The organism is Silanimonas sp. (assembly GCF_044377035.1).
In the GTDB taxonomy this organism is placed as follows: Bacteria; Pseudomonadota; Gammaproteobacteria; order Xanthomonadales; family Xanthomonadaceae; genus Silanimonas.
This window is the reverse complement of record NZ_JBILJW010000013.1, coordinates 55,973-105,761: the sequence shown is the minus strand read 5'-3', so window position 1 is coordinate 105,761 and position 49,789 is coordinate 55,973. Positions and strand designations below refer to the sequence as shown.

The following is a 49,789-nucleotide window of genomic DNA, read 5'->3' as shown; positions in this document are numbered from 1 at the left end:
CGGAGCGGGAAGGGGCCGAGCAGGCGCTGCGCGAGCATCTGTCGGAGCGCGAAGCGGCGGTGGTGTGGCTCGAGGGCCAGCGGACGTCGCTGCAGGCGGCGCTATCGGAGCGGGAAGGGGCCGAGCATGCGCTGCGCGAGCATCTGTCGGAGCGCGAAGCGGCTGTCGCGTGGTTGGAAGGCCAGCGATTGGCCCTTCAAACCGCGCTGGGCGAGCGGGAAGGGGCCGAGCAGGCGCTGCGCGAGCATCTGGCGGAACGCGAAGCGGCGGTGTCGTGGCTGGAAGGCCAGCGGACGTCGCTGCAGGCGGCGCTGTCGGAGCGGGCGGTGGCCGAGCAGGCGCTGCGCGAGCATCTGGCGGAACGCGAAGCGGCGGTGTCGTGGCTGGAAGGCCAGCGGACGTTGCTGCAGGCGGTGCTGGATGCCGAAACAGAACAGCGACGGTGTCGCGAGGTGGAACTCGCGGCTGAAACGGGTCGATCAGCGCTGGCCCTCTCGAAGCTGCATGATCTTGAGGCCTCGCGTACCGTTCGGTTTGCGCGATGGCTTCGATTGCTACCCACAACGGACGTCAAGTAAGTCGGAGACGGAACATGACTCCCCATTTAAGTGCCATCGTCACCCTGCACAACGAGGGGGTATTGGCGCATACCGCATTGAATGCTTATCTCCAGTCCCGCAGGTTCGCTCGGGACGAGGGCTTCCGTGTGCAGCTTGTGTTTGTCTTGGACAACGCGGACTCGCAGACGAAGGCTGTCGCCATGTCCCATCCAATGCTCGATGGGTCGGAGATTTTTGTGGAGGCAACCCATGGAGATCTGGCGCTCGCAAGGAATTCGGGAATCTCGGCGAGTTCCGGCGAGTACATTTGTACGCTCGACGGCGATGACCTTGTCTCGCGCCGGTACTTCAGCTGCCACTTGATCGAGGCGGCGAAAAATGATCGGCGAACGATCCTTCACCCAGAGATGGTTGTCAGTTTTGGGATGTACAACGCATTCAATTGGCAGGTCGACCAGGCTGGAGAGTACTTCGATCAGGATTCCTTGCTAACCATTAATCCATGGATCAGTGCGGCATTCTGTCACCGAGAGACTTTCGAAGAGACCCCGTATCGCGCTTGCTATCCACGGACGACCGGTTTCGGGTACGAAGATTGGTATTGGAACTGCGAGACCATTGCCAAGGGCTTCGTTCATCGCCTCGCATGGGGGGCGGTGTACGTTTATCGCCGTAAGTTCCACGGATCTCTGAATGAAGCAAGTCATGGGATGCGCTCTGTCATCCCGCCGACTAGCCTGTTCAAGGCTGGAAGCCTCTGGGCCTCACAGGAGAACGAGCATGCCCGCTGAGCTCGCTCGCCGTGCGGCAAGCCGCCTTGCACGACTTTTTCGAGTTGCAGCAAGTCGATTGGAGTTCTCTGCAACAGCATCGCAGGGCGCGATTGCGCCAGCTAGCGTATGGACTCCTCCGGCGATGCCTGAATGGGTGGCGGAGGAGCTCAAGGAACTCGCGTACATCGAGCCCGAGCTCCTCCCCGCGGATGACTCCGTTGATCGATTCCAGTTCTATTCCGTTCCCGTCGATTCCGAGCCTGGTCGTGCGTATCGCACTCTGATCAATGCCATCGGCGCCGCTTCGCCCAGTCACATCATCATGGTGCCTTGGCTCAAGGCTGGAGGGGCGGATCGTGGGGCCATCTACCATGTCCGCGCCATTGTCGAGGCGAATCCAGGTGCCAGTGTCCTCATCATCGCAACCGAGGACGCCGAGTCTCCTTGGGCGGAAAAACTGCCCTCGGGAGTGTGTTTTGTCGAGTTCGGCAAGGCGACTCGCGGTCTCGACTTCAACAAGCAGGTCGTCGTAGCGATCCGGCTTCTGGTGCAATTGGCTCCCCAGACGATACACGTGATCAATTCGAGGGTGGGTTGGGAGTGCATCGCGCGGCACGGTCTCGCACTTTCGCAAGCCTCGGCGCTTTATGCATCGCTCTTCTGCGATGACTACACGAGTCGCATGGTCCCCGTCGGCTATGCGCGGGACTACCTGCGTACGACGTTGAGATGGATGGCGCAGGTATTCACTGACAACAGCGAAGCGCCGAAAGTCTGGGCCCGGGACCTAGGTATCGATGTTTCTCGGTTCACCGTACTGCCCTTCCCTTATGACCGGCCCATTCCGCCCTTGAGCACGGTGGACGCCGGGGCCTCGCCATCCCGTGTGCTGTGGGCTGGAAGACTCGACCGGCAAAAGCGCCCCGATGTACTGGCGGCGATCGCCGAAGCCATGCCGGACTGTCAATTCGATGTTTGGGGGGGGCGCGTCATGGGCCCGGCGGACCCTGCCATCGCGAGACTGCAGGCGTTGCCCAACGTCACGATGCACGGCGCGTTTGCGCGCTTGGAAGACGTGGTTTCGACCGACCACTTCGCCTACTTGCATACCTCCGCCTGGGAAGGCGTGCCCACCATCCTTTTCGACGTAGCCGCCGCAGGCCTGCCGATCTGCGCGCCGATGGTTGGTGGCATTCCCGACTTTTGCGATCGTGAGGATCTGGTCGAGCGGTTCGATGACGTGGACGCCTTCAGGTCGCGGCTCGAGTTGATGCGATCTTCCTTTGATCTTCGGCAATCCCTTCGGCAGAAGCAGTGGGGTCGCCTCGCCGATACACGCCGCTGGGCTCATTTTGTCGAACACCTGGCGTCGATTGAAGGGTACTTCCGTCGTGCAAGCCACGCCGGAAGGGGGCGCGCATGAGGGTTCTGCTGACGGGCGGGAACGGTTTCATCGGGTCGCATGTCGTGGAAGCGCTGCGCGCAGCGGGCCATCACGTGGTCGTCTTGGATATCGGGGAGCAGAGGCCTGACCTCGATTGGTCGGGGGTGACTTACGTGCGGGGGTCTTTCCTCGACGAAGCAACGTTGGATGGTGCGCTCGCTGGAGTCGACTGCGTCGTGCATGCAGCATCGACGTCGGTCCCGGCGACATCCATGAGGGATCCCGTCGGCGATGTCGAACAGAATCTGGTAGGGACATTGCGTGTCGCGCTCGGAATGGTTCGGCATGGTGTTCGCCGCATTGTTTACTTGTCGTCCGGTGGCACGGTGTATGGTGTGACCGGCTCTACGCCGGTCCACGAGGATCATCCCTGTCGCCCGATTTCGGGATATGGCGTTGTGAAGCTGGCCTGTGAGCACTACCTCCGCGTGTTTTCGAAGGTCCATGGGTTTTCATTCTTGGCCTTGAGAGCTTCGAATCCCTACGGGCCGAGACAGGCCGCTTCGGGCGTTCAAGGTTTGGTCGGTACGACCATCCATCGGCTTCGTCAGGGTGTGCCGATTGATGTGCGTGGCGATGGGTCTGCGGTCAGGGATTACGTGTATATCCGGGACTTGGCGGTGGCTGTTTCCTCGGCGGTGACCTCTCCGGCCTGCGGAGTCATGAACATTGGAAGCGGGGTGGGTCTCAGCGTTCGGGAGGTCATCGAGGCTGTCGCTGGCGCGATGGGTGTGGCTGCTGAGATGAATTTCGAGCCCGCGTCTCCATCAGACGTGCCGCGCATCGTTCTCGACTGCAGTAAGGCGTCAACTGGCTTGAGTTGGACTGCGACGACAAGTTTCGACACAGGCATTCGCGCAACACTGGCCCATGCGGCCACGAAATCCCCACTCTGATCGAAGAACAAGATGTTTGATGCTTGCGTAGTCCTGACGGCTCATGCGGAGGGGGGGCTTCTACAAAAGTCTTGGCTCTCGTTTCTGCGTGCTCGCGCTGCGGCGATTGCTCATGGTCTGTCGACACAGGCCATCGTTGTTTTGGACCGCGCGACCCCTGCCACGGAGCGAGTCGCATCGAATCTGCCGTGCGTGGATGACGGTGATCAAGTCATTTATGTGGATGAGGGGGATGTGGGCGAGGCCAGGAACCGCGCTGCGGCCATAGCGTCTGCGGAATGGATCGGTGTTCTTGACGGCGACGACTACGTTTCTGAATCGTGGATCACTGCATCCGTCATTGCAGGGCGTTCTGGCTTGGGCCGGCCGATCATCCATCCGGAGTGGGTGATTAGCTTTGGTGGGTCAACAGTGGTGCATCGCCAGTACGGTGACGACGACATCTCCTTCAGAAGGGGAATGCTCCTTGTCGCAAACCCCTGGAACTCCTGCAGCTTCGCGCATCGCGAGATCCGCGCCCAGTTCCCGTACCGCCGCTCCGATGTGGCCTCGAGGGGGTTCGGCCATGAAGACTGGCTTTGGCATTGCGATACGCTCGCTGCGGGCTGCGCGCATCGGATCGCTCCCGGGACTCTGCATTGCGTTCGCGTGAAGTCCGAAGGTTCGATGAACAATGATCACAAGCGGCAGTTTGCCATGCCCGCTCCATCCCGATTCTTCGAATTGCCATGAACTGGAAGCTGGCCGTTCGCCGCCTTGTTGACGGGATAGACCGTCGCGTTCTCGGCGTACTTCCTCCTCGCGCACAATTGGCGCTCAAGCGCCCTTTGCTTGCCGCCCTGCGCCTCATCTTTCCGCGCGCCGTTCCGACTTGGATTCCAGATGAGCTGCTGGTTCGGCGTCCGCCGATTTCTCCTCCTCGTGAGGAATTGCCTGCGTGGGTGGCTGCCGAGCTCACGTCGATGTCTCGAGAGTTCGATGCGGGATTGAGTCCTTCCGTGTTGTTTCGCCGCGGCTTCTCAACCTATCACCCGCCGGTCGATCGAGCCTATGCCGGCGAGGTGTACTTCGAAATCCTGCGGGCTGTTCGAGGTCCGGTCGATGCGGTCATTGTCGTGCCCTGGTTGAAGCCCGGCGGTGCTGACCGATGGGCAATCGCTTTGGCTCGGGCGCTTGCTGTGGATCGCTCTCAGCGTGTCTTGGTGCTCGCGACTGAGCCCAGCAATTCGCCCTGGAGTGATCGACTTCCTGAGGGCGCTCAGTTCCTTGAGATCGGGAGCTTTTTGGCATCGCTGCATTTCGATCGCGATGACGGCGTAGAGGTCCTTTCGCGACTGCTCGTGCAGCTTGCGCCGAGTGTCGTGCACGTTGTTGGCTCGAAACATGGTTGGTCGGCGATAAGGAAGCACGGCCGATCCATTCGAGCTGGTTCGAAGATCTACGCATCACTTTTCTGCGACGAGTTCGACGAGTCTGGTGTTCCTACTGGCTACGCTGAGTCGCATCTTCTCGATTGCAGCCCTTGGCTCGATGGCGTCTTGGTCGACAATCGGCGCGCCCCCGTGGTTTGGCAAAGAAGGCATGGGGTCCCCGCTTCACTTTTTTCTGTCGTTGCATTCCCTGCTCCTTCCCCCGGCGTGCCGGTGATTCGCCGATCGCTAGGCCAGCGCGTTCTTTGGGCTGGACGATTCGATAGGCAGAAGCGACTTGACTTGGTCGCGGAGATTGCGCAACTGACGCCCGAGCTTCATTGGGATGTTCATGGCTCTCCGGTTGTTCCGGGGCATGGGGTCTCGGTGGTGGCGCTCAGCCGGTTGCCCAACGTGACTTTGCACAGCCAGTTCGGCTCTTTCGCCGAGATCATGACTGGCGCGCACGGCGTTTTTGTTTACACATCCTCTTGGGATGGGATGCCAACAATCCTCCTCGATGCGGCGCAGTCTCAGCTTCCAATCGTTGCTTCATCCGTTGGTGGGGTTTCTGATTTTCTTGGGTCGGATGTTTTGGTCGACGCTAGCGACGGCGCGGAGGGGTTTGCGAAGCTCATCCGGTGTGTCCTTTCTGACCCCTCGCTCGCTGCTGAGTTGTTGCGAGCACAGAATCGAGCTCTTGAGAGACGTACGTGGGATTCCTTTTCGGCATCGATTCCCGGGTGAAGGTCGTACTTTCGGGATATTTGGCGGCTGGTCGATCTCGTATACGCTCAATGAAGTCGACTTGGGCTTGCCGACATTGGTTTCACATCCTAGGTGGTGCATCTGAATGACCGACTTCAAAAAGTTGTACGCCAGTGCTTCCGCTGCGCTTTCCGGCCTCGTCGCCGACGGCCAGACCCTCGCGGTCGGCGGCTTCGGCCTGTGCGGCATCCCCGAAGGCCTCATCGCCGCGCTACGCGATTCGGGCGCGAAGAATCTCACCGCCATCTCGAACAACGCCGGCGTCGACGGCTTCGGGCTCGGGCAGCTGCTGGCCACGCGGCAGATCCGCAAGATGATTTCGAGCTACGTGGGCGAGAACAAGGAGTTCGAGCGCCAGTATCTCGCCGGCGAGCTCGAGCTCGAGTTCAACCCGCAGGGCACGCTGGCCGAGCGCCTGCGCGCTGGCGGCGCTGGCATCCCCGCGTTCTACGTGCGCACCGGCTACGGCACGATCGTCGCCGAGGGCAAGGAGACGCGGCTGTTCGGCGAACACTGGTACGTGATGGAGACGGCGCTGCACGCCGACGTCTCGCTGGTGAAGGCCTGGAAGGCCGACACGGCTGGCAACCTCGTTTTCCGCAAGACGTCGCGCAACTTCAACCCGGCCTGCGCAATGGCCGGCAAGGTCTGCGTGGCGGAAGTGGAGGAGCTGGTTGAGGTCGGGGCGATCGATCCCGACCACGTGCACCTGCCGGGCATCTACGTCGACCGCATCGTGGTGAACGCCACGCCCGAGAAGCGCATCGAGCAGCGCACGACCCGCGAAGGAGTGAAGTGACATGCCCTGGACCCGCGACGAGATGGCGCAGCGCGCAGCGCGCGAACTCACTGACGGCGCCTACGTGAACCTCGGCATCGGTCTGCCGACGCTGGTGGCCAACCACATTCCCGAGGGCATGGACGTGTGGCTGCAGAGCGAGAATGGCCTGCTCGGCATCGGTCCGTTCCCGACGGAAAGCGAAGTCGACGCCGACCTGATCAACGCCGGCAAGCAGACGGTGACGGCGCGTGCCGGCGCCAGCTTCTTCGGCAGCCACGACAGCTTCGCGATGATCCGCGGCGGCCACATCGATCTGGCCATCCTCGGCGCCATGCAGGTCACCGACAAGGGCGACCTCGCCAACTGGATGGTGCCCGGCAAGATGGTGAAGGGCATGGGCGGCGCGATGGACCTCGTCGCTGGCGTCAAGCGCGTGGTCGTGCTGATGGAGCACGCGGCCAAGGGCGGTGAGCACAAGATCGTGCCCGCTTGCACCCTGCCGCTCACCGGCGTGGGCGTGGTCAACCGCATCATCACCGAACTCGGCGTGTTCGACGTGACGCCGCAGGGGCTCAAGGTGGCCGAGCTGGCGCCGGGCGTGAACCGCGACGACGTGGTGGCGAAGACTGGAGTCCCGCTGGCGGGCTGATCAGCCCGCCAGGCCCTGCTGCCATCGCCACGCGTCGGCGCACATCGCATCGACGCCTCGGGTGGCCTTCCAGCCCAACACCTTTTCAGCCAGCGACGGATCGGCCCAGCATTCCGCGGCGTCGCCGGGGCGACGCGCCACGCGCTTGTGCGGGATGGGCCGGCCGACGGCGCGGCCGAACGCCTCGATCACTTCCAGCACCGAGAAGCCGTTGCCGGTACCGAGGTTCACCGTGATCTCGTTGGCCTCGCTGTCGCGCAGGGCGCGCAGCGCGGCGACGTGGGCCTGTGCGAGGTCGAGGACATGGATGTAGTCGCGCACGCCGGTGCCGTCGCGCGTCGGGTAGTCGTCGCCGAAGACGCTGATCTCGGCGCGCAGGCCGGCGGCCGTCTGGGCGACGAAGGGCACGAGGTTGTTCGGCACGCCGCGGGGCAGTTCGCCGATCAGTCCGCTCTCGTGCGCACCGGCCGGGTTGAAGTAGCGGAGGATCGCCGCCTTGAGGGGGCTGACGGGTGCGGCCAGCAGGTCGCGGATCACGTGCTCCATGACCAGCTTGGTCTGGCCGTAGGGGTTCGTGGCGCCCAGCGGCGCGTCCTCGCGGATCGGGCAGCGCTCGGGGTTGCCGTAGACCGTGGCCGAACTGCTGAACACGAGGTGGTGGCAGCCGTGGTCCTGCATGGCCTGCAGCAGGGCCAGCGTGCCGCCGACGTTGTTGCGGTGGTAGCGCAGCGGCTGCTGCATGCTCTCGCCGACAGCCTTCAGCGCGGCGAAGTGGATCACCGCGTCGGGCTTCACCGCGGCGAAGCAGGCATGCAGGGCCGGCTCGTCGAGCAGGTCGAGCTCGGTGTGCGGGATCCCGCGCCCACACAGCGCGGCGAGGCGCTGGAGGATCCAGCGCTCGCTGTTGCAGAAGTTGTCGACGACGTGCACGTCGAAGCCGGCCGCGACCAGCTCGACGACGGTGTGCGAGCCGATGTAGCCCGCACCCCCTGTCACCAAGACCTTCATTCCATCACTCCTGTGGGGGGAGATTGCCGCGGTAGCGGCGATCCGGGGGCAAGTCTCAGCCCAGCGCCCTTTCGAGCTCCGGCACGATCTGGAACAGGTCACCGACGAGGCCGATATCGGCGATCTCGAAGATCGGCGCATCGCCGTCCTTGTTGATGGCGACGATGGTGCCGGCGTCCTTGATGCCCGTCAGGTGCTGGATGGCGCCCGAGATGCCGATGGCGACGTAGAGCTCCGGCGCGATGATCTTGCCGGTCTGGCCGACCTGCATGTCGTTCGGCACGTAGCCAGCATCGACCGCAGCGCGCGAGGCGCCGACGCCGGCGCCCATCTTGTCGGCGAGCGAGTAGATGATCGAGAACGCTTCCGCCGAGCCCAAGGCGCGGCCGCCGGAGACGACCTTGCTGGCGCTCTGCAGGTCCGGGCGGTCGCTCTTGCCGGCCGCCAGGCCCTTGAAGCGCGTGTGCGTCGGCAGGGCGGCGTCGACCGTCGCGGCTTCGATGGCCGCGCTGCCGCCGTTGCCGGTGGCCGGCCACGAGGCCGGGCGCACGGTGGCGACGACGGTGCGATCGGCCGGCGCGGTGACCGAGATGATCGCATTGCCGGCGTAGATCGGGCGCTTGAACGCGTGCGGGCCGTCGACGGCCATCAGGTCGGACACCTGCGCCACGCCGAGCAGGGCGGCAACGCAGGGCGCGACGTCCTTGCCGAAGGTGGTGGAGGGCAGCAGCACGTGCGAGTAGCCGGCCGCGAGCTTGGCGATCTGCGGGGCCAGAACGGCGGCCAGCGCATGCGCATTCTCGGCGCGGGCCACGGTGATCACCTTGGCGACGCCGGCGATCTGCGCGGCTTCGGCGGCGATGGCGGCTGGGTCGGCGGCCAGCACGGCCACGTGGATATCGCCGCCGATCTTCGCGGCGGCGGTGACGCAGCGCGCGGTGGCGGGGTTCAACTTGCCGTCGAGGTGCTCGGCGACGATCAGGATCTTGCTCATGGTCATCGGCTCCTTACGCCAGGCCCTTCTGCTTCAGCAGCGCCACCAGTTCGGCGACGTCCTTCACCATCACGCCCTTCGTGCGCTTCGGCGGCGGGGCGAAGTGGGTGGTCTGCAGGAAATCCGCGGCTTCGACGCCGAGGTCGGCGAGCTGCAGGGTTTCGAGCGGCTTGCTCTTTGCCTTCATGATGTCCGGCAGCTTGATGAAGCGCGGTTCGTTCAAGCGCAGGTCGGTGGTGATGACGGCCGGCAGGTCGACTTCGAGGGTCTCGAGGCCGGCGTCAACTTCGCGGATCACCGTGGCGACATCACCGGCGACCTCGACCTTCGAGGCGAAGGTGGCCTGCGGGCGGCCCCACAGCGTGGCGAGCATCTGGCCGGTCTGGCTGCTGTCGTCGTCGATGGCCTGCTTGCCGAGGATGACGATGCCGGGCTGCTCCTTCTCGACCAGCTTGAGCAGGGCGCGGGCGGCGGTGAGCGGTTGCACGGCGCTGTCGGTGACGATGTGGATGGCGCGGTTGGCGCCCATGGCGAGGCCGTTGCGCAGGTGGGCCTGGGCGTCGGCCGGCGCGATCGTCGCGACGATCACTTCCGTGGCGATGCCCTTCTCGCGCAGGCGCAGGGCTTCTTCGAGCGCGATGTCGTCGAAGGGGTTCGGCGAGAGCTTGACGCCCTCGGTGACGACGCCGGAACCGTCCGGCTTGACCTGGATGCGGACGTTGTAGTCCACCACCCGCTTGTAGGCGACGAGGATCTTCATGGGGGCACTCGGTTCGGGCCGGGGCGACGCATCGGCCGGTGGAAGGGAAGCCCGCCGATTTTAGCCGGAAACCCCCGTGTTCAGGACTTCAACGGCCGGGAGCCGGGCCCGGCGCGGTATCCTTGCGGGCCTTCGAACCTCGTGATGCGCGCATGATCGTCCCGGTCATCCTCAGCGGCGGCAGCGGCACCCGGCTGTGGCCGCTGTCCCGGCAGAACCTGCCCAAGCAGTTCCTGGCCCTGGCCGGCGCCGACACCCTGTTCCAGCAGACCGTGAAGCGGGCTGCCGGCGTGCCCGGCGCCACCGCCCCGCTGGTGGTGGCCAGCGACGACCACCGCTTCCTCGCCGGCGAGCAGCTGCAGGCCATCGGCGTCACGCCGCGGGCCCTCGTTCTCGAACCCTTGGCCCGCAACACCGCCCCGGCCATCGCGTTGGCCGCCTTGCAGGTGGCCGAGCGCGACCCGGCCGCGCTGCTGCTGGTGCTGCCGGCCGACCACCGCATCGGCGCTCCGGAGCGCTGGGTGGCCGCCGTGCAGAAGGCCCGCGCGCAGGCCGCGGCTGGCGCGCTGGTCACCTTCGGCATCGCGCCGACCGAAGCCCACACCGGCTACGGCTACATCCGCTGCGGCGGGCCGCTGGACGAGGGCGTGTTCGCTGTCGAGCGGTTCGTCGAGAAGCCCGACGCCGCCACCGCCCACGCCTACCTTGCCGACGGCCGCTACGTCTGGAACGCCGGCATCTTCCTGTTCCGCGCCGACCGTTACCTCGAGGAGCTCGCGGAGCACGCGCCGGCCATGCTGGCCGCAGCCCGCGCCGCCATGGCGCAGGCGAAGGCCGACCTCGACTTCATCCGCGTCGACCGCGAGGCCTTCGCCGCCTCGCCGTCGGATTCGATCGACTACGCGGTGATGGAGAAGACCCGCCGCGCCGCCGTGGTGCCGGTGGATTGCGACTGGAACGACATCGGTTCCTGGAGCGCGCTCTGGGCGATCGGTCCGCAGGACGCGCAGGGCAACGTCGTCACCGGCGACGTCGTGGCCCGCGACACTCGCGATTGCCTGCTGCATGCCGTGGGCGACCACCTGATCGCCACCGTCGGCGTGCGCGACCTCGTCATCGTCGATACGCCGGACGCCACGCTGGTCGCGCACCGCGACCGCGTGCAGGACGTCAAGGCGATCGTCGATTCGCTGAAGGCTGCCGGCCGCGGCGAGCACGTGAACCACCGGCAGGTGTACCGGCCGTGGGGCCACTACGACAGCGTCGACAAGGGCGAGCATTTCCAGGTCAAGCGCATTGTCGTAAAGCCCGGCGCGAGCCTCAGCCTGCAGAAGCACGCCCACCGCGCCGAGCATTGGATCGTCGTCGACGGCGTGGCCGAGGTCACCTGCGACGAGCGCGTCTTCCGCTTGGAGAAGAACCAGAGCACGTACATTCCGAAAGGGAGTGTGCATCGCTTGCGCAACCCCGGCACCGAGCCGCTGGCGTTGATCGAGGTGCAGAGCGGCGACTACCTCGGCGAGGACGACATCGTGCGCCTCGACGACGTCTACGGCCGGCATGCGTAAGGCCTGCCCATGCCGTTGAGCCACCTCGACCGGCTGGAGGCCGAGGCCATCCACGTGCTCCGCGAGGTCGCGGCGCAGTTCCGCAACCCGGTGCTGCTGTATTCCATCGGCAAGGACAGCACCACCTTGCTGCACCTGCTGGTCAAGGCCTTCGCGCCCGCGCCGCCGCCGATCCCGCTGCTGCACATCGACAGCACCTTCGAGTTCGCCGAGACCTACCGTTTCCGCGATGCCGTGCCAGCGCGTTATGGCGTCGAATTGCGCGTGCACGTGAATGCCGAGGGCGTGGCCGCCGGTATCGATCCCTTCGTGCACGGCGTTTCAGTGCACACCGATGTGATGCGCACGCAGGGGCTCAAGCAGGCCCTGGCCTTGGGCGGCTACGACTGCGCGATTGGTGGCGCAAGGCGTGACGAGGAGAAGTCGCGTGCCAAGGAGCGCATCTTCAGCTTCCGCAACGCGGCGCTGCGCTGGGAGCCCAAGGCCCAGCGGCCTGAGCTGTGGAACCAGTACAACGGGCGCGTCCATCCCGGCGAGAGCGTCCGCGCCTTCCCGCTCTCGAATTGGACCGAGATGGACGTGTGGCGCTACATCGAGCGCGAGGGCATCGAGCTGCCGACCCTGTATTTTGCTCGGGAGCGGCCCATCCTGGAGCGCGACGGCGTGCTTCTGATGCGCGACGACGCACGCATGCCGCTGCGCGAGAGTGAACGCGAAGTGCTGCGCAAAGTGCGCTTCCGCACCTTGGGCTGCTGGCCGTTCACGGGCGGGGTCGAATCGGAGGCCGACACGGTCGGGAAGATCATCGCTGAACTGGAAAGCGCGACGACCTCCGAGCGGCAGGGCCGGGTGATCGACCACGCGCCGGGCGATTCGATGGAGAAGAAGAAGCAGGAGGGCTACTTCTGAACGCGCGGATCGCCATCGTCATTCCCTGCTACCGCGTTGCCGGGCAGGTGCTCGACGTGCTCGCCCGCATCGGGCCCGAGGTCGAGCGGATCTACTGTGTCGATGACGCGTGCCCGGAAGGCAGTGGTCGCCTCGTTCGCGAGAGCGTGGTCGATCCGCGCGTCGAGGTGCTGTTCAATCCGGCGAATCTCGGCGTGGGTGGGGCGACGATGGCGGGCTACCGCCGTGCCATCGACGACGGGGCCGACGTGATCGTCAAGATCGACGGGGATGGCCAGATGGACCCGGCGCTGCTGCCGCAGCTGGTGGCGCCCGTCGTGGCGGGCCATGCGGATTATGCAAAGGGCAACCGCTTCTGGGATCTCGGCAATATCGATCACATGCCCCTGGTCCGTCGCTTGGGGAACTTGGGCCTGAGCTTTCTGGCCAAGGCCAGCACGGGTTACTGGAACGTGTTTGATCCGACCAACGGCTACACGGCGATCCATGCGCGCGTGCTGGAGTGGGTGCCGATGGAGCGCGTGAGCGCACGCTATTTTTTCGAGTCCGACCTGCTGTTCCGCCTCGGCACGATCCGAGCGGTCGTTGTCGATGTGCCGATGGACGCCCGTTACGGTGATCAGTCCAGCGGTCTGCGTCCTTTGGCCATCCTCGGCGAGTTCGCCTGGAAGCATCTGCGGAACTTCGTGAAGCGACTTGGCTACAACTATTTCCTGCGCGACTTGTCTATCGCCTCCTTGCAACTGCTTGCCGGGTTGTTGCTGTTGCTGTTCGCCATCGGCTTCGGCGGATGGCAGTGGTGGTGGCATGCGAAAGCCGGCATCACGGCGCCGCTGGGTACGGTGATGCTCGCCGCGCTGCCGGCAGTGATGGGGTTTCAGCTACTCCTGTCGTTCATCGGCTATGACATGGCTGGTGTGCCCTCCCGCGCCGTGTGGCCGATGCTGCCGCGCCAGCGCCGTCGATAGTCCGGCCGTGCTGCGTCGCCAGGTTCCGCTATATGTGATCGTCGGACTGGCCCAGTTGGTCCTCGACGCCGGTCTGTTCGTCGCCTTGACGGCCTTCGGTGCGCCGGTCGCCGTGGCGAACGTGGTGTCCCGTGCGTCGGCCGCGCTGATGGGGTTTGCGCTGAACGGCCGCTACACCTTCCAGTCGCCGGACCGCCCCTGGCGCGTGGGGCGATCGCTGCCGCGTTTCGCCGCGATCTGGTGCGCCCTGACGGCGCTCGGCACGGTCGCCCTCAGCGCTGTGGAGGAGCACGGATCGTTGGGACTCGCCTGGGTGGCGAAGCCGATGATCGACGCCCTTCTGGCCGCGGCTGGCTTCGTTGTTTCCCGTCGTTGGATCTATCGCTGAATGGACCCTGCCGTGCCCCAAGAACCCAATGCCTCGATGCCCATGGGTCGCCTGCGCTTCATCACCTGCGGCAGCGTCGACGACGGCAAGAGCACGCTCATCGGCCGCCTGCTGCACGACACCCGCCAGGCCAGCGACGACCAGATGGCGGCGCTGGCCCGCGATTCGGCGAAGCACGGCACGCAGGGCGAGGCGCTCGATTTCGCCCTGCTGGTCGACGGCCTCGCCGCCGAGCGCGAGCAGGGCATCACCATCGACGTGGCCTACCGTTACTTCAGTTCGCCGAAGCGGCACTTCATCGTCGCCGACTGCCCGGGCCATGAGCAGTACACGCGCAACATGGCCACGGGCGCCTCGACGGCCGACCTCGCCATCGTGCTCGTCGATGCGCGCAAGGGCGTACTGCCGCAGACGCGCCGTCACAGCTGGATCTGCGCGCTGCTGGGCGTGAAGCAGGTCCTCCTCGCGGTGAACAAGATGGACCTCGTCGGCTGGAACGAGGGCGTGTTCGAGGCGATCCGCGCCGAGTACGCCGCGCTGGCCGAGGCGGTCGGCATCGAATGCGTGCAGGCGGTGCCGGTGTCCGCACTGGCTGGCGACAACCTGACTCGCCGCGGTGACGCGGCCTGGTACGTCGGCCCGACCCTGCTCGAACACCTCGAGGCGGCGCCAATTCCGGCACTGGACGTCGACGGGGCGGTGCGCTTGCCGGTGCAACTGGTGCTGCGCCCGGATTCCGACTTCCGCGGTTACGCAGGCACCATCGCGCAGGGCCGACTCGCACCGGGCGACACCGTTCGCGTGCAGCCTTCCAACGTCGAGGCGCGTGTCGAGCGCGTGCTGGCCGGTGGCCGCGAGGTCGAAGCGGCCGAGGCCGGCCAAGCGGTCGTCGTCACGCTCGACCGCGAGCGCGACGTGTCGCGCGGCGATGTCATCAGCGCGGCCGCCTCGCCGTTGCCGGTGAGCGACCAGTTCGTGGCGCACGTGGTGTGGATGGACGAGGCGCCGCTCGTGCCGGGGCGCGGGTACTGGCTGCGCATCGGCACGCGCGAGGTGGCCGCGACGGTCACCGAGATCAGCCACCGTATCGAGGTCAACACGCAGGCGCACGAGGCCGCGAAGCAGCTGGCGATGAACGACGTCGGGCTGGTGAAGCTGAGCCTCGCCTCGCCGATCCCGCTGGCGACCTACGCCGAGTCCCGTGCGCTCGGCGGCTTCATCCTCGTCGACCGGCTGACGAACGCTACCGCCGGCGCCGGCGTGGTGCGCCATGGCCTGCGCCGTGGCGAGAACGTCCATTGGCAGGCCTTCAGCGTCGACAAGGCCGTGCGTGCCGCGCAGAAGGGCCAGACGCCGCGCTGCGTGTGGTTCACCGGCCTGTCGGGTTCGGGCAAGTCGACGATCGCCAATCTCGTCGAGCGTGGCTTGGTGGCGCAGGGCCGGCACACCTACGTGCTCGACGGCGACAACGTGCGCCATGGGCTCAATCGCGACCTCGGATTCACCGAGGCGGACCGCGTCGAGAATCTTCGGCGCGTGGCGGAAGTCGCGAAGCTGATGGTCGATGCGGGGCTCGTGGTGCTGGTGAGTTTCATCGCGCCCTACGCCCGCGAGCGCGAGACGGCACGCAGCCTGTACGCGCCGGGCGAGTTCCTCGAGGTCTTTGTCGACACGCCGCTGGCGGTCTGCGAATCGCGTGACGTGAAGGGCCTCTACGCCAAGGCGCGGGCCGGGAAGATCCCGAACTTCACCGGCATCAACGCGCCCTACGAGCGTCCCGAGGCGCCGGACCTGCGCCTCGACACCACGCAAGCGACCCCGGAAGCGCTGGCGCAGCGGGTGATCGACGCGATCGGCGGCTGAGGGCGCGCCGGCTCAGCCGGCGAGCGTCGATTCGATCGCCGCCACGAAGCGCTCGGCCGAGCCGGGCGCATGGTCGAAGAACAGCGAGGGCTCGGTGAGTTCGAGTTCCAGCAACTGCGGGCCGTCGGCCGAAGGCAGCAGGTCGACGCGCGCATAGAGCGGTGCGCCCCCGGGAATCGCCGCCAGCGCACGGTGCGCCACCTCGATTTCCGCCGATGAGGGCGCGCGCGGCGTGATGGCTTCGGGCGCGAACAGCGCCGCGGTCGCCGCGCCATCGCGTTGCAGCAGCGGGCCCTTGCGGATGGCGTGCGAGAAGCGCCCCGCGAAGAACAGCAGGGCGGTTTCGCCAGCGGTATCCACGGCCTCGAGGTAGGGCTGCACCAGCACGTGGCGGCCGGCGTCGAGCAGTCGCTTGGCGTGGGTGATGGCAGCTTGGCGGTTCGGCGCGGTGTAGCGCTGGGTGTCGCGCGAGCCGGCGCCGATACAGGGCTTCACCACGAACTCGGCATGCGCTGGGAACGAGGCCGGATCGTCGCCCGGGGCAAGGAAGTGCGCGGGGATCACCGGCACGCCCTTCGAGGCGAGGTCCGAGAGGTAACGCTTGTCGGTGTTCCAGCGCACGATCGCTGGCGGATTCAGCAAGCGGGTGGCTGCGGCGACGCGTTCGCACCAGTGCAGGAACTCGGCGGGGCACTCGGTGTAGTTCCACGTCGAACGCAGCAGCACGAGGTCGAAGCGCGACCACGATACGGTCGGGTCGTCCCAAGCCACGGCTTCTGCCACGTGGCCGCGCGCGCGAAGCGCGTCGAGCAGCGGCGGCAGGTCGTCGTCGAGCGCGAAGGCGGCGATGGCGGTGGCGAGGGCGATGCGCATGAGGGGTCCTCGAGCAGAGCGATCAGCGCGTCGCGGCGGCGGCGAGCTGGTCGAGCACCTCGTCGAGGCCCTGTCGCCAGTCCGGCAGTTGCACAACGGCATCGCGCTGCAGCTTGCCGCTGTCTAGCACCGACCACGCGGGGCGTGCGGCGGGCGTCGGATAGGCGCTCGACGGGATGGCTTCGACCGACGGTGCCTTCGCCAACAGGCCGCGCGAAACGGCGCCGGCGAAGATCGCTTCGGCGTAGGTGTGCCAGCTGGTCTGGCCCTGCGGCGCGAGGTGGTAGAGCCCGCGCGCGCCGGCTTCGAGGGCCTTCAAGGAGCCTTCCGCGATCCAGTGCGCCGGCGTCGGTGCGCCGATCTGGTCGACGACGACCCGCAGATGGTCGCGCTCCGCGCCCACGCGCAGCATGGTGCGGAGGAAGTTCGCGCTGTGCGCGGCGTACACCCAAGCGAGGCGGAAGGTCACGGCGTCGGCGCCGCTGGCCGCCAGCGCCTGCTCGCCTTCCAGTTTGGTCCGGCCGTAGACCGACATCGGGCCCGGCGCGTCGTCCTCGCGGTACGGCCGCATGCCGTCGCCGGCAAAGACGTAATCAGTGGAGTAGTGCACGACGGTGGCGCCGATGGCCTTCGCCGCCTCGCCGAGCTCGCCCACCGCTGTCGCATTGATACGGCGCGCGAGGTCGGCCTCGGATTCGGCGCGATCGACCGCCGTGTAGGCAGCGGCGTTGAGGACCACGGCCGGCGCGACCTCGCGTACCAGCGCCGCAATCGCGCCGGGCGTCGACAGGTCGCAGGCATGCACCTTACCTCCGTCGGGCAGCGTCCCCTGCAGCGAACTCATCACCGGCGCGATGCCGCGCGCGGCTAAGGCCTTCCGCAACTCGGTGCCGAGCTGGCCGTCGGCACCGACGAGCAGTACGGGGCCCTTCGTCAACGGGCTCGACGGGCTCATGCCGCGAACACCGGCAGGCGTGCCTCGGGGATGTCGGCGAGGAAGGGCGCCTTGGCGTCCTTGTCCGACAGCGAGGGCTCGGCCACCGGCCAGTCGATGGCCAGCTGGCTGTCGTTCCAACGCACGCCGGCGTCGGCTTCGCGGTCGTACAGCGCCGTGCAGAGGTAGGAGAAGGTGGCGCGCTCGCTCAGCACGACGAAGCCGTGGGCGAAGCCCTCGGGAATCCAAATCTGCCTTCGATTCTCGGCGCTCAGTACGACGGCCGCGCTGCGGCCGAAGGTGGGCGAGCCGCGGCGGATGTCGACCGCGACGTCCCACACCTCCCCTTCGAGCACCTGAACCAGCTTACCCTGCGGGTTCGGCCACTGGTAATGCAGGCCGCGCAGCACGCCGCGCGTCGAGGTCGAGACGTTGGCTTGGACGAAGTGCGCATGGATTCCGGCGTTGGCAAATTTGGCCGCGTTCCAGTTCTCGAAGAACACGCCTCTCGCATCACCGAAGACGGTCGGTTCGATGATGATGCAGCCGGCGAGGGCGGTTTCGATGAACTTCATTCGGAGTCTCAGGCCACCGGGCCGTGCGTGAGCAGGGAAAGCAGGTACTGGCCATAGCCATTCTTGGCCAGAGGCTTGGCCAGCGTCTCCAGTTGGGCGCTGTCGATCCACCCTTGGAAGTAGGCGATTTCCTCGGGGCAGGCGACGCGCAGGCCTTGGCGCTGCTCGATCGTCTCGATGAAGTTTCCGGCTTGAAGCAGCGACTCGTGCGTGCCCGTGTCGAGCCAGGCGTAGCCGCGGCCCATCTTCTCGAGGTGCAGCGAGCCGTCCTCGAGGTAGCAGCGGTTGAGGTCGGTGATCTCGAGCTCGCCGCGCGGCGAGGGCTTCAGCGCGGCGGCGAACTCCGGGGCGCGGCCGTCGTAGAAGTACAGGCCGGTGACGGCGTAGTTCGACTTTGGTTGCGCCGGCTTTTCTTCAAGGCCGACCACACGGCCTTGTGCGTCAAACTCGGCGACGCCATAGGCCTTGGCGTCCTTCACCCAGTAGCCGAACACCGTGGCACCGGTATCGCGGGCATCGGCACGCTTCAGCAGCTCGGTGAAGCCGCTGCCGTGGAAGATGTTGTCACCGAGTACGAGGCAGGACGGGGCGCCGTCGAGGAACTCGCGGCCTAGGATGAATGCCTGCGCCAGCCCATCCGGGCTCGGTTGCGCGACGTACTCGAAGCGCATGCCCCACTGCGACCCGTCACCCAGCAGGGCCTTGAACATGGCCTGCTCGTGCGGGGTGTTGATGATCAGCACCTCGCGGATGCCCGCCAGCATCAGCACCGAGAGCGGGTAGTAGATCATCGGCTTGTCGTACACAGGCAGCAGCTGCTTGCTGACGCCCTTGGTGATCGGATAAAGCCGCGTGCCGGAGCCGCCGGCGAGGATGATGCCTTTGCGTTGGGTCATGGCGTTCTCCTCAGGCCTGCGTGCCGATGCGTTCGAGGCGGTAGCTGCCGTCGAGGATCTTGCCCACCCATGCCTCGTTGTCGAGGTACCAGTCGATGGTGCGGGCGAGGCCCTGCTCGAAACTGACGGTCGGTGCCCAGCCCAGTTCGCGCTTCAGCTTCGAGGCATCAATCGCGTAGCGCTTGTCGTGGCCCGGACGATCTTTCACAAAGGTGATCTGCACGCGGCGCGACTGGCCGTCCGCGCGCGGGCGTCGGGCGTCGAGGGCGTCGCAGAGTGCATGAACGACCTCGAGGTTGCGGCGCTCGGCATCACCGCCGACGTTGTAGGTCTCGCCGACGCGGCCGCCCGCCAGTACGTCGCGGATCGCGGCGCAGTGATCGCCCACGTAGAGCCAGTCGCGGATGTTGCTGCCGTCGCCGTAGACCGGCAGCGGCTGGTCGTTGATGAGCTTCTGGATCATCAGCGGGATGAGCTTCTCGGGGAACTGGAACGGCCCGTAGTTGTTCGAGCAGTTCGTCGTCAGCACCGGCAGCCCGTAGGTGTGGTGGAAGGCGCGCACGAGATGGTCGGATGCGGCCTTTGAGGCCGAGTAGGGCGAGTTCGGCGCGAAGGGGGTCTCTTCGGTGAAGTAGCCCGTGTCGCCCAACGAGCCGTAGACCTCGTCGGTCGACACATGCAGGAAGCGGAAAGCGGCGGCGCGCTCGGGCGCCAGCGCCTTCCAGTAGTCGCGCGTGGCCTCGAGCAGGGCGAGCGTGCCAACGACATTGGTCTGGATGAAGGCGGCCGGGCCGTCGATGGAACGGTCGACGTGGCTCTCGGCGGCGAAGTTGACCACCGCGTCCACGGAATGCTCGGCCAGCAGGCGCGAAACAAGCTCGCGATCCCCGATGTCACCGTGCACGAACACATGGTCCGGGTCGCCGTCGAGCGCGGCCAGCGTGTCGCGGTTGCCGGCGTAGGTCAGCACGTCGAGGTTGATGATGCGCGCGAGCCCGTGCTGCCGCGCCTCGAGCACGAAGTTGCCGCCGATGAATCCGGCGCCGCCGGTGACCAGCCAGGTTTTCATCCAATCTCTCCTTACGTTGATCGGGGGCCCGTGTCCGTGGCCCCGAGGGGGTTAAAGATTCTGGTAGTTCGGGCCAGCGGCGCCTTCCGGCGTCACCCAGTCGATGATCTGGTAAGGGTCCTTGATGTCGCAGGTCTTGCAGTGCACGCAGTTCGCCGCGTTGATCTGCAGGCGCGAGCCCGCGTCGTCCTTGACGATCTCGTAGACGCCGGCCGGGCAGAAGCGCGTGCAGGGGTTGCCGTATTCCTCCGCGCACTTCGTGATGCAGACATTGGTGTCGGCCACGCGCAGGTGCACCGGCTGGTCCTCGTCATGCTCGGTCGCGGCGAAGTAGACACCGGCCAGGCGATCGCGCGGGGCGAGGCTGCGCTCGACGTAGTCGCGCTTCGGTGTTTCCTGCTGCGAGAGCTTCGTCAACGAACTCCAGTCCGGCGCGACCTTCAGCGTCCACGGCGAGGCGCCGCCGGTGACCGTCTCCCAGCCCGAGTTCACGAGGCCAAACAGGAGGCCCTTCTTGAAGCCGGGCTTGAAGTTGCGGACCTTCTTCAGTTCCGCGTACGCCGGCGAGGCTCGCAGCGCGGCGTCGAAGCCATCAGAGATCGCGCCCTTCGTAGCGACGTGGTCGGCGGCGAGCATGCCGCTGCGGATCGCCTGATGGACGCCCTTGATCTTCGGCACGTTGACGAGGCCGGCGTCGCAGCCAATCAGGATCGCGCCCGGCATTTCGGTCTTCGGCAGGCTCTGGTAGCCGCCGGTGACGATGGCGCGCGCGCCGGCCGACAGGATGGTGCCGCCCTCGAGCAGCGACTTGACCGACGGGTGGTGCTTCCACTGCTGGAAGGCCTCGTGCGGCTGGTAGTTCGGGTCGCGGTAGTCGAGGCCCGAGACGTAGCCCAGCGCGATGCGGTTTTCGGTCAGGTGGTAGAGGAAGCTGCCGCCGTAAGTGCGCGAATCCGCCGGCCAGCCAAGGCTGTGCACGATCTTGCCGGGCGTGACGCGCCCCGCGGGCACCTGCCAGAGTTCCTTGATGCCGATCGAGTAGCTCTGCGGGTCGCACTCGGCGTCGAGCGCGTACTGCTTGATCAGGCGCTTGGCGAGGTGGCCGCGCGCGCCCTCGGCGAGCACGGTCAGCTTGGCGCGGATGTCGATACCCTGCGTGTAGCTGTGCTTGTGCGAGCCGTCCTTCGCCACGCCCATGTCGCCGATGCGCACGCCGACCACGCGGCCCTCCTCGACCAGCGCCTCCGAGGCCGCGAAGCCGGGGTAGATCTCGACGCCCAGCGCCTCGGCCTGCGGGGCCAGCCACGCGCACGTGGCGCCCAGCGAGACGATGAAGTTGCCGTGGTTCGCCATCTTCGGCGGCACTACCGGGAACTTGACGCCGCCGGTCTTGGTGAGGAACCAGAACTCGTCCTCGGTGGCCGGCACGCAGATCGGCGGGGGGTTATCGCGCCAGCCGGGCAGCAGCTCGTCCAGCGGGCCGGGTTCGATCACCGCGCCGGAGAGCACCTGCGCACCGATGGTCGAAGCCTTTTCGATCACGCAGACGGTCGTTTCCGGCGACTTCTGCTTCAGGCGGATGGCAAACGACAGGCCGGCGGGGCCGGCACCGACGACGACGACGTCGTACTCCATCACATCGCGTTCGGACATGGATCCTGACTCCGGAAGACGGGGGGGCGGGGGCGCCGCCAAGCCCGGCATTGTCGCCGGGGGAGGGGGGGGCTGTCATGGCGGCGGCGCGAAGGCGGTGCCGTCACGCCCCTGCGGCGATCCCACCCGCCAGAATCGCGGCATGCACGCCGGCCTCGACCTGTTTTCCGACGATCCCCGCCCCCCGGAGGGGCCCTGGGAGGGCCGGGTCGAGGCTCGGCCGGGGTGGTTGCCGTCGGATCGGGCCGCGGCCTTGGCGGGCCGGCTGGCGGACGAGGTGCCCTGGACGGTCCACCGCATCCGGATGTTCGGGCGCTGGGTGGATTCGCCCCGCCTGAGCTGCTGGATGGGCGATCCGGGGACGCGCTACCGCTATTCCGGTGCCCTGTTCGAGCCGGAACCCTGGCATCCGGCGATCGAGGCCCTGCTGCCGCGCCTCGAGGCGGTGTGTGGCGCGCGCTTCAACAGCGTGCTGTTGAACCGGTACCGCGACGGCAGCGATTCGATGGGTTGGCACAGCGACGACGAACCGGAACTCGGGCCCGAGCCGGTGATCGCCTCACTCAGCCTCGGCGTGGAGCGCCGATTCCTGATGCGGATGAAGAACGACCACGCCACCAAGGCCGAGTTCCGATTGCGTGACGGCGACCTGCTGGTGATGCGTGGTGACTGCCAGCGCGTGGCGCAGCACGCGCTGCCGAAGATGGCGGGCGTGAAGGGGGAACGGATCAACCTGACGTTTCGCTGGGTCAACCTGCGCTGAGCTCGTGCAGCCCGCACTCGCGCTTGAGGCCGAAGAAGCGCGTGGCCGCGTCATCGACGTCCGCCGACAGCGGGCGCGTGGTGTGCACGTCGCCGATCGACACGTAGCCCTGCTCCCACAGCGGATGCCACGGGAGCGCGTGGGCCTTCAGATAGGCGCCGATGTCGCGGTCGGTCCAGTCGATGACGGGATGCAGCTTCCAGCGGGTGCCGGCGCGTTCCAGCACGCGGCGGTGTTCGCGCGTGCCGGCTTGGCTGCGGCGCAATCCGGCGATCCACAACGTCGCGCCGAGGCCGTCGAGCGCGCGCTGCATCGGCTCCACTTTGCGAAGGCGGTTGTAGCGCTCGATGCCGTCGAGGCCGTGCTCCCACAGTTTGCCGTGACGCGCTTCGAACCAGGCCGGGGAGTCGTCGGCCCGCGCCACGTGCAGGTTCAGCGCGAGGCGGCGGGTGAGCTCATCGGCGAAACGGTAGGTCTCCGGGAACAGATAGCCGGTGTCGACCAACACCACCGGCAACTCCGGCGCCTGCCGCGTGACGAGATGCAGCACGGCGGCGGACTGCGCGCCGAAGCTGGTCGAGAGCACGGCGCGGCCCGGTGCGTTCGCCAGTGCCCACGCGAGCCGCGCATCGGCGTCGAGGCATTCCAGCCACGCGTTCAGCGTGTCGAGGGCGGCGTCATCAGCCCAGGCCTCGGCAAGCGAGGTGGGGGCACGCCATGTGGCGTCCACCGCAGCGCGCGAGGGTGTGCCGTCCGCACTCATTCCAACACCAGCGGGATCGGGCCGGGTTTCGGCGCGACGACACCGCTGCGCACGAGGAAATCGCCGAAGCGTTCGTCCGCGCGGCGGTCTGCGGCATAGGCCGCGATGAGCGGTTCGAGCGCGGCAAGGATCTGCGCTTCGTCGACGTTCTCGCGGTACAGCGCGTTCAGGCGTGCGCCGCGATGGTCGGCGCCGAGCATCAGGTTGTAGCGGCCGGGTGCTTTGCCGACGAGTGCGATTTCGCCGAGGAAGGGCCGCGAGCAGCCGTTGGGGCAGCCGCTGATGCGCAGGTGGATGTCGGCCTCATTCACCCCGTGGCGATCCAGCAGCGCCTGCACGCGTTCGACGAAGGCGGGCAGGTAGCGCTCGGCCTCGGCCATGGCCAGCGCGCAGGTGGGCAGCGCCACGCAGGCGAGCGCGTTCAAGGCGAGCGGCTTGGCGCGGCGGAACTGGTCGAGCCCATAGGTCGTCACCAGCGCGTCGACGCTCGCGCGCCGGGCCGGCGACAGCCCAGCGATGACGAGGTTCTGGTTCGGCGTCAGGCGGAACTCGCCCTCCCCGGCCTCCAGCAGGGCCTGCGCGACCGCGCGCAGGCCGGTTTGCCACAGCCCCGCGTCGCCGTCCTGCACGCGGCCGGCGGTGATGCGCAGCGTCAGGTGCGCACGGCCGTCTTCGCCCTCGACCCAGCCGAAGCGGTCGCCGTTGTGGGTGAAGGCCAGCGGCTTCGGGGGTGCGAGCGTGACGCCGCTGCGCTGCTCCACCTCGGCGCGGAAGGCGTCGAGCCCGACGCGGTCGATCGTGTACTTGAGCCGCGCGTGCTTGCGCACGGTGCGGTTGCCGAGGTCGCGCTGCGCGGTGACGACGGCGGTGGCCACCGGGATCAGCTGCTCGGGCGTGATGAAGCCCAGCGGGTCGGCGAGGCGCGGGTAGGTCTCGGCATCGCCGTGCGTGCTCCCCATGCCGCCGCCGACGAGCACGGTGTAGCCGGTCAGCACGTCGCCATCGAGGTGGGCGACGAAGCCAAGATCCTGCGCGAACACATCGACGTCGTTGGTCGGCGGGATGGCGAAGCCGATCTTGAACTTGCGCGGAAGGTAGGTGCTGCCATAGATCGGCTCGGCGGCCGGGTCGCCGCCGGCCACGCGCTCCTCGTCCAGCCAGATCTCGTAGTAGGCGCGGGTGTTCGGCAGCAGGTGCTCGGAGAGGGCCGCGGCCTGCGCGTACACGGTGGCGTGCGCCGCCGAGACCTGCGGGTTCGCCGCGACGGCCACGTTGCGGTTGACGTCGCCGCAGGCGGCGAGGGTGTCGATCAGCGCGGCATTGATGGCCTTCATCGTGGCCTTCAGCTCGCGCTTGATGACGCCGTGGAACTGCACGGCCTGGCGCGTGGTGATGCGCAGGCCGCGCTCGGCGAAGTCGTTCGCCACGCCGTCGAGCTTCAGCCACTGCGTAGGCGTGAGCACGCCGCCCGGCGTGCGGGTGCGGATCATGAAGCTGTAGGCCGGCTCGAGCTTGGCGACGCGGCGCTCCTCGCGCAGGTCGCGGTCGTCCTGCTGGTAGCTGCCGTGGTACTTGATGAGGATCTGATCGTCGTCGCGCAGGGCGCCGGTGATCGGATCAGCGAGGCTGGCCTCGAGCGTGCCGCGCAGGCCGGCGCTCTGGCGCTTGATGTCTTCGACGGAATGCGTGGCCATCAGTAAACGTCCCGGGCGTAGCGGGCGGTGCGTTCCAGCCCGGTGAAGTAGTCGGTGGCGGCATCACGATCGAGGCCGCCATGCTGCTGCGCGATGGCGAGCAGGGTGGCGTGCACGTCCTTGGCCATGCGCGTGGCGTCGCCGCAGACGTAGAGGTGCGCGCCGTCCTGCAGCCAGCGCCAGAGCTCGGCACCTTGCTCGGCGAGCCGGTGCTGCACGTAGGTCTTTGTGGCGCCATCGCGCGAGAAGGCGAGGTCGAGGCGGTGCAGCTGCCCGGCCTTCAGCGCCTTCTGCCATTCCACCTGGTAGAGGAAATCGGTGCGGAAGTGCGGGTTGCCGAACACCAGCCAGTTCCCGCCGCTCGCGCCCGTGGCCGCGCGGTGCTGCACGAAACCACGGAAGGGCGCCACGCCGGTGCCCGGCCCGATCATGATCACGTCGCGCGAGGCATCGGTAGGCAGGCGGAAGCGTTCGTTGCGTTCGATGAAGAGCCGCGCGGTGTCGCCTTCCTTGAGCGTCGCGAGGTAATGCGAGGCCGCGCCGTAGCGCAGGCCGTCGCGGCCTTCGAAGACTTCGTGGCCCACGGTGAGATGCAGCTCGTCGCCGACGGCCTCGCGGCTGGAGGCGATGGAGTAGAGCCGCGGGGCCAGCGGGCGAAGCGAGCGGATCAGATCGTCGGCCGTCCACGCCGCCGGGTGCTCGGCCAGCAGGTCGAGCAGCGGCGTGGTTTGCAGCAGGGCGGTGGCGGCGCTGGCGTCGGACAGCGCGGCGGCGAGCTTCGCGCTGTCGCTGCGCTCCGCGTGCGCCTTCAGCAGCGGGCGGTGCAGGCGGGTGAGTTCGCGGCGCTCGCCCAGCCAGCGGCGCAGCGGCAAGGTGTCGGCGCCTTGCGTCACCGCGGTGTCGCCATCGAGGCCGGCGGCTTCGAGGATCGCCTCGACCAGCGCGGGCGCCTGCACCGGCCACACGCCCGCGGCGTCGCCCGGCGTGTAGTCGAGCGTCGTCGGGTCGATGGCGAACTCGAGATGGCGTGTGTCGCGGTCGCTGCCGCGGCCGGTGAGGCGGGTGTTGGCCAGCAGTTCTGCGGCCACCGGGGCGTCGCGGGTCGCAGCGGCGCTCGAAGGTGTGAGCGAACCGCTCGTCTCGACCAGCGCGGCGCGCAGGCCCGGTGCGACGGGCGCCTCGCCATTCGACGCCGGTCGCAGGGCTTCCAACGCCCGCACCACGTCGGCGCGCCACGGTGTGGCAACGGTGTCGATGTCGACGTCTGCCTCGCCCAGCGCAGTGAGGCGTGTGCCGCCGAGTTCGGCCAGGCGCGCGTCGAGCACGCGGCCGATCTCGCAGAACTTCGCATAGCTCGAGTCGCCGAGGCCCAGCACGGCGAAGCGCAGGCCATCGAGCTTCGGCGCGCGCCGCCCCAGCAGGTGTTCGACGAAGCCGCGGGCATCGTCCGGGGGATCGCCGTCGCCCTGCGTGCTGATGACGACGACCAACTGCGTTTCGCGCTTGAGCTCGGCCAGCGGGTAGGCGTCGGCGCGCAGCAGGCGGGCCTTCAAGCCTTGTGCGCCGGCTTCCGACAGCAGGGACTCGGCCGCGCGCTTTGCATTGCCGGTCTGGCTGCCGTAGACGATCGTGAGCGTGTCGACGGCCGCGTCTGCCGTCGTGCCGGCCGCAGGCAGGCCGGGCAGGGCGGTGGCGCCGCTCAGCACCGGATCGATGCCGCGCGCCTGCGGGGCGGCGAGCCCGGCCAGGTAGCCGGACACCCACCACAGCGTGGCCGGGTCGAGGCCTTCGGTCAGGCGCTGCAGCAGGGCGCGCCTTTCGACGTCGAGCGGCAACGGGGAGGTGGCGGGAGGCGGGGACAGCGGAAGCGACATGGGCGCGGCTTGGGCCAGAGCGAGAGCGCAGTCTGGTTCCCGCCTTGGTCGTGCCGGAAAGCGAAACCCGGCATAGGGTGATAACCGCGGTGCATGTGCCGCGGCCGTCGCTCGCGGGGCATAGGGAGATAACGGCCGGGCATTTCCGGCGAGGGCGACGGCATTTCGATACTGCGCCCCATCGGGCACCGCCCCCTCCTTCGACGTCGCCCCATGGCCCTGTCCCACCTCGACCGCCTCGAAGCGGAGAGCCTGCACATCCTCCGCGAGGTGGCGGCGCAGTTCCGCAATCCGGTGCTGCTGTACTCCATCGGCAAGGACAGCACGGTGCTCCTGCACCTGTTGAAGAAAGCCTTCTATCCCGCGCCGCCGCCGATCCCGCTGCTGCACATCGACAGCACCTTCGAGTTCCGCCAGACCTACGAATTCCGCGACCAGGTGCCCGACCGCCTCGACGTCGAGCTGCGCGTGCACATCAATGAGGACGGGCTGAAGGCCGGCATCAACCCCTTCATCCACGGCGCGGCCGTGCACACCGACGTGATGCGCACGCAGGGCCTGCGGCAGGCGCTGGCGCGCGGCGGCTACGACTGCGCGATCGGCGGTGCGCGTCGCGACGAGGAGAAATCGCGGGCGAAGGAGCGCGTCTTCAGCTTCCGCGATGCCCACCAGCGCTGGGACCCGAAGGCGCAGCGCCCGGAGTTCTGGGACCTCTACAACGGCCGCATCCACAAGGGCGAGAGCGTTCGCGCCTTCCCGATCTCGAACTGGACCGAGCTCGACGTGTGGCTCTACATCCTGCGCGAGGGCATCGAACTGCCGCCGCTGTACTTCGCCGAGACGCGTCCCGTGGTCGAGCGCGACGGCACCCTGATCATGGTCGACGACGAACGCCTGCCGCTGCGCCCCGGCGAGCGGCCGGCGGAGAAGAAGGTGCGCTTCCGCACGCTGGGCTGCTACCCGCTCACCGGTGGCATCGAATCCGAGGCGGATTCCGTCGAAGCCATCGTCGAGGAATTGCTCGTGGCCACGACCTCCGAACGCCAGGGCCGCGTGATCGACCACGACCCGAACAGCTCGATGGAGCTGAAGAAACTCGAGGGTTACTTCTGATGGACGGCACGCCCGCTTACCGATTGCCCGATGACGACGGCCTGCCCGGGCCGCGCCCCGACGCGCGTCGCGCGCTGGCCGACCACGAAGCCCTGCCGCAGCTGCGCTTCATCACCTGCGGCAGCGTCGACGACGGCAAGAGCACGCTGATCGGCCGCCTGCTGCACGACAGCGGCAGTCTCGCCGACGACCAGCTCACTACGCTCGCCAAGGACAGCGCGCGCATCGGCACGCAGGGCGGCGCGCTGGACTTCGCCCTGCTGGTGGACGGCCTCGAGGCCGAGCGCGAGCAGGGCATCACCATCGACGTGGCCTACCGCTATTTCTCCAGCCCGCGGCGGCGTTTCGTGGTGGCCGATTGCCCCGGCCATGAGCAGTACACGCGGAACATGGCCACCGGTGCCTCCACCGCCGACGCGGCCGTCGTGCTGGTCGATGCGCGCAAGGGCGTTCTGGCGCAGACGCGTCGTCATTCGCGCATCGTCCGCCTGCTCGGGATCACCCGCGTGGTGCTGGCCGTGAACAAGATGGACCTCGCGGGCTGGGACGAGGCGCGTTTCAAGGCCATCGTGGCCGACTACCGCGTGCTGGCCGACGAACTCGGCTTCGCGGAGGTGCAGGCCATTCCGCTGTCCGCCCTGCACGGCGACAACGTGCTGGCCCGTTCGGCGCAGACGCCGTGGTTCCACGGCAAGCCGCTGCTGCCGGCGCTGGAGGCCTTGCCCGCGCGCAGCCCATCGAGCGACAGCGGCTTCGTGCTGCCGGTGCAGTGGGTGAACCGCCCGCACCAGGATTTCCGCGGCTTCGTCGGCACGCCGGTGCGCGGTCGCGTGCGCGTGGGCGACGCGGTGCAGGTGCTGCCGGCCGGCACCCGCGCCACCGTCGCGCGCGTCATCGGCCCTGGCCGCGAGCTTGTCGAAGCGGAGGCCGGGCAGCCGGTGACCCTGGTGTTCAACGAGGAGGTCGATGTTTCGCGTGGCGATGTGATCGTCGGTATCGACCACGCGCCGTCCGCGGTCGATCGCCTGCGCGCCGACCTCGTGTGGCTCGACGCCACGCCGCTGCGGCCCGGCCAGCGCTATGCGCTGCGCGTGGGCCCGAAGCAGGCCGTGGCCACGGTCGCGGCCATCGAGCATCTGCGCGACATCCACAGCGGCGGCACGCACGGTGTGGACGCGCTGGCCTTGAACAGCATCGGCCGCGTCGAACTGAGCCTCGACCAGCCGCTGCCACTCGCGTCGTTCGCCGACGGCGACGCGCTGGGCCGCTTCATCCTTGTGGACCGCGCAACGAACGCGACAGCCGGCGCCGGTCTCGTCATCGAGCCCATCGCGCGCGGCAGCGAACGCGCCTACGCGCAAGCCTTCAGCGTTGGACCCACTGAGCGCGCGAAGGCCAAGGGCCAGCACGCGCGCTGCGTGTGGCTCACCGGGCTTTCGGGCGCCGGCAAGAGCACGCTTGCCGATGCACTGGAACGCCGCCTGCACGCCGAGGGCCGCCACACCATGCTGCTGGATGGTGACAACGTCCGCGGCGGTCTTTCGAAAGACCTTGGCTTCGCGCCCGAGGATCGCCGCGAGCACGTGCGGCGTTTGGGCGAAGTGGCGAAGCTGATGGTCGACGCCGGCCTGGTGGTCATCGTCAGCGCCATCTCGCCCTTCCGCGCCGATCGGGACGCCGTGCGCGCGCGCTTCGCGCCCGGCGAGTTCATCGAGGTCTTCGTCGACGCCTCACCCGAGACCTGCGCAGCGCGTGACCCGAAGGGGCTGTACGCCAAGGCGAAAGCGGGTGGCCTCAGCCACGCCATCGGCGTGGGTGGCGACTACGAGGCGCCGGAGCGCCCGGAGGTGCATGTCATCACCGACGCGGCCGATGTCGAAGGCCTCGTCGCGAGGGTGCTGGCCGCGCTGTAAGGCGCTCAGCCCTCCGCGAACGCATCCCGCGTGATGTTCTCCGGTGCGCCCTCGGTGCACACGACTTCGTCCTCGATGCGCACGCCGCCATAGGGCGTCAGCGCGTCGACCTGGTCCCAGTCCACGGCCTTGGCGTGCGGGCCGGCCTTCAGCTTCGCCAGCAGCGTCGGAATGAAGTACAGGCCCGGCTCGATGGTGACGACCATGCCGGGGCCCAGCACGCGCGTGGTGCGCAGGTAGGGGTGGCCGGTGGGGCGCGGGATCTCGTTGCCGTTGGCATCGTGGCGGCCGGCGACGTCGTGCACCTGCAAGCCGATCGGGTGGCCGAGGCCGTGCGGGAAGAACACGCTGGTCACGCCTTCGCTCACCATCGCGCCCGGATCCATGTCGACGATGCTGGCGTTGCGCAGCACGCTGCCGAGGCGCAGGTGGCATCCGAGGTGCAGGTCGCGGTAGTCGGCGCCGTTGCGCACCATGCCGCACAGCGCCTGCTGCTCGTCGTCGACAGCGGCGATGAGGTCGGCGAAGGCGCCGTCGTGCGCGGCGTAAGTGCGGGTGATGTCGGAGGCGTAGCCGTCCACCTCGGCACCGGCGTCGATGAGGAAGCTCAGCGGCTTCGCAGGGCGCTCCGGCGACTGGTACTGGTAGTGCAGCACCGCGGCGTGGGCATTGAGGCCGATGATGTTGGTGTAGGGCAGGTCGAGGTCGCCGTGGCCGGTGGCCTCGAGGTAGGCGCGGTGGATCTCCAGCTCGGAGCCGCCGGCGCGGAACGCGGCTTCGGCGGCGCGATGGCCCTTCACCGCGCGGCGCTGCGCGCGGCGCATGCGGTCGAGCTCGTAGGCGGTCTTGTAGCCGCGCTGGTAGTGCAACTCGTCGAGCAGCACCTTCGGGTTGTTGGGCACCACGCCGTCGAGCGCGGCATCGGCCTCGCCGACGATGGCCACGCGGCCGCGCGGCAGGTGCGCCGCGGCATCCGTCGGTTCACGAAGGATGCGGATGTCGAAGTGTTCGACCCAGAAGCCTTCCGGCGGCGACGGCGGCACGTGCCAGTAGTCGTCGGGCTGGTAGTAGGCGAGTACCGGCTTCGAACCGGGCGTGTAGGCGATCCAGCTGTGCGGGTGCTGCTGCAGGGGCACCCAGTGCTTGAAGTGCGGGTTCGGCTTGAACGGGTAGGGACGGTCGTCGAGGAACTGGTACTTCTCCACGCCCGACGCGATGACGAGGTGGTCGAAGCCGGCCTTGGCCAGCGCGGCGTCGCTGCGCTGCTTCAGGAGGGCGAGGTGCTCGGCGTACAGGCTGGACATGGCGGTCATCGAAGGCGGCGTCGAAGTGCCGATTGTGCCGCAGCGCCCGTCAACGCGTGCCGCAGTCCGCGCCCGAATCGACGCGCGCGGCCTCGGGCATCGAACGCTCCCACTGGAACCGTGCGGCCATCCCGCGGGTGATCCACGCCCGGCCCTTCGCATCCACGAGCAGCGCGCAGCCCAGCGCCATGCCGCGCACCGTGCGCTCGAAGGCCTCCGGACCCGCCACCATCAGGACCGTGGCCGCCGCGTCCGCCACCACCGGATCGGGGTGCAGCACGGCGCTCAAGCGAGCGCCGACGGCGGGGCGACCCGTGCGCGGATCGAGGATGTGCGGCCAGCGTTCGCCCTCGGGCGACTCGCGGTACTTCGCGTAGCGCCCCGAACTCATGAAGGCCTCGCCATCGTGCAAGGCCACGCCGCCGAGCACGCCGCCCTCGCCGTCGTCGAGGCCGACGCGCCACGCCGCGCCCTGGTTGTCGCCGAGCGCCAGCACGTCGCCGCCGAGGTTCATCAGCGCGTGCTCGACGCCGATCGCACGCAACGTGGCCGCGCCTTCCTCCAGTGCGAGGCCCTCGGCCATGGCGTTGAAGTCCAGTTGCAACGCCGGCGTGGCGCTGGTGCAGCGCCAGTCGGCATCGCAGCGCAGATCGTCGAGGGAATCGGGGCGCGCGGCCCACGCCACCAGCGCCGCGTCGACGGGCGGCGGCGTGCGGATCGGGTAGCTGCTGGTGTGGAAGCCCCAGGCCGCGACGAGCCGGCCGACGCCGGGATCAAAGGCCCTGCCGCTCGATGGGACGAGCGGCCGGCTGCGAGTGATGAGTTCCTGCAGCGCGAGCGGGGCCGCGGCCTCACCCCGCGCAGCGAGCGCCTCGTTGAAGGTCGTGAGGGCAGAGGGTTCCCAGGCGTGCCAGTCGCGCTCGCGCTGTTGCCAGTGTGCGCCGAGCGCCCGCAGGGCTTCGATGCGGCGCGTCTCGTCGGTGCCTGCAGGAAGCTGCAGCTCGGCCGTGCTGCCGAACACCGGCCACGCGTCGCGCGAAGGCGCGGCAGGCGTGCAGGCGACGAGACCCAACAGGGCCGCGCCGAGCAGCGCGGCACGGTTCAGACGTAGTCGCTGCCGGGCTGGTCGACCCACTGCCGGATGTGTTCCAGCGAGTTCGCGGCGACGTCGATGAAGCGGAAGCCCGCCCAGACCTGGCCCGGCGCGGCGGCGTCGTCCTGCCAGAGTTCGTGCGCGCCGACCTCGACCTCCAGCGGGCGTCCGCCGCCCACGGGCAGGTCGAAGCGCAGCTGGTAGAGCGCGTCCGCGCAGGGCTGCGCGCTGAGGATCAGCAGCACGCCGGATTCCGACAGGTTGCCGATCTTGCCGACGACCTGCTCGGTCATGTTGTCGATCACTGCGATGTCGTGCGTCGCGCGGCGACGCTTGGCGCGGCGATACTCGCTGTGCGGGCCGGTCATGCCACGGCCTCCTTCAGCCTGGTGCCGCCGAAGCCGGAGAGCGTCTTCATCACGGCCCCCCAAGCGCGATCCAGCAGGCTCACCTTCGCCTCCTCCTCCACCAGCCTCGCCTGGCCGTTCGCCATCTGGATGGCGAGGTGCTCGATGCTCTGGTCGCCGATCTTCTGGCCGCGGTGGTTCACGAACATCGCCGTGCCGCTCACCGGCGAATACCACGAGAGGCGGCGGCGCACGCGGTCGCCCTGCGCGTTGGTGACGAATTCGAACCAGGTGCCGAAGGCCAGCGTCTTGATCTGCGCGACGCGGGCCAGCACCTCCGGCGTGAGCTGCTCGGGCTTCGGCTTCGCCGGCTTCTCGGTGGTGCCGAGGCGGTTCGCCGACTTCATCCGCATCAGCAATTCGGTGCGGCTGGCGGCGTCGTCGACGGCGGCCTCGGTGGCCGGCGCGATCAGGCGCTTGGCGATCGCGTCGGATTCCGCCTCGTGGTAACCCACCTGGCGCAGCGATTCGGCGACTTCCTTCTGGAGTGCCGGTGCCTCGGCTTCCGCGGCGGCGGCGCCGGGCTTCGCGAGGTTGACGAGCTTCTTCGCCGTTTCGAGTTGCTGCGTCCACGCCGGCGACTCTTCGCCGTGGCGCAGGGACGTCAGGGCCATCACGTCGGTCCACGCCTGGTTCAACAGCGTGCGCGTGAAGACCGGCAGCTCGCTGCCCTCGGTGATTTCCTTGACCGCGTCGGCGGCGCGGTCGCGCGCCTGCGCAAGCCGCTCCTTGCCGCGTGCGGCTTCGACGTGGCGGCGCTCGGCCACTTCGGCCTTGCGCGCGATCGTCTGCAGGTGCGAGCTCAGGTCCTTCAGCAGCGACTCGAACAGCGACATGTCGCCGTCGAAGTCGCGCAAGGTGCGGTCGACCAGGCCCTGCATCTTGCCGACCAACGCGCCGTCGGCGTCGTCGTCACCGAGCCAGTAGGCGCCGGTTTCGGCCACGGCGTTGAGCATCTGCCGCGCCGGGTGGTGGCTGTCGTTGAAGAAGCGCTTGTCGGAAAGCGCCACGCGAAGCAGCGGCACCTGCAGCTTGGTGAGCAGGGTCGACGCCTGGCTGCTCGGGCGGACGTCCTTGACCAGTTCGTCGAACAGCATGCCGACGAGGTCGAAGGTGTCGTTGTCCTCGTCCGGCAGCACCGGCGATTCGCCGGCCGGCGCGCTGCGGCGCAGCTGGGCGAGCAGGTCCTGCTTCAGGTGGGCGACGGTGCGCGGCACGATGCGGCCGCCCATGTTCACCGAGGTCGCGGTGCTCGGTTGCAGCAGGCTGAGGGCGTGCTGCACTTCCTGCGGCGCGGGCTGGTGCACGGGGCCGGTCGGTGCCGCCTGCGCGCCGCCACCCGAGAGCTTCGACAGCATCGAGCGCCGCGAAGTCAGCAGGTCGCGGATCTGGTCGAACTCGGGCAGTTGCACCGGGGATGCCGAGGGCGCCGCGGGCGCCCAGGCCGCGGCCTCGCCCGGCAGGAGCCAAGGCAGCGGCGCTTCGGCTTCGCCGCCTTCGCGCGCCATGGCCGGTGGCTGGCCTGTCGTGCGGCCGTAAGCGGGCATCTGGCCCGTGCTGCGGCCATGGGCCGGGGTCTGCGCCGTGGTGCGCGCGTCCGGCGGTTCGACCGGCTTGGGCGCGGCGTCGCCTTCGACCGGCTTGGCGTCCGCGGGCCTCGACGCAGCGCGGGCCTGCGGCGCCGTCGGGCTGCGGAACGGCATGTACTGCAGCCCCGGCAGAACGCCGTGCTTGATCAGGTGGTTGTTCAGCGCTTCGAGCAGGCGGCCGTACTCGGCGAGCATCTGGCGCTCGAACAAGCGGTACAGCAGCACCCGGTGTTCGGAAGAGATCTCGAGGTTCGCCGCGGCGAGGCGCAGGATCTTGCACAGCGTCTGCGGCCCGACCGGCAGGGCTTCCGCATCGAAGGCCGGCTTGCCGGCCAGAACGCCGAAGCGCTGGCCGAGCAGGTAGATCGGAAGGCTGTGGCGCATCTCGATGCGGCTGCCGATCTCGGCCAGCGTCGTCGATTCGTCCATCTCCGAGGCTTCGATCAACGACAGCTCGGCCATGCTGCGCTGCGTGGCGCGCTCGGCCTCGGTAGCGCTCGGTTCGCGGATGGCGGCCAGTTGCGCTTCGACGCCCTGCAGGAAGCGGGGAACCAGATCGGGGCGGGTGCGACGGACCGTGCGCAGGGTTTCCAGCCAGCGCACCTGGATGTTGTTGCTGCGGGCCTGCTCGGCGTTGTTGAACGCCTGCTGCTCGAACTCGTTCAGCGCCCCAGTGAGCTCACGCTCGAACGCATCGGCCGCCAGTTCGTAGAACCCCTGCAGGATCTGCCGCACCTTGCGGGGCAAGCTGCTTTTGGAAAGGCTGGCAGGGGAATTCGAGCTGGAGGCCGCTGGGCCGGGCATGCGCAAGTCCCATTGCGAATAGTCAATGAAACTGAATATAGCAGGCAGGCCGGAGCCTCGCCGCCCCCTGTGGGACGGCGAGGTGAAGGTCGCGGGCGGGGTTCAGCGACCGGGGCGCCAGGCCAGCTCGACGAGCAGGCTGCGCTCCGGGGGGGCGAAGCCGCTGGCCAGGGTGTAGCGGCGGTCAAGCAGGTTCTCGAGCCGCGCGCGCAACGCCCAGTCCGGCCCAAGATCGGCCTCGGCCCTCAGGTCGAAGCGCGTATAGCCCCCGAGTGGGCCGTCGAAGTCCTGCCGTCGCGAGGCCGCGGTGGCGTCCAGTCCGAAGCGCAGCCCGTCGTTCGCAGGCAGGTCGAAGCTGAGCGCGGCCTTGCGGGGTGCGCGGCGCAACAGCGGCGCGCCCGTGACGGCGTTCTCGGCGCGCTGCCAGCCGACGTTGCCGCGGATGCCGAGGCGGCCCAGCGTCCAGCGGCCGTCCAACTCCACGCCATCCAGCCGCGCCTGGTTGATGTTGGTCGCGCCGAAGGTGGGTCCGGCGAAAGCGATCAGGTCGGTCACCCGGCTGCGGTAGGCGGAAAGCTCGAGCCCGCCGTCCTCGCCCTGCCAGCCGAGCCCGAGCTCGGCGCTGCGCGAGCGTTCCGGGTCAAGGTTCGGATTGCCAGCGAAGAAGCCGCCGAAGCCCGGCGAGTACAACTCGTTGGTGTTCGGGGCCCGGAAGCCCTGGCCCCAGCTTGCCCGCAGGCGCCAGCCGTCGCCGAAGGCCAAGCCCCAAGCCACCTGCGCGGTGGTCGCCTGACCGAACTGGCTGTTGTCGTCGCGGCGCGCGGCGAGGTCCCATTGCTGGGCGCCGATGGCACCGCGCCATGCGGTGAACACGCCCGTGTTGTGGCGGCTGCGGTCGTAGACGATGGCATTGGCCGCGTTGCGGGACAGCGCGTCCTCGTCCACGCGGTTGAGGCCGAACAGCAGGGCCTGGCCGTCCGCCAGCGCGAGGTCGTGCAGCCAGTCCGCCGAGCGGCGACGGCTTTCGAAACGGCTGCCGAAACTCGAGCGCGTGCGGAGGTCTTCGCGCGCTTCACCGAGCGCGAGGCTGTGCGACCAGCGCGCCGCCAGCGGGCCACCTAGGGTGGCGCCGCCGCTCACCGAGTGCGACTCCGTCAAGCCGCGATCGAACTCGACGTCGGCCACGGTCGAGAGCAGGTTCACCCCGACGGCCTGCGTGCCGAGCGTGGTGCGGCCGCCGAGGCTCAGGTGGCGATTGCGGAAGCCATCGCGGTCCGGGTCGAAACCGAAGCTCGACGGCGTGCTGACGTTGTAGCCCTCCGCGTCCTGCACGCCACCGCCGATGCCGAAGCTGCCGCGCTCGCCGGAGACGCCCCATTGCGCGGCGCTTTCGACGCGCTGGAAGCTGCCGAGTCGCACCTGGGCGCCGCGCTCTCCGGGGTCGCGGGTGAAGATCTGGATGACGCCGCCGATGGCGTCCGAACCCCACAGCGCCGCGCGTGGGCCGCGCACGATCTCGATGCGTTCGATGCGGTCCAGCGGCAGGTTCGCGAGGTCGTATTGGCCTTGCTGTACCGAGTTCACGCGCACGCCGTCGATCAACACGAGCGTGTGGTTGGAGTTGCCGCCGCGCAGGAACAACGTGGACAGCGACCCGGGGCCGCCGGTGCGCGACACGTCGATGCCGGCTTGGCGGGCGAGCAGGTCGATCAGGTCGGGAGCCTGCGCCTGCTCGATGGCGGAACGGTCGAGCACGGTGGTCGCGGCCAGTCCGCGCGCGATCGGCGTCGGCGAACGGGTGGCGGTGACGACGATGGTGTCGAGGGTTTCGGCGCCGCCGCTGGCGTCGGCGGACGATGTCGGCGCGGAAACGACGATGGGAGCGGCAACCGCCAGCGCGAGGCCGGCGGCGAGGGAAGAACGGTTCATGGACATCCTTGGTTTTTGCAGCGCACACCCGCGGGAGGCGCGAGCGGGAACGCAAGGACGTCGATCGGCCGCGACGAAGCGAGGCCGAGCCCACGCCTCGCTGCCCACCGCAGCGCGCCATGACCGCCCACGCGCCCGGGATGTGGCGCGTCGACGGTCTGAAGGCCGGTCTCCGGACTCTCCGCTTGCGATGCGTGGCGCATCGCGGCCTGCCGCCTTCCCAGGGCTAGCCCCAGTGGCGATCTGGCAGGTGGTTGGCGGATTACCGTTGCGGGGGCAGTGCCGGATTCACACCGGCTTCCCGAACACCTTCAGCGTGGCGGAGTGTAGCGGATTCGTGAAGGCCTCGGCTCACTCGTCGTCGCGGAATACCCGCAGCCGTCCTCCGCGGGCACCGGGGCGCAGCTCGAACTCGATCGGCCGGCAGCACACCTGACAGTCCTCGATGTAGCGCTGCGCCTCGTCGGTCGTTTCGATCTCGACCTCGATGGGTTCGCCGCAGTACGGGCAGTCGATGGAGCGGGAACGCAGCATGGGAAAAACCTCCTTGGCGAACGATACTGCTCGGCCTGTTCCGTGTTCCGTGAAGTCCCGATGCCTGCCGAAGCCCCTCCGTCGAGCGCCGCCCCTGCCGCGTCGTTCACGCCGCCCACGCTGCCTCGTATCGAGGTCGATGGTGACCTCGCGCGCCGGGTACGCCACGCGCTCGACAACAAGACCAAACCGCCGGGATCCCTGGGCCGACTCGAGGACCTGGCGCTGCAGCTCGCCCTGGTGCAGGACTGCGTCGACCCGCGGGTGGCGCAGGCCGAGGTGCGCGTGTTCGCGGGGGACCACGGCGTGGTCGCCGAGGGCGTCTCGCCGTACCCACAGGCCGTCACTGCGCAGATGGTGGCGAACTTCCTCGCCGGGGGCGCCGCCATCAGCGTGCTCGCGCGGCAGTTCGATGCGCGCCTTGCGGTCGTTGATGCCGGCGTGGCCTCGGTGCTGGCCGACCATCCGATGCTGCTCTCGCGCCGCATCGCCAACGGCACGGCCAACTTCGCCAACGGGCCGGCGATGGGCGCCCCGCAGGCCGTCGCCGCTCTGGAAGCGGGCGTCGCGATCGGCCGCGGCTTGGCCGCGCAGTCGGTGCTGGTGCTTGGCGAGATGGGCATCGGCAACACCACCAGCGCCGCTGCGATCATGGCAGCGCTCACGGGGGAATCACCGTCCGATTGCGTCGGCCGTGGCACGGGCGTTGATGATGCGGGCCTGACGCGCAAGGCCAAGGTCGTCGCCCGAGCGCTGAAGGCGAACAATCTCGCCGCGCACACAGAGCGTCCAATCGTCGGTACGTCGGATGGCGCGCTGCGCGTGCTCGCCGCGGTCGGTGGCTTCGAGATCGCGATGATGGCCGGCGCACTGCTTGGCGCCGGTTCGGTTCGGGCCCTTGTCGTGGTCGATGGCTTCATTGCGACCGCGGCGGCGGCGCTCGCCCTCGCCATCGACCCCGCGATCAAGCCTTTCCTGGTGTTCGCGCACGTGTCGGCCGAGGCGCCCCATGCGCGTTGGCTGGCCCAGCTCGACGCCGAGCCCCTGCTGGCGCTCGGCCTGCGCTTGGGAGAGGGCAGTGGTGCGATCCTCGCGCTGCCCCTGCTTCGAGCGGCTTGCGCCCTGCTGGCCGAGATGGCCACGTTTGACAGCGCCGGCGTCTCGGATCGCGCGTGAACGTCGAGTCGAATGACGCCGCGCCGCTGGGCGTGTTCCGCCGCGAGTGGCGCGCGTTCTGGCTGGCGGTGCAGTTCTTTACCCGCCTTCCTACGCCGCACTTCGAGGGCTTTCACCCCGAGTGGTTGAACGACGCGGCGAAATGGTTCCCGGCCGTTGGCCTGATCGTCGGGGGGCTGAGCGCCGCGACCCTGTGGGGGGCCGCCCAGGTGCTCCCGATGCCGATCGCAGCGGGCTTGGCGCTGGCCGTGGGTGCCATCGTCACTGGGGCGTTCCACGAGGACGGCCTTGCCGACACCTTCGATGCGCTGGGCGGCCATGTCGATCGCGCGAAGGCGCTCGTGATCATGAAGGACTCTCGTCTTGGCAGTTACGGCGCGCTTGCCCTGCTGCTGGTCACCGGCCTGCGTTGGGCGGCGTTGGCAGCCTTGCCACTGGTGGTTGCGGTGCCGGCGCTATTGGCCGCGCACGTCGTGGCACGCGGCGGCGCGACGGTCCTGATGGCCCGGCTGGATTACGTGCGCGATGACGACGGGAAGAGCAAGCCGCTCGCCGTCGCCCTCGGGCCACTCGGGCTCGTCGTGGCGCTGGGGCTGTCGGTGCTCCCGCTGTTGGCCTTTACGACCAGCGAGCCAGCAGCGTGGCCACTGTGGGGAGCTGGTGCGGCGGCCGTCGCCGCGGTGCATGCCTGGTGCGCCCGCTGGTATCGCCGGCGCTTGGGCGGCTTTACCGGCGACACCCTCGGCTGTGCTGAACAATTGGGCGAAACCGCCTTCCTTCTGGCTTGTGTCGCGATGCTGCCCCTGCTGCCCTGGTTTGCCTAAGTCTGTGTCGACCCGCCGACCTCCGCCGTTGATCGCCATCCGCCACACGCCGGTGAAAGGCGGGCAGGGCGTCTGCTACGGCCACAGTGACTTGCCCGTGCATTCGCGCGATGTCAGCGACGCGGCACGCCGACTACGCCTTGCCCTTCCGGATTGGCCCATCGCGAGCAGCCCGCTCTCGCGTGCCCGTGAACTGGCCGAAGCCACCGCGCGGGCCTTCCGCATCGAGGTCCAACCCTCGCGCGGCGTGCCGCCCACCCCTTGGCCGACGGCGAAGGCGCGGTCTGACGTGCGCCGGATCCGGTTCGACGAGCGCCTCGCCGAACTGCATTTCGGGCAGTGGGAATCCCAGCCTTGGCACGCCATCGATCGTGGTGCCTTGGATGCCTGGGCGGCGGATCCCACCGGCTATCGCATGCCGGACGGTGAGCGTTACCTCGATCTGGAAGCGCGCGTGGCGGCGGCGCTTGAGGAACACCGCGAACCGACGCTGTGGTTCACGCATGCGGGCGTGATCCGTGCGCTTCACCACCTCATCAGCGGCATCGACCGCGACGAGGCCCTGCGCATGCCTGTGCCCTACGCCACGCCGATCCGCTTCTGAGCCAGAGCGCCCGCGGCGTCAGTCCTTCAGGAACAGGCTGACCAGATCGTTGTTGAAGTTGCGGCCCTGCGCGGTGAGCGCATAGACCTCGCCATTGCCTTCGAGCCAGCCGCGGTCTTCGGCCATCACGATCTCGCCGGCGATCGCGCGGCGCGACAGGCCGGTGGCCTGCTCGAACTCGGTGAGCGCGAACGGGGCATGCAGGCGCAGTCGGTTGAGCATGTAGTCGAAGGGGCGCGCCGGCATCAGCACGTCCTCGTCGCCGCCGATGTGCGCTCCCTCCGGCGATCCAATGGCAAGGGCGGCGAGGTACTCGCGCGGGTTCTTCTTCTTCCAGCGGCGCAGGATGCGGCCGTCGTGGCCGAAGCTGATCTTGCCGTGCGCGCCGGCACCGATGCCGAGGTAGTCGGCATAGGTCCAGTAGTTGAGGTTGTGGCGGCTCTGCCGGCCGGGCTTCGCGTAGGCTGAGATTTCGTAGTGGCCGAAACCGGCTTCCGCGACCCGCTGCTGGCAGGCCTCCTGCATCGCCCACGCGTCGTCTTCATCCGGCAGGCCCTCGGGCGGGCGCGCGGCGAAGACGGTGTTGGGCTCCATCGTCAGGTGGTAGTGCGAGAGGTGCGCCGGCTGCAGGGCGACCGCGCGCTCGACGTCGTGCAGCGCCATCGCCATCGTCTGGTTCGGCAGTGCGTACATCAGGTCGATGTTGAGGTTGTCGAGGCCGGCGTCCTGCGCCAGCTTCACCGCGCGCTCCGCCTCCCCGCTGTCGTGGATGCGGCCGAGGGCCCGCAAACAGCCGTCGTCGAAGCTCTGCACGCCGAAGCTCAAGCGGTTCACGCCGGCGGCGCGATAGCCCTCGAAGCGGTCGAACTCGGCCGTGCCCGGATTGCATTCCAGTGTCACTTCCGCGCCCGGTGCGAAGCGCAGGCGCGCACTGCAGGCCGCGAGGATGTCGTTGATGGCCGAGGCGGGGAACAGGCTGGGCGTGCCACCGCCGAAGAACACGCTGTGCACCGTGCGGCCCCAGACGTTCGGCAGGTCGAACTCGAGGTCGCGCACCAGCGCGGCGACGTACTCGGCCACCGGGAGTTCCTGCGGCCGCTGGTGCGAGTTGAAGTCGCAGTACGGGCACTTCCGCACGCACCAAGGGATGTGGATGTAGAGCGCCAGCGGGCCCGGCACGAGGGCCGGGGCGGTGTCGTGCGCGCGGTCATGCGCGCAGTCGGGGGTGCAGTGCTCGCCGTGCGCGTGCATGGGTCAGCCGCCGGCCGCGCCGCGCGCGATCCAGTCCGCCAGTCGGGCCTTGAGCACGGCCAATGCCCGGCCACGGTGGCTGATCGGGTTCTTCTGCTCGGGCGGCATCTCGCCGGCCCCGAGCCCGGTGGCCGGGTCGAAGAACACGGGGTCGTAGCCGAAGCCGCCGTCACCGCGCGGCGCGTCGAGGATCAGGCCCGGCCATTCGCCTTCAGCGATGAGTGGTTGCGGGTCCTCGGCGTGGCGCAGCAGCACGAGGCAGCAATAGAAGCGCGCCGTGCGGCGTTCCGTCGGCACGCCCTGCAGTTCGCCGAGCAGTTTGGCGATATTGCCCGCCGCGTCGCCGTGCACGCCGGCGTAGTGCGCGCTGATGAGGCCCGGCGCGCCGCCGAGCGCATCGACGATCAGGCCGGAGTCGTCGGCCAGCGCGGGGAGGCCGGAAAGCCTCGACGCGTTGCGCGCCTTGATCAGCGCGTTCTCGACGAAGGTGTGGCCGTCCTCGACCGGATCCGCGATGCCCAGCGCGCCCTGCGGCACGAGTTCGAGCCCGGCGCCGGCCAGCAGCTCGCCGAGTTCGGCGAGCTTGCCCTTGTTGCCGCTGGCGAGGACCACCTTCATGCCTGCGCTCCGCCAATGGCTGGCTGGATCAGGTCCCAGCGGTTTCCGTAGCGGTCGATGAAGACCACCACCTTGCCGTAGGGCTCGTCGCGCGGGGTTTCCGCGAAACGCACGCCGCGGGCGGTCATCGCCGCGTGGTCGCGGTCGAAATCATCGGTGTGCAGGAAGAAGCCGACGCGCCCGCCGGTCTGGTCGCCGATGCGGGTCTTTTGCGCTTCCGTCGCGGCCTTCGCCAGCAGCACGCGGCACTGCGAGGTGGGCGAGGGCGTCACTTCCACCCAGCGCTTGCCGTTGCCGCGGTCCTCGTCGCAGACGAGCGTGAAGCCAAGATCATCGACGTAGTGGCGGATGGCGGTGTCGTAATCGTCGACGACGAGCGCGAAGAGGGCGAGGTGGCGGTTCATTCGGGAGTGTTCAGCCCGCCAGCGCCGCGCGCTGCGCAGCGACCAGCTCGGCGATGCCCTTCTCGGCCAAAGCCAGCATCGCGTCCATCTCGCTGCGGCGGAAGGCATGGCCCTCGGCGGTGCCTTGCACCTCGATGAAACCACCGCCGTCGTTCATCACCACGTTCATGTCGGTATCGCAGTCGCTGTCTTCGGCGTAGTCGAGGTCGAGCACCGGTTCGCCGCGGTAGATGCCCACCGAGACCGCCGCCACGGCGCCGAAGATCGGGTTGCGCGAGGTCTTCAGCGTCGAGACCGCATCCACCAGGGCCACGTAGGCGCCGGTGATCGCCGCGGTGCGCGTGCCGCCGTCGGCCTGCAGCACGTCGCAGTCGAGCGTGATGGTGCGTTCGCCCAGTGCGTTGCGATCCACGCAGGCCCGCAGGCTGCGGCCGATCAGGCGCTGGATCTCCAGCGTGCGGCCGCCCTGCTTGCCCTGGGCTGCCTCGCGGCCCATGCGCGAGTTGGTCGAGCGCGGCAGCATGCCGTACTCGGCGGTGATCCAGCCTTCGCCCTTGCCGCGCAGGAAGCCCGGCACGCGCTCCTCGACGCTGGCGGTGCAGAGCACCTTGGTGTCGCCGAAGCTCACCAGCACCGAGCCTTCGGCGTGCTTGGTGTAGCGGCGCTCGATGCGGACCTCGCGCATCTGGTCGGGTTGGCGGCCACTGGGGCGGGCGATGACGGTCATGGTGCGGGCCGGTGGTGGCGAAAGGGCGCGGAGTTTACCATCCGCGTCCCTGCCGCCCGCCGCGCGAGCCACCCGCATGATCCGCAGCATGACCGCCTTCGCCGCGGTCGAACGCGCCACCGCCGCCGGCACGCTCGCCCTCGAGCTGCGTGCGGTGAACCATCGCTACCTCGAACTCTCCCTGCGCCTGCCGGACGAACTGCGCGTGCTGGAGCCGATGCTGCGCGAGAAGATCGCCGCCAAGATCTCGCGCGGAAAGCTCGACCTCGGCCTTCGCCTGCGCAGCAGCGGCGACGCCCTTCGCCCGCTGAGCGTGAACGAGGCGCGCCTGCAACAGCTCACCGAGCTGCACGCCACCTTCGCCGCGCGCTTCAGCACGCTGGAAACCAGCTTCACCGACCTGCTCGCCTTCCCCGGCGTCCTGGCCGATGCCGGCACCGACATGGACGCCCTGCGCGCCGAGGCCGCCGCGCTGGCCGACGCGCTGCTGGCCGACTTCCTCGCCCATCGCGAACGCGAGGGCAAGGCGCTCGCCGCGTTGATCGAGGAGCGCCTGAAGGCCATCGAAGCGATCATCGCCACCGTGCGCGGCGTCCTTCCGGAGCTGCGCAGCGCGATCCGCCAGCGCATCGAGACCCGCTTCGGCGAACTGAAGGTCGAGGTCGATCCGGCCCGCCTCGAGCAGGAACTCGTCCTGCTGCTGCAGCGCGCCGACGTCGACGAGGAGCTCGACCGCCTCGCCACCCACGTGGTCGAGGCCCGCCATGCCATGAAGCGCGGCGAGGCCGTTGGCCGCCGCCTCGATTTCCTGCTGCAGGAGTTCAACCGCGAGGCGAACACGCTGGGCTCGAAGGCCGTCGACGCCCGCTTGACCCAGGCCTCGGTCGAACTGAAGGTGCTGATCGAGCAGGTCCGCGAACAAGTGCAGAACATCGAGTGAGGCCGGAGGCCCGCCCCGCATGAGCCACCCCAACGCCCCCGTCGAACGCGGCACCCTGTTCGTCGTCGCCGCGCCCTCCGGCGCCGGCAAGTCGAGCATGGTCAACGCCGTCCTCGCCCGCGAACCGGGCATCGCCCTGTCGATCAGCTACACCTCGCGCGCGCCCCGCCCCGGCGAACGCCACGCCCACCACTACCACTTCGTCGACAAGGCCGAGTTCGAGCGGATGATCGCCGCCGGCGACTTCTTCGAATACGCGCTGGTGCACGGCGACTACAAGGGCACGGCCCGGCAGTCGGTCGAGCCGCAGCTGGCTGCGGGCAAGGACGTGCTGCTCGAGATCGACTGGCAGGGCGCCCGCCAGGTCCGGCAGAAGATCCCCGACGCAGTCAGCGTCTTCATCCTGCCGCCGTCCACCGACACCCTCGAGACCCGCATGCGCAACCGCGGGCAGGACAGCGAGGCGGTCATCGCCCAGCGTCTCGCCGCCGCGCAGGAGGAGATGTCGCACGCGTCCGAGTTCGACTACTGGATCGTCAACGAGCACTTCGACACGGCGGCCAACGAGCTGCGTTCGATCTTCATCGCCCACCGCCTGCGGCGTGAGGCCCAGGCGCGTCGTCACGCCGGCCTGTTCGCCGGGCTGATGGCGGGCTACGAGCCTTGATCCCCTGCAAGTCGTTGATCTGATTGGTGGGTCGGTAGGCTCGTTCAGGCCCGGGCGGGGATTTTCCTTGCCCGCCGGCGGCCCGCCCGCTATCCTGCGCGGTCTTTGAAGGCAGGCCCGTCGGCCCGCCGCGCCGGAGTACCGCATGGCCCGCATCACCGTTGAAGATTGCCTGGACGTCGTGAACAACCGCTTCGAGCTGGTCGTTCTGGCCTCGAAGCGCGCCCGCCAGCTGGCCAAGGGTGCCGAGCCGACCCTCGACAACAGCGAGCACGAAGACAAGCCGACCGTGCTGGCCCTGCGCGAGATCGCCGCCCGCCACATCGACGAAGCGCTGATCGAGCAGGTCGAGAAGGCCGAGCGCGAGCGCCGCGAGCGCGAAGCCCTCGAGTGGGCCGCCGCCGAGGTGGTGGACGACGACATGAAGGGCGGCGACGACTGATCCACGTCGTCATCCCGACCCTCGCGCGGCCTTCCGCCGCGTGAACCGAGGCCCGCTCCGGCGGGCCTTGTCGTTTCCGCGGTGTTGCCGCCCCCGGGGCCGGCCCTTACATTCAGGGCATGAGTGCCAGCGCTGCGCCCGCACAAGCCGCCCCGACCGCGCCGGACCCCTGTCCGGAGCAGGTCGACGCGCTGGCCGCGAAACTGGCTGACTACCTCCCGCCCGAGCAGATCGCCCGCGTCCGCGCCGCCTATGTCATGGGCGCCCACGCCCACGATGGCCAGGTGCGAAAAAGCGGCGAGGCCTACATCACGCATCCTGTCGCCGTCGCCGGCATCCTCGCCGAGCTGCGCGTCGACTGGGAGACGCTCTGTGCCGCCATCCTCCACGACACGCTCGAAGACACGCCGTTGCCGCGCACCGAGATCGTGCAGGCATTCGGCGAGCCGGTGGCCGCGCTCGTCGACGCGGTGACGAAGCTCGACAAGATCCGCTTCGCCAGCCGGCAGGAAGCGGCCGCCGAGAGCTTCCGAAAGATGATGCTGGCGATGGCGACGGACCTCCGCGTCATCCTCATCAAGTTGTCCGACCGCCTGCACAACATGCGGACGCTCGATTCGATGGCCGACGAATCGCGCCGCCGCATCGCCCGCGAGACCCTCGAGATCTATGCCCCGATCGCGCAGCGCCTCGGCATGAACAAGTTCAAGGCCGAGCTGCAGGATCTGGGCTTCAAGGCCCTGCACCCGCGCCGCTATTCCGTCATCGCGCGGCGCCTCGCGAGCCAGCCGGTGATGCGTCGCGAAGCCATGACGACGATCGAAGCGAAGATCGCGCAGCGGCTCTCGCTGGAGGGTCTGCCGTTCCGCATCGTCGGCCGCGTGAAGTCGCCCTGGAGCATCTATTCGAAGATGCGCAGCGAGCACAAGACGCTCGAGCAGGTGCTGGATGTCTTCGGCTTCCGCGTCGTCGTGCAGCGGGTGATGCAGTGCTACCACGCGCTCGGTGCCGTGCACGCGCTCTACAAGCCCCTGGAAGCTCGCTTCCGCGATTTCATTGCCATCCCCAAGGCCAACGGCTACCAGAGCCTGCACACCGTGCTGTTCAGCACGCATGGCTCGCCGATCGAGGTCCAGATCCGCACCGAGGAGATGGACATGATCGCCGAGCGAGGCATCGCGGCGCACTGGGCCTACAAGGCGAACACGCAGGCCACCGGCGCCAGCAGTGCGCAAGCGCGGGCGCAGGACTGGATCCGCGGCCTGATGACCAGCGAGCAGTCGGTGACGTCCTCGTCGCTGGAGTTCGTCGAGAACGTCAAGGTCGACCTGTTCCCGGCCGAGGTCTACCTGTTCACGCCGAAGGGCGACATCCTCGCCCTGCCGCGCAACGCCACCGCCCTCGACTTCGCCTACGCGGTGCACACCAGCATCGGCGACCGGGCGGTGACCGCCCGCGTCGACAAGAAGATGGTGCCGCTGCACACGCGCTTGCAGAGCGGCCAGAACGTCGAGATCGTGACCGCCCCGTCCGCAGCGCCGCGTCCGCAGTGGCTGGAGTTCGTCGTCACCTCGAAGGCGCGCACCGCGATCCGCTCCAACCTCAAGAAGCTCCAGCACGAGGACGCGGTGAGCCTCGGCCATCGCATGCTCGACCGCGCGCTGGAGGGGCTCGAGAGCTCCCTCGAGCGGGTGTCGGGCAAGCGCATCGAGAAGTACCTGGCGGAGCACCGCTACCCGCGCCTCGAGGCCCTGCTGGCCGATATCGCGCTCGGCAACCGCATGCCGGCGCAGGTCGCCCAAGCGCTCGTCGCGGCCAAGGGCGGCGCCACGACGCCGGCCAGCCCGGAACGTCTGCTGATCAACGGCAGCGAACGCGGCGTGTTGACCTTCGCCACCTGCTGCCATCCGCTGCCGGGCGATCCGATCATGGGTTACCTCTCGGCCGGCAAGGGGATTGTTGTTCATCGTCGCGACTGTCCGAACGTCGAGGCCTTCGCGCGCACGCCGGAGCGCTGCCTCGTCATGGACTGGGACCGCGACGTCAAGGGCGATTTCCTCGTCGCCGTGCGGGTCGAGGTGGACAACCGCCCCGGCGCCCTCGCGCAGGTGGCCGCGGCCATCGCCGAAAGCGATTCCAACATCGATTCGGTCGAGTACCGGGAGCGCGACGTCAACCTGTCGATCATGGAGTTCGGCATCGAGGTGCGCGACGTCGACCACCTCGCCGAAGTGATGCGCCGCGTGCGCCGCCTGCAGGTCGTGCACGTGGTGCGTCGGCTGTAAGCTACGGGCCTCCTTCGACGAGGCCCGCCATGTCCCGCACGCCGATCACCAGCCCGAACGCCCCCGCCGCCATCGGCCCGTATTCGCAGGCCGTGCGCTCCGGCAACACGGTGTACCTCTCGGGCCAGATTCCGCTCGATCCGAAGACGATGGATCTGGTCGGCGGCGATATCGCCGTGCAGACGCGCCGCGTGTTCGACAATCTGCGTGCGGTCTGCCAGGCCGCCGGCGGCGACCTCGACAAGCTGGTGCGCATCGGTATCTATCTCACCGACCTCTCGCACTTCGCCACCGTCAATGCGGTGATGGCCGAGTACTTCCAGGCACCGTATCCGGCGCGCTCGACCATCCAGGTCGCGGGCCTGCCGAAGGGCGCCGAAGTGGAAGTCGACGGCATCCTGATCCTCGACTGACCGATGCCGCGCACGGCCGCGCCGGCGCCCGCGCTGGCAGGAGGCGACGCGCCGGTGACGCGGCTGCCCGGCGTCGGCCCGGCCGTGGCCGCGAAGCTGGCCGAGCGCGGCATCCAGACCTTGCAGGACCTCTGGTTCCTGCTGCCGCTTCGCTACGAAGACCGCACGCGGCTCACGCCCATCCGCGATCTGCGCCCCGGCCCCGCGCTGCAGGCGGAAGGCCGCGTGCGCCACGTCGAGCGTCTGTTCCGCGGCCGTCCGATGCTGAAGGTGACGCTGGGCGACGACGAGGGTTCGCTGCTGGGCCTGCGCTTCTTCCACTTCCGCAGCCAGCAAGTGCAGGCCTTCCAGCCCGGGCGCCGCGTGCGCGTGTTCGGCGAGGTGCGGCCCGGCCAGAACGGCTGGGAAATCATCCACCCCAGCTATCGCGTGCTCGGCGACGACGAGGGCGCGGCGCTCAGCGATCGCCTCGACCCGGTCTATCCGCTGGTCGAAGGCCTCGGCCCGGGTTCGATGGCGAAGCTGGTGCGGCTGGCGCTGGACCAGTTGCCCGATGCGGCGGCGCTGGAACTGGTGCCGGTGGCGGCGTGGGCCGGGCTCGCCTTGCCCGGCCTCCGCGAGGCCTTGCTCACCGTGCACCGGCCGCCGGTCGATGCGGATGTGGGCGCCTTGATGTCGGGCACGCATCCGGCGCAGCAGCGGCTGGCGTTCGAAGAGCTGCTCGCGCATGGCCTCAGCCTGCGTCGCCAGCGCATCGCCTTGCGCGAGCATGGGGCGTTCCCGCTGCCGGCCGCGCGCGCGCCGGTCGACGCCCTTCGCGCCACACTGCCGTTTGCATTGACGGGCGCTCAGCAGCGCGTGCTGACCGAGGTCGAACGCGACCTCGCCGAGGGCGCGCCCATGCTGCGGCTCGTGCAGGGCGATGTCGGTAGCGGCAAGACCGTCGTCGCCGCGCTGGCCGCCATGCAGGCCGTCGCGGCGGGCCGGCAGGTCGCGCTGATGGCCCCGACCGAACTGCTCGCCGAACAGCATCTGCAGAACTTCCATCGATGGTTCGAACCGCACGGCGTGCGCGTTTGCTGGCTGGCCGGGAAGGTCACCGGCAAGGCGCGGCGCGAGACGCTGGTCGCGATCGCGGATGGCACGGCCCAGGTCGTGGTGGGCACGCATGCACTGATGCAGGGCGGCGTCGCCTTCGCCAAGCTCGGCCTTGTCATCGTCGACGAGCAGCATCGTTTCGGCGTGCACCAGCGCCTCGCCCTGCGCGACAAAGGCCTCGAGGGCGAACGCGTGCCTCACCAGCTGGTCATGACGGCCACGCCGATCCCGCGCACGCTGGCGATGACGGCCTATGCCGACCTCGATCTCTCGGTGATCGATGAGTTGCCTCCGGGCCGCACGCCGGTCACCACGGTGGCCGTCGCCGCTGAGCGGCGCCCCGAGCTGGTCGAGCGTGTTCGCAAGGCTTGTGCGGAAGGCCGGCAGGCCTACTGGGTCTGTCCACTGATCGAAGACAGCGAGGAGATCGAGGCGCAGGCCGCGCAGACGACCTTCGAGCAGCTCTCCGAAGCGCTGCCGGAGCTTCGCGTGGCCCTGCTTCATGGGCGCATGAAGCCCGTCGAGAAACAGGACACGATGCGTCGCTTCAAGGCCGGGGAGCTGCAATTGCTCGTGGCCACCACGGTGATCGAGGTCGGCGTCGACGTGCCGAATGCCAGCCTGATGGTGATCGAGAACGCCGAGCGTCTCGGCCTGGCCCAGCTGCACCAGCTTCGTGGCCGGGTGGGGCGGGGCAGCGCCGCGTCGAGCTGCGTGCTGCTGTACCAGTCGCCGCTGGGCGGGATCGCGCGCGAACGTCTCGACGTGATGCGTCGGAGCAACGACGGTTTCGTCATCGCCGAGAAAGACCTGGAGCTGAGA

Annotated in this window: 47 protein-coding genes and 1 riboswitch (1 of these 48 only partly in view); of the genes, 25 read left to right on the top strand and 22 right to left on the bottom strand. The window is 68.7% G+C overall.

The genetic code is table 11. The annotated features are described in order from the left end of the window. From ACIQ6S_RS09165 to ACIQ6S_RS09130, 8 genes are all read left to right on the top strand, one after another. A partial coding sequence (locus ACIQ6S_RS09165) for a hypothetical protein (RefSeq protein ID WP_397608091.1) occupies positions 1 to 578 on the top strand: 578 nt, incomplete at its 5' end. A gap of 14 nt (positions 579 to 592) precedes the next feature. After that, a complete protein-coding gene (locus ACIQ6S_RS09160) occupies positions 593 to 1,351 on the top strand; it encodes a glycosyltransferase (RefSeq protein ID WP_397608090.1) in 759 nt (252 codons plus the stop codon). After that, positions 1,341 to 2,756 (top strand): glycosyltransferase, encoded by a 1,416-nt coding sequence (locus ACIQ6S_RS09155; RefSeq protein ID WP_397608089.1) that lies wholly within the window; start codon positions 1,341 to 1,343, stop codon positions 2,754 to 2,756. Before ACIQ6S_RS09160 ends, ACIQ6S_RS09155 begins: the two co-directional genes overlap by 11 nt. Further along, on the top strand, positions 2,753 to 3,673 hold the full coding sequence (locus tag ACIQ6S_RS09150; protein ID WP_397608088.1) for an NAD-dependent epimerase/dehydratase family protein: 921 nt from the start codon (positions 2,753 to 2,755) through the stop codon (positions 3,671 to 3,673). The genes ACIQ6S_RS09155 and ACIQ6S_RS09150 overlap by 4 nt, the downstream gene beginning before the upstream one ends. A gap of 12 nt (positions 3,674 to 3,685) precedes the next feature. Continuing rightward, positions 3,686 to 4,405 carry a glycosyltransferase family A protein gene (locus ACIQ6S_RS09145; protein ID WP_397608087.1) on the top strand — a complete coding sequence of 240 codons (720 nt, stop codon included), beginning with the start codon at positions 3,686 to 3,688 and terminating at the stop codon, positions 4,403 to 4,405. Then, positions 4,402 to 5,829 carry a glycosyltransferase family 4 protein gene (locus ACIQ6S_RS09140; RefSeq protein ID WP_397608086.1) on the top strand — a complete coding sequence of 476 codons (1,428 nt, stop codon included), beginning with the start codon at positions 4,402 to 4,404 and terminating at the stop codon, positions 5,827 to 5,829. The genes ACIQ6S_RS09145 and ACIQ6S_RS09140 overlap by 4 nt, the downstream gene beginning before the upstream one ends. A 106-nt stretch (positions 5,830 to 5,935) precedes the next feature. Next, a complete protein-coding gene (locus ACIQ6S_RS09135) occupies positions 5,936 to 6,649 on the top strand; it encodes a CoA transferase subunit A (protein ID WP_397608085.1) in 714 nt (237 codons plus the stop codon). A gap of 1 nt (position 6,650) precedes the next feature. Then, a complete protein-coding gene (locus ACIQ6S_RS09130; RefSeq protein WP_397608084.1) occupies positions 6,651 to 7,280 on the top strand; it encodes a CoA transferase subunit B in 630 nt (209 codons plus the stop codon). Here ACIQ6S_RS09130 and galE read toward each other — a convergent pair whose 3' ends face one another. From galE to ACIQ6S_RS09115, 3 genes are read right to left on the bottom strand one after another with little or no spacing between them, the layout of a single operon-like run. Beyond that, positions 7,281 to 8,288, bottom strand: a complete 1,008-nt coding sequence (gene galE / locus ACIQ6S_RS09125) for a UDP-glucose 4-epimerase GalE (RefSeq protein WP_397608083.1) — start codon at positions 8,286 to 8,288, stop codon at positions 7,281 to 7,283. Between the two features lie 55 nt (positions 8,289 to 8,343). Beyond that, a complete protein-coding gene (locus tag ACIQ6S_RS09120; RefSeq protein ID WP_397608082.1) occupies positions 8,344 to 9,282 on the bottom strand; it encodes an electron transfer flavoprotein subunit alpha/FixB family protein in 939 nt (312 codons plus the stop codon). A 13-nt stretch (positions 9,283 to 9,295) separates the two neighbouring features. After that, a complete protein-coding gene (locus ACIQ6S_RS09115; protein WP_397608081.1) occupies positions 9,296 to 10,042 on the bottom strand; it encodes an electron transfer flavoprotein subunit beta/FixA family protein in 747 nt (248 codons plus the stop codon). Positions 10,043 to 10,194: 152 nt separating this feature from the next. On the opposite strand from ACIQ6S_RS09115, the gene ACIQ6S_RS09110 reads away from it, so the two are divergent. The 5 genes from ACIQ6S_RS09110 to cysC (ACIQ6S_RS09090) are packed head-to-tail and all read left to right on the top strand — an operon-like array spanning position 10,195 to position 15,738. Next, a complete protein-coding gene (locus ACIQ6S_RS09110) occupies positions 10,195 to 11,610 on the top strand; it encodes a mannose-1-phosphate guanylyltransferase/mannose-6-phosphate isomerase (RefSeq protein ID WP_397608080.1) in 1,416 nt (471 codons plus the stop codon). Between the two features lie 9 nt (positions 11,611 to 11,619). Beyond that, on the top strand, positions 11,620 to 12,519 hold the full coding sequence (gene cysD, locus ACIQ6S_RS09105) for a sulfate adenylyltransferase subunit CysD (protein WP_397608079.1): 900 nt from the start codon (positions 11,620 to 11,622) through the stop codon (positions 12,517 to 12,519). Next, positions 12,516 to 13,487: a glycosyltransferase family 2 protein gene (locus ACIQ6S_RS09100; RefSeq protein ID WP_397608095.1), complete on the top strand. Its 972-nt coding sequence runs from the start codon at positions 12,516 to 12,518 to the stop codon at positions 13,485 to 13,487. The genes cysD (ACIQ6S_RS09105) and ACIQ6S_RS09100 overlap by 4 nt, the downstream gene beginning before the upstream one ends. A gap of 7 nt (positions 13,488 to 13,494) precedes the next feature. Then, positions 13,495 to 13,875: a GtrA family protein gene (locus ACIQ6S_RS09095; protein WP_397608078.1), complete on the top strand. Its 381-nt coding sequence runs from the start codon at positions 13,495 to 13,497 to the stop codon at positions 13,873 to 13,875. 36 nt (positions 13,876 to 13,911) lie between these two features. Continuing rightward, complete coding sequence (cysC, locus tag ACIQ6S_RS09090; protein ID WP_397608094.1) at positions 13,912 to 15,738, top strand: adenylyl-sulfate kinase; 1,827 nt, start codon at positions 13,912 to 13,914, stop codon at positions 15,736 to 15,738. Positions 15,739 to 15,750: 12 nt separating this feature from the next. On the opposite strand, the gene ACIQ6S_RS09085 is transcribed toward cysC (ACIQ6S_RS09090), so the two are convergent. Genes ACIQ6S_RS09085 through ACIQ6S_RS09060 form a run of 6 tightly spaced genes read right to left on the bottom strand, consistent with a single transcriptional unit; the run spans position 15,751 to position 21,738 of the window. Beyond that, complete coding sequence (locus tag ACIQ6S_RS09085) at positions 15,751 to 16,611, bottom strand: RimK family alpha-L-glutamate ligase (RefSeq protein WP_397608077.1); 861 nt, start codon at positions 16,609 to 16,611, stop codon at positions 15,751 to 15,753. A gap of 22 nt (positions 16,612 to 16,633) precedes the next feature. Beyond that, positions 16,634 to 17,566, bottom strand: coding sequence for a dTDP-4-dehydrorhamnose reductase (gene rfbD / locus ACIQ6S_RS09080; RefSeq protein ID WP_397608076.1), 933 nt, complete (start codon positions 17,564 to 17,566; stop codon positions 16,634 to 16,636). Next, a complete protein-coding gene (rfbC, locus tag ACIQ6S_RS09075) occupies positions 17,563 to 18,120 on the bottom strand; it encodes a dTDP-4-dehydrorhamnose 3,5-epimerase (protein WP_397608075.1) in 558 nt (185 codons plus the stop codon). Before rfbC ends, rfbD begins: the two co-directional genes overlap by 4 nt. Positions 18,121 to 18,128: 8 nt before the next feature. Further along, positions 18,129 to 19,016, bottom strand: a complete 888-nt coding sequence (rfbA, locus tag ACIQ6S_RS09070) for a glucose-1-phosphate thymidylyltransferase RfbA (RefSeq protein ID WP_397608074.1) — start codon at positions 19,014 to 19,016, stop codon at positions 18,129 to 18,131. 10 nt (positions 19,017 to 19,026) lie between these two features. Next, the gene (rfbB, locus tag ACIQ6S_RS09065) at positions 19,027 to 20,085 is read right to left on the bottom strand and encodes a dTDP-glucose 4,6-dehydratase (RefSeq protein ID WP_397608073.1); all 1,059 of its coding nucleotides are present in this window, start codon (positions 20,083 to 20,085) and stop codon (positions 19,027 to 19,029) included. Between the two features lie 51 nt (positions 20,086 to 20,136). Continuing rightward, positions 20,137 to 21,738, bottom strand: a complete 1,602-nt coding sequence (locus tag ACIQ6S_RS09060; RefSeq protein WP_397608072.1) for a 4Fe-4S dicluster domain-containing protein — start codon at positions 21,736 to 21,738, stop codon at positions 20,137 to 20,139. A 142-nt stretch (positions 21,739 to 21,880) separates the two neighbouring features. On the opposite strand from ACIQ6S_RS09060, the gene ACIQ6S_RS09055 reads away from it, so the two are divergent. After that, a complete protein-coding gene (locus tag ACIQ6S_RS09055; protein ID WP_397608071.1) occupies positions 21,881 to 22,501 on the top strand; it encodes an alpha-ketoglutarate-dependent dioxygenase AlkB family protein in 621 nt (206 codons plus the stop codon). On the opposite strand, the gene ACIQ6S_RS09050 is transcribed toward ACIQ6S_RS09055, so the two are convergent. From ACIQ6S_RS09050 to ACIQ6S_RS09040, 3 genes are read right to left on the bottom strand one after another with little or no spacing between them, the layout of a single operon-like run. Next, positions 22,488 to 23,264, bottom strand: a complete 777-nt coding sequence (locus tag ACIQ6S_RS09050; protein WP_397608070.1) for a phosphoadenylyl-sulfate reductase — start codon at positions 23,262 to 23,264, stop codon at positions 22,488 to 22,490. The genes ACIQ6S_RS09055 and ACIQ6S_RS09050 overlap by 14 nt on opposite strands. After that, a complete protein-coding gene (cysI, locus tag ACIQ6S_RS09045; RefSeq protein WP_397608069.1) occupies positions 23,261 to 24,958 on the bottom strand; it encodes an assimilatory sulfite reductase (NADPH) hemoprotein subunit in 1,698 nt (565 codons plus the stop codon). Before cysI ends, ACIQ6S_RS09050 begins: the two co-directional genes overlap by 4 nt. Further along, a complete protein-coding gene (locus ACIQ6S_RS09040) occupies positions 24,958 to 26,832 on the bottom strand; it encodes an assimilatory sulfite reductase (NADPH) flavoprotein subunit (protein WP_397608068.1) in 1,875 nt (624 codons plus the stop codon). The genes cysI and ACIQ6S_RS09040 overlap by 1 nt, the downstream gene beginning before the upstream one ends. Positions 26,833 to 27,045: 213 nt before the next feature. Here ACIQ6S_RS09040 and cysD (ACIQ6S_RS09035) point away from each other — a divergent pair, with 213 nt between their 5' ends. Both cysD (ACIQ6S_RS09035) and cysC (ACIQ6S_RS09030) read left to right on the top strand, forming a co-directional pair. After that, positions 27,046 to 27,945: a sulfate adenylyltransferase subunit CysD gene (gene cysD, locus ACIQ6S_RS09035; RefSeq protein ID WP_397608067.1), complete on the top strand. Its 900-nt coding sequence runs from the start codon at positions 27,046 to 27,048 to the stop codon at positions 27,943 to 27,945. Then, positions 27,945 to 29,858 carry an adenylyl-sulfate kinase gene (cysC, locus tag ACIQ6S_RS09030; RefSeq protein WP_397608066.1) on the top strand — a complete coding sequence of 638 codons (1,914 nt, stop codon included), beginning with the start codon at positions 27,945 to 27,947 and terminating at the stop codon, positions 29,856 to 29,858. The genes cysD (ACIQ6S_RS09035) and cysC (ACIQ6S_RS09030) overlap by 1 nt, the downstream gene beginning before the upstream one ends. A 5-nt stretch (positions 29,859 to 29,863) precedes the next feature. Here cysC (ACIQ6S_RS09030) and pepQ read toward each other — a convergent pair whose 3' ends face one another. The 6 genes from pepQ to ACIQ6S_RS09000 form a co-directional block, all read right to left on the bottom strand. Further along, positions 29,864 to 31,171, bottom strand: coding sequence for a Xaa-Pro dipeptidase (gene pepQ, locus ACIQ6S_RS09025; protein ID WP_397608065.1), 1,308 nt, complete (start codon positions 31,169 to 31,171; stop codon positions 29,864 to 29,866). 40 nt (positions 31,172 to 31,211) lie between these two features. Continuing rightward, the gene (locus tag ACIQ6S_RS09020; protein ID WP_397608064.1) at positions 31,212 to 32,234 is read right to left on the bottom strand and encodes an FAD:protein FMN transferase; all 1,023 of its coding nucleotides are present in this window, start codon (positions 32,232 to 32,234) and stop codon (positions 31,212 to 31,214) included. Between the two features lie 29 nt (positions 32,235 to 32,263). Beyond that, positions 32,264 to 32,623 carry a PilZ domain-containing protein gene (locus ACIQ6S_RS09015; protein ID WP_397608063.1) on the bottom strand — a complete coding sequence of 120 codons (360 nt, stop codon included), beginning with the start codon at positions 32,621 to 32,623 and terminating at the stop codon, positions 32,264 to 32,266. Further along, entirely contained in the window at positions 32,620 to 34,998 is a 2,379-nt protein-coding gene (locus ACIQ6S_RS09010) for a DUF1631 domain-containing protein (RefSeq protein WP_397608062.1), read from the bottom strand. Before ACIQ6S_RS09010 ends, ACIQ6S_RS09015 begins: the two co-directional genes overlap by 4 nt. A gap of 159 nt (positions 34,999 to 35,157) precedes the next feature. Continuing rightward, entirely contained in the window at positions 35,158 to 36,984 is a 1,827-nt protein-coding gene (locus tag ACIQ6S_RS09005) for a TonB-dependent receptor domain-containing protein (protein ID WP_397608061.1), read from the bottom strand. Between the two features lie 145 nt (positions 36,985 to 37,129). Continuing rightward, positions 37,130 to 37,312, bottom strand: a riboswitch (cobalamin riboswitch). Positions 37,313 to 37,335: 23 nt separating this feature from the next. Next, positions 37,336 to 37,518, bottom strand: a complete 183-nt coding sequence (locus ACIQ6S_RS09000) for a CPXCG motif-containing cysteine-rich protein (protein WP_397572357.1) — start codon at positions 37,516 to 37,518, stop codon at positions 37,336 to 37,338. Positions 37,519 to 37,578: 60 nt separating this feature from the next. Here ACIQ6S_RS09000 and cobT point away from each other — a divergent pair, with 60 nt between their 5' ends. Genes cobT through ACIQ6S_RS08985 form a run of 3 tightly spaced genes read left to right on the top strand, consistent with a single transcriptional unit; the run spans position 37,579 to position 40,122 of the window. Continuing rightward, positions 37,579 to 38,694 (top strand): nicotinate-nucleotide--dimethylbenzimidazole phosphoribosyltransferase, encoded by a 1,116-nt coding sequence (cobT, locus tag ACIQ6S_RS08995; protein WP_397608060.1) that lies wholly within the window; start codon positions 37,579 to 37,581, stop codon positions 38,692 to 38,694. Further along, on the top strand, positions 38,691 to 39,518 hold the full coding sequence (cobS, locus tag ACIQ6S_RS08990) for an adenosylcobinamide-GDP ribazoletransferase (RefSeq protein WP_397608059.1): 828 nt from the start codon (positions 38,691 to 38,693) through the stop codon (positions 39,516 to 39,518). Before cobT ends, cobS begins: the two co-directional genes overlap by 4 nt. Before the next feature lie 28 nt (positions 39,519 to 39,546). Continuing rightward, positions 39,547 to 40,122, top strand: coding sequence for a histidine phosphatase family protein (locus ACIQ6S_RS08985; protein ID WP_397608058.1), 576 nt, complete (start codon positions 39,547 to 39,549; stop codon positions 40,120 to 40,122). Positions 40,123 to 40,140: 18 nt separating this feature from the next. Here the strand turns inward: ACIQ6S_RS08985 and hemW are convergent, their stop codons facing one another. The 4 genes from hemW to rph are packed head-to-tail and all read right to left on the bottom strand — an operon-like array spanning position 40,141 to position 43,122. Beyond that, the gene (gene hemW / locus ACIQ6S_RS08980; protein ID WP_397608057.1) at positions 40,141 to 41,373 is read right to left on the bottom strand and encodes a radical SAM family heme chaperone HemW; all 1,233 of its coding nucleotides are present in this window, start codon (positions 41,371 to 41,373) and stop codon (positions 40,141 to 40,143) included. A gap of 3 nt (positions 41,374 to 41,376) precedes the next feature. After that, the gene (rdgB, locus tag ACIQ6S_RS08975) at positions 41,377 to 41,991 is read right to left on the bottom strand and encodes an RdgB/HAM1 family non-canonical purine NTP pyrophosphatase (protein ID WP_397608056.1); all 615 of its coding nucleotides are present in this window, start codon (positions 41,989 to 41,991) and stop codon (positions 41,377 to 41,379) included. Beyond that, positions 41,988 to 42,395 carry a VOC family protein gene (locus tag ACIQ6S_RS08970; RefSeq protein WP_397608055.1) on the bottom strand — a complete coding sequence of 136 codons (408 nt, stop codon included), beginning with the start codon at positions 42,393 to 42,395 and terminating at the stop codon, positions 41,988 to 41,990. The genes rdgB and ACIQ6S_RS08970 overlap by 4 nt, the downstream gene beginning before the upstream one ends. 10 nt (positions 42,396 to 42,405) lie before the next feature. Then, positions 42,406 to 43,122, bottom strand: a complete 717-nt coding sequence (gene rph / locus ACIQ6S_RS08965; RefSeq protein WP_297875613.1) for a ribonuclease PH — start codon at positions 43,120 to 43,122, stop codon at positions 42,406 to 42,408. Between the two features lie 76 nt (positions 43,123 to 43,198). Between rph and ACIQ6S_RS08960 the strand changes: the two genes are divergently transcribed. From ACIQ6S_RS08960 to recG, 6 genes are all read left to right on the top strand, one after another. Further along, positions 43,199 to 44,062, top strand: a complete 864-nt coding sequence (locus tag ACIQ6S_RS08960) for a YicC/YloC family endoribonuclease (protein WP_397608054.1) — start codon at positions 43,199 to 43,201, stop codon at positions 44,060 to 44,062. A gap of 19 nt (positions 44,063 to 44,081) precedes the next feature. Continuing rightward, positions 44,082 to 44,729 carry a guanylate kinase gene (gmk, locus tag ACIQ6S_RS08955; protein ID WP_397572365.1) on the top strand — a complete coding sequence of 216 codons (648 nt, stop codon included), beginning with the start codon at positions 44,082 to 44,084 and terminating at the stop codon, positions 44,727 to 44,729. A 145-nt stretch (positions 44,730 to 44,874) separates the two neighbouring features. Then, complete coding sequence (rpoZ, locus tag ACIQ6S_RS08950; protein ID WP_397572366.1) at positions 44,875 to 45,171, top strand: DNA-directed RNA polymerase subunit omega; 297 nt, start codon at positions 44,875 to 44,877, stop codon at positions 45,169 to 45,171. Positions 45,172 to 45,290: 119 nt separating this feature from the next. Further along, positions 45,291 to 47,456, top strand: coding sequence for a RelA/SpoT family protein (locus ACIQ6S_RS08945; protein WP_397608053.1), 2,166 nt, complete (start codon positions 45,291 to 45,293; stop codon positions 47,454 to 47,456). Positions 47,457 to 47,485: 29 nt separating this feature from the next. After that, positions 47,486 to 47,869, top strand: coding sequence for a RidA family protein (locus ACIQ6S_RS08940; protein ID WP_297867474.1), 384 nt, complete (start codon positions 47,486 to 47,488; stop codon positions 47,867 to 47,869). Between the two features lie 3 nt (positions 47,870 to 47,872). Then, on the top strand, positions 47,873 to 49,789 hold the 5' portion of the coding sequence (recG, locus tag ACIQ6S_RS08935; RefSeq protein WP_397608052.1) for an ATP-dependent DNA helicase RecG. Its footprint extends 192 nt past the window's final position; only the first 1,917 of its 2,109 coding nucleotides appear in the window; its start codon is at positions 47,873 to 47,875; its stop codon lies off the right edge, out of view.

Bases quoted from the DNA above. Each gene is read 5' to 3' on its own strand.
- ACIQ6S_RS09160 (WP_397608090.1), top strand. From the start codon at position 593: ATGACTCCCCATTTAAGTGCCATCGTCACCCTGCACAACGAGGGGGTA.
- ACIQ6S_RS09155 (WP_397608089.1), top strand. From the start codon at position 1,341: ATGCCCGCTGAGCTCGCTCGCCGTGCGGCAAGCCGCCTTGCACGACTT.
- ACIQ6S_RS09150 (WP_397608088.1), top strand. From the start codon at position 2,753: ATGAGGGTTCTGCTGACGGGCGGGAACGGTTTCATCGGGTCGCATGTC.
- ACIQ6S_RS09145 (WP_397608087.1), top strand. From the start codon at position 3,686: ATGTTTGATGCTTGCGTAGTCCTGACGGCTCATGCGGAGGGGGGGCTT.
- ACIQ6S_RS09140 (WP_397608086.1), top strand. From the start codon at position 4,402: ATGAACTGGAAGCTGGCCGTTCGCCGCCTTGTTGACGGGATAGACCGT.
- ACIQ6S_RS09135 (WP_397608085.1), top strand. From the start codon at position 5,936: ATGACCGACTTCAAAAAGTTGTACGCCAGTGCTTCCGCTGCGCTTTCC.
- ACIQ6S_RS09130 (WP_397608084.1), top strand. From the start codon at position 6,651: ATGCCCTGGACCCGCGACGAGATGGCGCAGCGCGCAGCGCGCGAACTC.
- galE (WP_397608083.1), bottom strand. From the start codon at position 8,288: ATGAAGGTCTTGGTGACAGGGGGTGCGGGCTACATCGGCTCGCACACC.
- ACIQ6S_RS09120 (WP_397608082.1), bottom strand. From the start codon at position 9,282: ATGAGCAAGATCCTGATCGTCGCCGAGCACCTCGACGGCAAGTTGAAC.
- ACIQ6S_RS09115 (WP_397608081.1), bottom strand. From the start codon at position 10,042: ATGAAGATCCTCGTCGCCTACAAGCGGGTGGTGGACTACAACGTCCGC.
- ACIQ6S_RS09110 (WP_397608080.1), top strand. From the start codon at position 10,195: ATGATCGTCCCGGTCATCCTCAGCGGCGGCAGCGGCACCCGGCTGTGG.
- cysD (WP_397608079.1), top strand. From the start codon at position 11,620: ATGCCGTTGAGCCACCTCGACCGGCTGGAGGCCGAGGCCATCCACGTG.
- cysC (WP_397608094.1), top strand. From the start codon at position 13,912: ATGCCCATGGGTCGCCTGCGCTTCATCACCTGCGGCAGCGTCGACGAC.
- ACIQ6S_RS09085 (WP_397608077.1), bottom strand. From the start codon at position 16,611: ATGCGCATCGCCCTCGCCACCGCCATCGCCGCCTTCGCGCTCGACGAC.
- rfbD (WP_397608076.1), bottom strand. From the start codon at position 17,566: ATGAGCCCGTCGAGCCCGTTGACGAAGGGCCCCGTACTGCTCGTCGGT.
- rfbC (WP_397608075.1), bottom strand. From the start codon at position 18,120: ATGAAGTTCATCGAAACCGCCCTCGCCGGCTGCATCATCATCGAACCG.
- rfbA (WP_397608074.1), bottom strand. From the start codon at position 19,016: ATGACCCAACGCAAAGGCATCATCCTCGCCGGCGGCTCCGGCACGCGG.
- rfbB (WP_397608073.1), bottom strand. From the start codon at position 20,085: ATGAAAACCTGGCTGGTCACCGGCGGCGCCGGATTCATCGGCGGCAAC.
- ACIQ6S_RS09060 (WP_397608072.1), bottom strand. From the start codon at position 21,738: ATGTCCGAACGCGATGTGATGGAGTACGACGTCGTCGTCGTCGGTGCC.
- ACIQ6S_RS09055 (WP_397608071.1), top strand. From the start codon at position 21,881: ATGCACGCCGGCCTCGACCTGTTTTCCGACGATCCCCGCCCCCCGGAG.
- ACIQ6S_RS09050 (WP_397608070.1), bottom strand. From the start codon at position 23,264: ATGAGTGCGGACGGCACACCCTCGCGCGCTGCGGTGGACGCCACATGG.
- cysI (WP_397608069.1), bottom strand. From the start codon at position 24,958: ATGGCCACGCATTCCGTCGAAGACATCAAGCGCCAGAGCGCCGGCCTG.
- ACIQ6S_RS09040 (WP_397608068.1), bottom strand. From the start codon at position 26,832: ATGTCGCTTCCGCTGTCCCCGCCTCCCGCCACCTCCCCGTTGCCGCTC.
- cysD (WP_397608067.1), top strand. From the start codon at position 27,046: ATGGCCCTGTCCCACCTCGACCGCCTCGAAGCGGAGAGCCTGCACATC.
- cysC (WP_397608066.1), top strand. From the start codon at position 27,945: ATGGACGGCACGCCCGCTTACCGATTGCCCGATGACGACGGCCTGCCC.
- pepQ (WP_397608065.1), bottom strand. From the start codon at position 31,171: ATGACCGCCATGTCCAGCCTGTACGCCGAGCACCTCGCCCTCCTGAAG.
- ACIQ6S_RS09015 (WP_397608063.1), bottom strand. From the start codon at position 32,623: ATGACCGGCCCGCACAGCGAGTATCGCCGCGCCAAGCGTCGCCGCGCG.
- ACIQ6S_RS09005 (WP_397608061.1), bottom strand. From the start codon at position 36,984: ATGAACCGTTCTTCCCTCGCCGCCGGCCTCGCGCTGGCGGTTGCCGCT.
- ACIQ6S_RS09000 (WP_397572357.1), bottom strand. From the start codon at position 37,518: ATGCTGCGTTCCCGCTCCATCGACTGCCCGTACTGCGGCGAACCCATC.
- cobT (WP_397608060.1), top strand. From the start codon at position 37,579: ATGCCTGCCGAAGCCCCTCCGTCGAGCGCCGCCCCTGCCGCGTCGTTC.
- hemW (WP_397608057.1), bottom strand. From the start codon at position 41,373: ATGCACGCGCACGGCGAGCACTGCACCCCCGACTGCGCGCATGACCGC.
- rdgB (WP_397608056.1), bottom strand. From the start codon at position 41,991: ATGAAGGTGGTCCTCGCCAGCGGCAACAAGGGCAAGCTCGCCGAACTC.
- ACIQ6S_RS08970 (WP_397608055.1), bottom strand. From the start codon at position 42,395: ATGAACCGCCACCTCGCCCTCTTCGCGCTCGTCGTCGACGATTACGAC.
- rph (WP_297875613.1), bottom strand. From the start codon at position 43,122: ATGACCGTCATCGCCCGCCCCAGTGGCCGCCAACCCGACCAGATGCGC.
- ACIQ6S_RS08960 (WP_397608054.1), top strand. From the start codon at position 43,199: ATGATCCGCAGCATGACCGCCTTCGCCGCGGTCGAACGCGCCACCGCC.
- gmk (WP_397572365.1), top strand. From the start codon at position 44,082: ATGAGCCACCCCAACGCCCCCGTCGAACGCGGCACCCTGTTCGTCGTC.
- rpoZ (WP_397572366.1), top strand. From the start codon at position 44,875: ATGGCCCGCATCACCGTTGAAGATTGCCTGGACGTCGTGAACAACCGC.
- ACIQ6S_RS08945 (WP_397608053.1), top strand. From the start codon at position 45,291: ATGAGTGCCAGCGCTGCGCCCGCACAAGCCGCCCCGACCGCGCCGGAC.
- ACIQ6S_RS08940 (WP_297867474.1), top strand. From the start codon at position 47,486: ATGTCCCGCACGCCGATCACCAGCCCGAACGCCCCCGCCGCCATCGGC.